Source organism: Pseudoalteromonas caenipelagi (assembly GCF_013140855.1).
Lineage (GTDB): Bacteria > Pseudomonadota > Gammaproteobacteria > Enterobacterales > Alteromonadaceae > Pseudoalteromonas > Pseudoalteromonas caenipelagi.
The window spans coordinates 115,344-173,014 of record NZ_JABBPG010000007.1 but is presented as its reverse complement, the minus strand read 5'-3'; the positions used below and the strand labels follow the sequence as shown (position 1 = coordinate 173,014).

Below are 57,671 nucleotides of genomic sequence, written 5' to 3'. Positions count from 1 at the left end.
TTGTTGCTGATACCATACGTTAAATAAGCACTGGTTGGGGCCCCAGCAAATACGCCAATATGTGCATCAGTGCGCTGATTTATCAAACCCGCGTCTTCTAATGCATGCCAACTGACTTCTAGACTCTGCCTAAGCTGGGGATCCATCAGACAAGCTTCTCGTGCTGCAACATCAAAAAAGGCGGCATCAAAGCCATGCACATTATCCAATACCCCGCCTAAATTGCCATTTTGTTCGGGATAGCGTTGTTGCTGCATTTTTAATACATCTTTGCCCGCCAGCAAATTTTCCCAATACTCGTCTATTGAGTTTGCGCCTGGCACCCGAGCGGCCATACCGACAATTGCAATTTCTAGCCCCGTTACCGTTTCCATGCTTATGCCCTTTTACCTTGTCGGTTTCTTAGCTTGAGCATTCTTGCCCTTGCATCTTGCTTATTTTTTGTCTTGCCACTGTCAACTTGATCTCGCGCTTGCCCTGTAGGGCAAATAAACTGGCAAAAACGCTCAATTGACGGGTAATTAATTAAATCAAGCGTGGTAATTGCTTTGAGCGCCGCAGTGCTTGCATCACTCATAGGCCCTTGCTCTGGTAGCGCTTTGAGCTTAGTGAGTAAGGGCAAGAACAGCAGCGAGTGACCACCTGCATCAAAGAAGTTATCGGTATCACTCACCTTGGCTTGCAATAGTTCGTACCAAACACTGCGAACGCCCTCGAGCAATGCTTGCTCAATAGACTCTACGCCTTGCGTCGCTGTGTCTTGTTCCGTTTGTTCAGTGACTGATTCTTGAGTTGAAGCACTGTCTAATTGGCTGAGATCATTAGCTGTAACCGTTGCTAAACGCTGTGCAATGGCAACAGAGCCGTGACTAAACGTTTGGTGCTGCGCATGGGCGTTGTCGGCCATTTGTGCAAACACCGCCATATATAATTCGCCCAATGCAACCACTTGCTCGCGCGTTAACAGATCATTGTCGTAGTCCAATTGGAGTGACACATCATTGGCTTTTAGGCCAGAAGAGAGTGTTAAATGTTGAAAATGTACCGTCAGCGCAAAGTTAGTGCCTTCATGAACTTGGTCAGTGCGCAAGTTGTTTTTCACAGTTAAACCCAACTCAGGACAAAGCGCTTCATACACGTGGAAGTCCATGTAATTAAATAGCACATCTTCTAATAGTGAGGTTTCTCGACCCACTAAACGCTGTACTTCAGCCAAAGGGAAGCGACGATGTGGAATAAGGTCACACTCCAGCGCAAAAGTGTCTTGAATTAAGGCTTGCCACGTGCCGTCTTTTAACTTTTGTCTAAACGGTAATGTGTTGATAAATAAACCATACTGTTTATCTCCCCCCTTACCTTCATAGCGACCATTAGTTGGAATACCTGTAAGTACGTCTTGTTGTGCGCTGACTAAACTCATCACCTTGATGTGACCTGCTAACAACACACTTTTCAACGGTACATTGGCTTGTTTCATCAATGCTTTTAAGCCATCGTAAATGTTATCTTCAATCCGCAGGTGTACCGCACGCAATTGCTTAGACTCACACATAGCATCACTTTGCAGCGGCAATGCCAGTGGTTCAAAATCGGCCAAATAATTGCGCCAAAAGTCGATACTTTGTGGATTGTTTATGGTCGCTTTTTCAGTGGCCACAAAGTCTGCATAACGCCAATTTAGTTGTGGCAGTGCGGTGTGCGCTCGACGGCCCATTTTTTCAGCATACAGATTAAACACATCAACGATCAGTGAGTGGTAGCTCCAGCCATCAAAAATAGGGTGACATTCCGTCATAGTAAACTGGAAGCTTGTGGCACTGCGATGTTGAATAAAAAAGCGCAGTAACGTGGGCTGTGTTAAATCAAACGGTGAGGCTTTTTCTTGCTCTATTAATGCCATCACCTGCGCTTCTTGCTGAGACTCTTCCAATGCTGAAATATCAGAAAACTCCACTGGCAACAGGGCATGTGCGTGCACACACTGAATGGGCTGATACTCATTGTGCAAGTCGAATCCTGTACGCAAAATCTCATGATGAGCCACCAGCTCTTGCACCGCTTTATAAAACAGCGCTTCATTGAGTTTATGGTCCAAACAAATATGTGATGTGCCCGTACAGTGATAAATATTCGACTCTGGCGCCAACATCATATGGTAGAACATACCTGCCTGCATACCGCTTAATGGATACGCATCAATCACATCCTCAGGGAGTTGCGCGCGTTGCTCTTCGCTTATCATGCTAAACGCGGGAACATCTTTTACTACACCCATAGAGTCAGCGTCATGCTGAGTCAGATAATCGGCAAGCGCTTTTAAAGTTTGGGTCTTAAAAATTTGCTCCAGTGGCAAGGAGATCCCTTGTTGCTCTAGTAGCTCATTGACTTGCACCGCACGTAATGAGTCACCACCTAGAGCAAAAAAGTTATCGTTCACACTGACGCTATCAACGTTTAGTACTTGCTGCCAAATTTTCGCGATTCCCACTTCTATGGCACTACTTGGTGCAACAAATTCTTGCATAAGTGTGCTTCTATCTACTTTCGGCTCTGGCAGTGCGCGGCGGTCAATTTTGCCATTAATGGTTAGCCCAAATGCCTCTAACGGCATAAAAATGGCGGGGATCATATACTCAGGTAAGGTCTTGGCAAGTTGCTCTCTTAGAGCTTGTACGTTTAGTTCATCACACACAACGTAAGCAACTAACTGAGCACCTTGCTGCGGCGTTTCATGGGCTAGCACCAAAGCTTCTTTGATGCCGCTGCAAGCTAATAACGCGTTTTCAATTTCCCCTAACTCAATCCTAAAACCGCGGATCTTCACTTGATGATCGGCACGCCCTTGGTAAATCAGCTCTCCTTGGTTATCTACTTTCACCAAGTCCCCAGACCGATATAGCGTTGGCTGCACATCACTAAATGGGTTATTAAGAAAGCGCTCTGCACTTAACTCAACGCGGTTATGATAACCATCAGCAACACCGTCTCCAGATACAAACAACTCCCCTGTCATACCATCGGGCACAGGTTGTAACCATGGGTCTAATACATACATCGATAAATCTGGTATCGCTTCGCCGATTGGTGCCGCAATACGCCCTTTTAATAACTCAGCCGACAGCGCTTGGTAAGTTACATGCACCGTAGTTTCAGTAATGCCATACATATTTATGAGCTTTGGTTGTTGATCTGAATATTGCTCAAACCAACGTGATACCGATGGAATGTCCAACGCTTCCCCACCAAAGATCACATAGCGTAAGTGATAGGGCTTGCCAATTGCTGCATATTGTTTAAATGCCGAAGGTGTTTGGTTCAACACCGTGATCTGATATTTTTCAACCCACTGTGCAAATACATCGGGCGCACGAGTCACCTCTTTGGGGATCACCACTAATTTGGCACCGTATAATAATGCCCCCCACATTTCCCAAACGGAAAAGTCAAACACGCATGAGTGGAATAAACTCCATACATCTTGGCTGTTAAACTCAAACCAATGATCGGTGGCGCTAAAGAGTCTTAACACATTGTGATGGGTTGTCTTCACCCCTTTTGGTTTACCCGTAGAGCCCGAGGTATAGATCATATAAGCCTGATCTGCGCACTCAATATGGCGATTTAAATTGCTGTCATCGTTGCTTGCAATCTGCTGCGCATGGGTATCTAAACACACCAGATGCAGGTTACGTTCGGTAAATAAAGCAAGGCTGTCTTGATTGCCTATAACCACATCCACATTGGCATCATCTAAAATATATTCCAGTCTTTGCTGACCCGCACTTGGGTCTATTGGAACGTAAGCCGCGCCTACTTTTAACACCGCTAAAATCGCCACCATGGTGTCAACGCTTGGCGATAAGCAAATAGCCACTTTTGAGCCTTGCGCCAGATGAGGCTGAACGCTTAGTAAATGACGGGCGAGTTGGTTAGCATGCACATTGAGCTGCTGATAAGTTAGTGTGCGCTCACCATCAACAATTGCGTCGTTATTCTCAAAACGTGCCACCATCTGCTCAAAGCCTTCGCAAATACTGTTAAATGGTGAGGAATAATCGCCAGCCGCAGATGCATATCGAGCAAGTTGAGCATTTTTCGCCTCTTCATTGAGCAAAGGCAACTGATACAAAGGCACATCAGACGCGGCAATAATTGAGGCTAACAACTGCGTGTATGCTGCTGCGATACGCTCAATGCTTTGCGCTTCAAACAATTCTGTACTGTATTCCAAAGCCATCGAGACAGCATCAACGTTGTCTTCTAACGACAAAGTCAGATCGAATTTACTGGTATCATTGTGCAACTGCCAAGTGCTTACTCCCAGCTCAGACATGTGTTCGTCAGTGCCATCATCATGGCGGTAGTAGGCAAACATAAGTTGGAAAAATGGTGAAGTATCAAGGCTTCTTTCGCCATAAATATCACTCACTAACTTGGCAAATGGCAGCTGTTGGTATTCCCAGGCATCTAGCACAGTATTTTTAACTTGTTCTAAATAGGCACTAAAGCTTTGCGACATATCACACTGCGTGCGGTAAACCACCGTATTCACAAAGTAACCCATAATAGGCTCAAGCTCCGCCATATCACGGCCTGCAACTGGCGAACCTACGGTGATGTCTTCTTGGCGAGTATAACGACTGATCAATACCTTAAACGCGCTTAGATAAATATTAAAAGCACTGGTTTGCTGCTGTTGCGCCAAGGTGTTCACCCCTTGCACCAGCTGCTTTGGTAGTGCAATTTCTAATTGCTTGCCCTGAAAACTAGGCTGAGCTGGGCGCACTTTATCTGCAGGAAAAGTACAAGGCGTGACATCTGCCAACTGCTCACGCCAAAAAGTTAATTGCTGCTGCGCCTGCTGTTCCCCCAATTGCTCTCTTTGCCACTCAGCGAAGTCGCCATATTGCAGCTCTAATTCATCTAATTGCGGTGTGTGCCCTTGCGCCAATTGTTGATAGTTTTGCCATAACTGGCATTTAAAGATATCAGCTGACCAGCCATCGGTGATGATGTGATGAAAAATAAATAAGAGCTTGTCTTGCTCCGGCTGCACTAAGCGAATAACACGAAATAACGGTGCCTGAGATAAACTAAATGTCTCGCGTGTTAAACGTCGCACTAACTGCGTTTGTTCGTTTGATGCACACTCTAGCTGCTCAATATGCCAATCAAGTTCAGGCAAAATATACTGCTTTACTTCGCCTTGCTGAAACTTAAATACGGTACGCAAAGATTCTTGCTGCTGCACAATCAGTGATACAGCCTGTTGAATGAAGTCATTGCGTATCGACTTATCTATGCAAAACCCCTGACAGACATGGTTGTGCCCTGTGCCAGAGAAAAGCGTTTCACTTAGCCACATACCCTGTTGGGCCATTGAAACTGGAAAAGAGAGTTGTTCAGTCATTGTGTTATCCTCATCACCGCTACGTTAAGCGCAAACTTGTGAAATATCCTTGTTTCGTCTTTATTGACGTTTTCTACGTGAACTTACCCGAATATCCGATGTGCTCACTTTCGGTGCTTTATCTATTACACCAGCCAAAGCACTGAGCGTGGGCATTCTCAAAAACGCCGACAGAGGTACTTTAACTTTGAATTCTTTTTGTACTCGAGCCAGTATTTGACTCGCCTTGAGCGAATGCCCCCCTAAATCAAAAAAGCTACACTGTTGACCAACTTGCTGAACTTGCAGCTGTTCACGCCAAATTTGAGCGAGTTTTTTTTCAGTATGTGTACTAGGTTCTAAAAAGGTAACTTGTTGCTCTACTGCTAATTCCAGCAATGCTTTGCGGTCCACTTTAGAGTTCGCTGTTAGTGGTAACTGCGACACTTGCTGCCATACATCAGGGTGCATAAAATCAGGTAAGCTGTTTGCCACCTCTTCTTGAAGACTTGCCTGCAGTGCGGGCCAGTTTGTAACTTTTTGCTTAGCAACCACAAACGCTATCATTCGCGCACGGCCATTCGCTTGAGCACTATCGCCTTGACTTAATACCACAGCCACATGTGCAACATCCTTATGATTAAGAATGTTCTGCTCAATATCGCTAAGCTCAACACGGTGTCCGCGTACTTTGACTTGTTCATCGTTACGACCGCGATAATGCAATCGACCAGTGTAGTCAAAGTAAGCTCTATCACCTGTCTTATAGAGGATTTCCCCTGTTTTAAATGGATGCGGCACAAATCTTTCGGCCGTTAACTGTGGTTGGTTAACATAGCCTTGGGCAAGGCCTTTACCACCGATATACAACTCGCCCTCACCACCAATCGGTAATAATGCTAAATCTTCATCCAATACATACAGCTGGGTATTTTGAATTGCGCGACCAATTGGCACATCAACCAATTGCTCTGTGTCAGGTACATCATAAATACAGCAGCCTACAGTGGCCTCAGTAGGCCCATACTCATTGATTATGCGTGTGTTATCCGCAAGCCACGGCTGACAAGTTGCGCGGTGCAACGCCTCCCCGCCCACCACTAAGGTATGAATATTGGCTTTAAAATCAGCACCTAAGTCTTGATGTATTAAGTCTAAGTGGGCTGGGGTTAATTTTGCTAAACAGAAGCTGCCCGCTTGAATTCCCTTTGCTAACTCTATCAGCTGGGTTTCTTGGCTAAATAGTTGTACCTGAGCACCACTGGCTATTGGAACCAACAAACTGGTTACCGTCGCATCAAAGCTAATTGAGGTGGTCACAGGCACCTTGCCCGCCACTGGATAGTGGTACGCTCGTTGACAATGAGCGACGTAGTTAAGCAATGCGCCATGACTGATGGCAACACCTTTTGGTTGGCCCGTCGACCCCGAAGTATAGATCGCATAGCAAGGGGATTTATGCGACAAGTGTGGCCATACTTCGGGGCGCGGGACTGGTTGTTGTATCAGTTCATCCACTTGATAAGCTGATACATCAAGGTGTTGTAGCCACTCGTCTTGTGTGTCATCACATAGCAGCATCTGTGCTTGCGCTTGTTTAAGCATGTATTGCTTGCGCTGTGCTGGGTAATTAGGCTCAATCGGAATATACGCAGCGCCCGCTTTTAGTAACGCGATTATAGCGACCAGTAAGTCACTATGTGCACGGTAACAAACGCCTACATATTCCCCAGCGGTAATACCTTTGCCCAGCAATGTCGCTGCGAGTTGTTCACTGCGCACAGCCAACTGTGCATAACTAAGCTCGCCATTAGGGGCTGATACCGCGCACTGCTGTGGGTATTGCGCAACCATCTTGTCGAACAAGCTCACAAAGTCTTGCGCAGGCAGCGGTACATGTTCACCTTGCCATTCGTTTAACAAACGCGCTTGCTGCTCTAAAGGTACGGTATTAATATGCGCCAAAGGTGCGCTTAATTGCGAACCTGACAGCTGCTGCAATACCCTCTCTAACTGCCCTATTAAACCTAACAGTTGCTCATGACCCGCGGCGCTTGGACTGTGGTAGTTAAATTTAATGTTTAGCCCTTGCTGCTCACTGATCACCAAAGTAAGTGGGGTTTCGGTTTTTTCAATTGCAAAATCAAACACAAAGTGACTTGGTTGACGCTCATGTGGGTAATTTTCAAACACCACTAAGCTGTCAAATAAACGGCTCTCGGCAGACAACCCTGCAATAACTTTGAGCTCACCAAGATCAGCAGCGTGGCTTTGTACTTGTCCCATTTGCTGCTGAATATGACCCAGCCATTCTCCTAGTTGAGTTTGCCCTTGGTAATCTATTGGTAATGGCAGCGTTTCGATAAACAGCCCTATCGACTGCTGCAATTGACCGCGTTCAGGCTGACGGCCAGCATGTGTCACTCCAAAGCATACTTTTGCATGCCCTTGCTGGCGCTGTAAAACCAAAGCCCATGCGCCTTGTAAAACGGTATTAATCGACACATTGGCGCTGCGGGCTAGCGCTTTTAACGCGTCGGTTTCAGGCATCGACAGATGTAAATACTCACTGATGTAATGCCCCACTTCCCCTTCTGCTTGTTGCATAACCGACACAGTATCCAGCGGTAATTTACTATGCACAAAGTCGGTCAGTTGCGAACGCCAAAATGGCGCCACAATGGCAAACTCATTTTTTTGTGCCACTAAATCGTAGCTGGCTTTGGCTACAGGCTTGTTATTAAGTAAGTCTGTAAATTGCGCCAGCAGTAAGCTCACTGACCAGCCATCTAAAATGCCATGATGATGCACCAACAGCATCTTGATTTGCTCGCCTTGCTCCAGCCAATACACTCTGTGCAGAGGTGCCTGCTCTAAGGCAAAACCCTGTTCTTTGTCGGCATCAAGCAGTGTCTGTAGTTGCTCAGCACTTTCTATACTCACCGCTTGCCAAACCGCTTGCACATGGCTATCGACCACCAACAGCGGCTCATCCGTCACGGTACTGACAAATTTAACTCTGAGCATTGGGTGCGTATCGACCAGCTGTTGCCAACAGTGCTGGTAATGGCTTTGATCGTGAGGTTTGGCTTGCGGCAAATCGAAGCACAATTGCTCGTGATAAAAATGGCCACGCTCATTGTGCAAGCTATGAAACACCATGGCTTGTTGCATGCTATTTGCGCTTAACACTCGCTCCAACGGCTGTTGCTCACTTAATTGTGCTAGTTGTGCTGCACTGATGTTCACTTGCGCATCACATATCGCCAAAAATGCCGTGCTTTGTTTTTGCTCAAGCAACACCAATAGCGCATTCAAGTTAGACTCAAAACAATTTGCCAACTCTTTGACTCGCTGAGCACTATCACCATGGCAAGCGTGCGACCAATATAATTTTAAGCCTTTGTCAGTTGCTTCAACATCCAGTGTTAAAGCAAACCCTCGGTGGTTGTTGGCTCCAGTTTGATAAGGCAGCAATAATTCAGAGTCAAGCGCTAGTGCTTGCTTATCGTTGTTTGTCGATGATTTACCTAAAAAGTTAAGGCACACATGAGCCTGTTCCAAGACGGCTTTATCCAGTGTGCGGTCAACACTGGCTAGCTGTGCTGCCGCCATAACTTGCTGTCGACTGGCATGCAATGTGTCTAGCAAGCGCCCCGATGTTTGCACAAGAAGCGGGTTAAAATGCGTAAACCACCCTACTGTGCGACTTACATCCAATGCATCAACGCCGCGGCCATGACTCTCACTCACTATCAGTACCCGCTCTATCTCGGCCCACTCGCGTATGGCTTGCGCCATGGCACTGACCAATAAAACTTGCTGAGCATGCTGTGTCAGCACACTGTCGTTAAGTTCTTGGTATAAATCAATTTGCAGTGTTTGGGTAAAGACTTGGGTATCTCCCGCTAATAGCGGCGTACTCAAATCATCATCGTATAGTGGCAAACGCGCAATACGGCTTTGTGACAACTTATCCATCCTTGCTACACTGTGCGTGTTGCACCACTTAGCCCAATTTGCGTAGCCACAAGTTACTGCACCAAGCTGCACCGACTCACCGTCCAACAACTGCTGATAAGCACGATTTAAGTCGTCGATAATGATTTGCCAAGAAACATGGTCCACCGCACCGTGGTGCATCACCCACAACAAACACGGTTGGTTATCAGCTAAAACAAATGGACGGATTAGCCACGGCTGCTGCGCTAAATCTAAGCTACTTTGTTGTACCTTTAGCCAAGTATCAAATTCATCATGGCTAAGACTAACCGGCTCTTCTAATTGTAGTGCTGCAAACGCAGGGGCAATTTCAGCTCGCCATTGTTGCTGCGCTTGGTATAGCTTAAAGCGCAACATGCCGTGGTGATTTATCACGCTTAATAACGCTTGTTGTAGCACGGCCAAGTCACAGTTATTAGGTAACGTCACAATGCGTGATTGATTCAGGTGGTTAATTTGTGGTGCGTTGTACGCAATTGCCCACTGCAATATAGGTGTTAATGCAAACACCCCCTCTTGCTGCGTAACTTGCTGCTGCGTATCTAATGACACTACAGCCGCTAATTGTGCAATGCTTTGATGCGTTAGCATCATTCTCGGTGTGATCTTAAGCCCCTGCTCTCGTGCTTTAAAGATAATTTGTAAGCTAACAATTGAGTCGCCACCCAAAGCAAAAAAGTTATCATCTACTGAAATGCGCTCTAGCTTTAACACCTCTTGCCAAATTGCCCGCAAAGTGTCTATTACAGGAGAGGTGTTCTCATCTTCAGTTGTGAGGTTGTTGTTAGGAGTGATTGCAAGTAGTGCGGTGCGATCCACTTTACCATTGTGCGTCAACGGCATAGCGGCCAGTTCAAATAATTGCGCAGGGATCATGTACTGTGGCAACGCAGCGCTTAATTTTGCACGCAATTGTTGCTCAGAAATCGCGCCGCTACAGACATAATAAAGTGCTAACACTTTATTACCTTGAGCATTATCTTTAATTAAAGCTATCGCATCACTCACCACATCAATGCTAAGGGTACAGGCTTGTACATCTGATAGCTCTATACGATTGCCCGCTAATTTAACTTGGTTGTCTTTACGCCCTAAGTAAACCAGTTGGCCCTCATCGTTATACTTAACTAAGTCGCCACTTTGATAAACCTTTCGGGTTTTATCAAAAGGATGCTCACTGAACTTTTCAGCGGTTACTTGCGGCATATTCACGTAACCGTGGGCCAAGCTAAATCCAGCAATATATAGCTCACCAACCACCCCACGGGGCACCTGGTTATGGTCTTTGTCTAACACCAAAAGTTCAGTACCGGCAATCGCTTGACCGATTGGCACGGCACCATCCGGTGTGGCACCATCCGGTGTGGCACCATCCGGTGTGGCACCATACGTTTTACACAGCTTAGGCTCAAAGCGATAAATACCACAGCCAACCGTGGCCTCCGTTGGGCCATACTCATTAAATACCACCACATCGGTATCACGCCATGACTCAAGCGCACCATAATGCAGCGCATCGCCGCCAATAATAAGATGAGCAGCGTTACCTAAGTGCTCAGCAGACACATGCTGACGTAACACATCTAGGTGTGCAGGCGCTATTTTAACTGCACCATAACGACGTTCGCTAAATAATTCGCATAACGATTCGAGCGGTTTTGAAGGCTCAACAATGTAAAGCGGACGGCCCGTTAGCCATGGCAAAAATAAACTCGTTACGGTTGCATCAAAACCCACCGAACTGTGTAAAATCATGCCGCCTGATAATGACTGCGGTAAGTAGGTCGACTTAGCAAACACTAAGTAGTGCGCCAAACTGGATAAGCCAACTTCCACCCCTTTAGGCTTACCTGTAGAACCTGAGGTATAAATAATGTAGCCCGCTTTAGCACGCGTTGCGACTTGATAATCTTGATTGTAGTGCTGCCAAGGTAACGGACTTTGATCAACGGCTACCCACGGGGTGCGCCCATCTAATGCAAAGTTAGATGCACTGTGTCTATCCGTCAAAATGATATCAGGCTTAGCATCGTCAATAATATGAGCAACACGTGCAGCTGGATAGCTTGGGTCAACGGGGATATAACACCAGCCCGCTTTTATGGCCGCCATAATGCTTACCACCAGCATCGGGCTGTGCTTTTGTAATATTAAGCAACGTGGTTGATGGGCCGTATTACATGCTTGTTCTTGCAACCAATTAGCCAACTGCCCACTTTGCTGCTTAGCCTGAGCATAGCTGAGCTGTACATCACCTTGTGATAAAGCTAACTGAGTGGCGTGTTGCAGCTCGGCTTGTTGTAGCTGTTCAACTAACCATGTTGCTGGTAAAGCTTGCTGCTCGGTGATAAAACGCGGTTGCTGGTAAGTTTGTGTATTAATGGGCACATCTTTCAACGCCGTGACTTCGGTATCAAGTGTGCTTAAATTCGCCAAAAACAGCTGCCATGCTGCTTGTATTTGCTGCATATGTTGATCACTTACACGCACGCTATCATATTCCCACTTACAGTTTGCGCCTTGCGATTGGCTGCTCGACTCAACAAAAAGCGTTAATGGAAACTTAGCTTGCTGACTTTCAAGCGCTAAGCTCTGCGTGTGTACATTGGGCAGCGGCTGTCGCCCTGACTCCTCTTTGTACACAAACATCACCTCAGGGGCTTTATCGCCTCCCCAACCAACGGCATCAACCACTTCGTCAAATGGTATTTGGCCATGTCGAGTGGCATCTAAAAAGCGTTTGCGTGTTTGGGTGATAAGTTGATTAAGCGTTTGCTTGCCATCGCATTGTTGCCTTAGTGCAAGGGTATTTAAGCGCAAACCTACATAATCTTCTTGGGGTGATAAGCCTAATATTGGCAGTAACAACGTGATGTCTTGCTGCGCACCACAATAGCGATATAAGAACCCATAAAATAAACCAAACCAACAATTAAATTCTGAACATTGCAGTTGCTTTGCAAGCGTGCTTACCCATGTTTGAACTGTCTCACCAACTTGCTGCTGCATTACACTCGCTTGCGCAATACCCTGACCTTTATTACCTATTGGCAAATTCAATTGTGTTTGGGCATCACACAAGTGAGATTGCCAAAAATCAAGGCTGTTTTGCCAAACTACAGAGCCACGGTTTTGCTGCTGCCAAAGGGCATGCTTAATGATTTGATAATCGACAACGTCTTGCTCAGCGGCTAATTCATCATGATTTACATCACACAACTGTAAGTAGGTTTGCTGCCAGTCACTTCGAAAACGCGCCAGTGCTTCTTGATCGAGCATAATATGATGGCACGCTAAAATCACTGCGTGATGAGTGTGATTATCGGTGATCAAGGTAAGGTGAAGTGGCACTGCGCTGCTGAGCTTCCAAACATGCGTACGTGCTGTATCACTAAACTGTTGGCAAAAATCGTAAAATAACTCAGGCTGAGCTGAGTAATCTATTTGCTTGAGCAACTGCATATTATCCACAACGCGTTGCTCTAGCCCCACATTGGATTGTCGAAACTCACAACGCAAGCCGCCATGGCGCTTAAGTGTTAGCTCCAATGCCCCATAGAGCTTATCGGGTTGTAATTCACCAGTAAGAAAGTCGCAAAATACCAAGTTATAGCTGGTCGCTTGCTCATCTAATTGCTGCAAATAATACAAACGCTGCTGCGATGCCGTCATGGGATACCAAGTTTGACTTTCGATTTGCTGTTCGCTGTGATTGGCTTGCTCTGGCTTATCTTGTAACAATTGCGTGATGTTTAACGCCAGCTCGCTCACCGTTGGGTATCTAAATAGTTCACTGACCCCCAAGTCAACGGCAAATGCTTTGCTCAATACCCGCATCATTGATACCGCCAGCAATGAATTGCCACCTAAACTAAAGAAGTTATCACTTTGTGCAATGCGCTCCACGGCCAAAAAGTCTTGCCAAATACGAGCAACTTGACCTGCTACTTCATCATCACCATCAAAGTCGTAAGTGTGTGTACGTTGCATTTGTGGTTCAGGTAGCGCTTTTACGTTGATTTTATTGTTCGGTAAACGAGGAAAATCTTGCATTGCCACAAAACGGTCAGGCTGCATATAGCTCGGCAGCTGCTCGGCTAAATAGGCACGCAGTGTTTTTTCATCGAATGTATGTTGCCCAATACTCACGTAAGCCACCAGCAAAGGGACTGACTCAAGGTGTTTTACAATCACTTTCGCGTCAATAATGTGAGCATCTTGTCTGAGCACGGTTTCTATTTCGCTGGGTTCAATACGATAGCCTCGCACTTTAACTTGCTCGTCTATGCGCCCTAAAAACTCCAACTGACCATGCTGATTGAGTCGTACTAAGTCTCCTGTGCGATACATTTTGGCGTGTTTATCTGCGGCAAATGGATCTGCTACAAACTTTTCTGCCGTTAGCTCTGGGCGGTTTAAATAACCTTTGGCAACCCCAATCCCGCCAACATATAACTCACCGGGTAAACCTTGCGGCCGTAGTTGTTGCGCGCTGTCTAGAACCCAAGTTTGCACATTAGGGAGTGGCTGACCTATGTGAACCTGTTCATCATCCCACTGTAGCTCGGCGTTACTCGCACTTACCGATGCCTCGGTTGGTCCGTATGAATTTACAAAACGACGACCTTTACCCCACAATCTCAATAAGTCGATGGCACAAGCTTCACCGGCGGTAATGATCACACTTAAGTCTGGATATGCTTGATAAGGCAAGGCTGCCAACGAAGATGCTGGCAAAGTAACGTGGGTGATGCGTTGCTCTAGTAAGGTGTTGGCTAAATCAGGTCCGGGTAAAATGGCGAGTTTATCAGCCATCACCAACACTCCACCCGAGCACAGCGTCATCACGATTTCCCATATTGAAGTATCAAAGCTAAATGAGGCAAACTGCAGCACTTTACTGCCGGGCTTCATATCCAGAAATTCAACTTCACCATAGGCTAAGTTACATACTCCAATGTGAGGGACTTCCACCCCTTTAGGTTTACCCGTAGAGCCCGAAGTATAAATAATGTAAGCCACATCCTGCCCGGTATGCTCAGCTTGATAGCGAGGTAATTCAGCCAGCTTATCTAAAGATAATGATGAGTTTGCACCGTGCTCATAAATAACACCTTTGTTATCAAAAACTAAGCAGCGAACATCCATACTTTGATATTGCTCAAGCACTTGCGATTCACATAGTAAGAAACGCATTTGCGTATCTTCAATAATGAACTCTCGGCGCTGAGCTGGGTAATCAGGGTCAAGCGGCACATACACCGCACCCAATTTCAATATTGCGTAAAAACCCACTACCAGCTCAATAGAACGAGAAATACTTAACCCAACTCGAGTATTCGGTCGCACACCTAGGTGATAAAGTTGTTGTGCCCATAATAACGCACGCGCTTCGAGCTCTTCATAGCTGATGGTCTGTGATTGATAAGTCACCGCACCAAGTGTTGGCGTTGCTAGTGCTTGCGCCTCTATCATGCCATCTATGGTATGAATTTTTGGCATTTGGCCACTGACTCGAGCCAATTGATGAAGCTGTTCGTGCTGTTGCTCATCAAGCAAACTAAGGTGTGATAGTGGTGCGTTAGGCGTTACGACAATTTCTTCGAGCAGTTGAGTGAAGTGTGTAACAATTTGCGCCGCTTGAAACTCATCAAAAGCGATAGCGCCATATTCAAACAAGCCTTTGAGTTGCGAGCCATGCAACCACATATCAGCACTTAAACTATAGCGCGCTATTTTGCTGTCGATACGATCTAAGCCTGCTTTGCTATAAACAACGGGCAGGTTATTTTCATGATAAGCAAATAAGCTTTGAAACACCGGATGAACGCCAAGTGTGCCTTGTAATTTTAAGTCGCTCACCATGTTGGCAAATGGGTAGATACCATAGTGAATAGCAGTTTGAATATCTTGCGAGACACGCGCCAGCAGCTCACTAAATGGCTGCTGCATATCAAATTCAGTAACAATTGGCAGCGGATTAATATTAAAGCGAGTCTGCTGAGCACTGGTGATCTTAAATGGCAAGCCTGTAATAATTTGTGACTGGCAAGAATACTTAAACAAAAACACTTGGAAGGCACTAAACAATAAGCTATTCATTGAGACTTGCTGTTGCTTGGCAACGCTCAGCAATGATTTCGTTAACTTTTCAGATAATTCAAATGCATACAAACCACCACTAAACGGTGCGGTGTTATATTGCATGCCAGTTAAGTCAAGCTCAGTATTCACCCCGTCTAACCTTTGCTGCCAGTAATTTTGCGCACTGTTATAATCGGCCAGCAATTGGCTATTGTCTTGTTGTTCTGGCGCTTTAATAAGCGCTGTTTGGTGATAAAGCGCTAAGAGGTTTTCAAATACGAGTGCAAATTTATCGGCATCCATCAGCAAGTGGTGCGCACATATCGCCAGTTGCCAATGTGATTGGCTTTGTACCACCATTACTTTAAGCAGTGGTCCGTGCTCAAGATCAAATGACGCTGCAGCCCACTGCTCTAGCGCTTGCTTGGCATCCACCAGCTGCGCGACTTGTAAACTGGTTAACGCAGGGCTTAGCCCATTACACCATTGAAAGTTATCTAAATCGATGGCCTGTGATAAACCATTGTGCTCACTAAGTTTTGCTAATGCCTGTGAGAGCCTATCTACATCCACTTGGCCCTCGAAAGTAAGTGCATAGGGCATGTTGTAAAGAGGCTGCTGGGGATATAGCTGCTGCGTAAAAACCAGTCCTTTTTGTGCTAATGTTAGCGCGTTGTCATCTGCAATCTCACTGCTTTGCAGCTGCGCTGGCGTATCTTCATACTGGTGATACAAGGCTAACAAATTCAAAGGTGTCGGCTGTTTGGCAAACTCAAAATAGGGTATTGCAACACCCGTTTGCATTTTAAGCTGAGCAAGTAAAGACACCAATTGTAACGAGGAGCCGCCCAAGGAAAATGCAGAAGTAGCGGCCGAAAAATGTGCATCGGTAAAAACTGATTGCCAAAGCGCGGTGATGGTTTGCGCTGCTGGCGCTTCTGTCGGCCATGAGACTGCCAAGTTGTCACTTTGTATTGCTGTAAGCTGTGTTACATCACTTAACTGTACATCACCTTTTGAAAAGTTAAGCAATAACATACGGTCTGATTTGCCGTTGGGTAATAACTCAAAGCGTGCATGTTGGAAGACTTTGCTCGGGATCATATAAGCGGGTAATTGCTCTGCCAATTGACTATGCAGCTGGTCTAATTCGAGTGCTTGAGGTGCGATTAGATGCGCGTAAATATGCTGAGCACCTTGTGCATTTTGATGATATGTCACAACGGCTTTTTGAACCTCAGCAAGGCGCTCATAAGCAAGCTCTATTTCAGCTAACTCAACGCGCTGACCGTTAATTTTGATTTGCTTATCAAGGCGCCCCAAAATAACTAAATCACCATGACAATTAAGTTCACCTTGGTCCCCTGTGGCATATTCCATTTGCTCAAAAGAGTCGGCAAAAGCAACCGCTTTTAAGTGTTCCGCATCCCAATAGCCCGCTGAGCAATATTGGCTTTTAATAACCACTTCACCTTGCCTAAGCGCTTGATTTTCTTTCTCATGCTCATTTTGCTTAAGCAAAAATGAGCTATCGGCTATTGGCTTACCCACCGGGATTGTTGCGCCCAACGCTTTAAGCGCGTTTAAAGGCAACCTAGGTACGGGGTAACAAAAACGCGCCAAGGTTGTTTCGGTTGGGCCATACAAATTATAAAGCTTTAGCTTTTCAGGCGCTAAAGCATAAACTCTGTCAGCTAACTCTGGGCGCAGCTTCTCTCCTGCAAGCATCAGTGCGCGTATATGAGAAAACGCTTGGGCAATAAGATGATCAGGTTGCCCAAGCCATAACTCAATAATCGAGGGCACTTGGTGTACTAAGGTCACTTTTGACTGCGTTAAAAACGTGAGTGTTGCTTGAGGGTCGAGCAAAATGTCAGTATTCGTCGGAATAACCAATGTCGCTCCATTACACAAAGGCAATAAGGTATCTCTTAGCACTGGGTCAAAACCAACTGAAGTAAGCATGCTGGCCTTGTCTTGTTCTTCTACCTGTACAAAATCAGATTGCCAACGAATAAAATGTGCTAGCGAATCTGTACGCCCCAAAATTCCTTTTGGTTCGCCTGTTGAACCTGAGGTAAAGTAAAGGTAGCCCGCCTGATGAGCGCTCTCCCCTGTCAACTCTTGGCTTATTTGAGTATCGAAAACCGCATCATTAACAAGTAGCGTATTGGTAGTATCCGATACTACCGTATCGGATAAGCTACTAACCGTGTGTTTATCACATAACACAATACTTGGTTGTGCTTGGCGTAAAATAAGCTGGCTGCGCTTTGCAGGCCATTTAGGGTCGATGGGAATAAATATATGCCCTGCTTTTTGGGTCATCAATAAACTGGCAACCCACAATGGTGATTTGTCTAGGTAAACGGCAATACGTGCAGGTTGTCTAGCAACTAGGCTTTGGCTAACCAGCCGTTGTGTCACCTGTTGCTGCAAACTTGCAACGGCTTGGCTAAGTTGATCGTAAGAGTATCTTAACGAACCATATTCTATCGCCGTATTTGAGCGATACTGATTGGCAGCTAAAGCGAAGTCATGCCATACATTCATTGTTCCAATTCCCTAAACTTGTGTAAAAGCGCACAACGCGATTGCATATACCGCTGTTGGACATATGATCATTAAAACTAGGCCGTATTTACCTCTGTCATCTCAACTAGATTGGCGCTAGCTTTTTCACCTCACAGTAGGCATTGCTATTGTGCAAAGCCAAATGTTCCCAATTAATAAACACAACAACATCTCGTTCCCCAAATGTTTAAATTTGTTAAAATCTTTAAAAAGACAATTTAACGCTCTAACAATCAATAGGTTGACCTGCTTTTGTTGCGCAAAAAATAACAAACCAAGTACTTCAACATACTTTAAAAAAATATGACAAAAACCATAAAACCCTTTCAAAGCCATGAAAAATAAGATATTTACCTTTATTGGGTATACATATCATATACTCAGCTGTTTAAAGAAACTACAGGTCCTTACAATCGCTTACTGAATTGTATTTTGGCACTGAGTATCTTAGGTCCCGTAAATACAACAGGTGCTCATAGGGTCAAATGTAAACAACGTTTTAGGTACTCTTTGCCAGTGAGCGTTAATCCGACGTATTGCAATACAACAGCACGCCTATTTTCATTTTTGAAGGAAATCAGTGCTGTGAACGAACAGCTCAGGCAACAAAAAGCAAGGGCTTAGTTCAGCAACTATCTCTGTGAACACAGCTAAGAATGAAAAGGAAATACGAAATGAAAAAGCATTTGTATACGCTAACACTAACATCGGCGCTTTTGTTAGGGACTGCAGGTACAGCTCAAGCGCAAGGTAATTTTGGCATTGGCTTGGGGCTATTCAATGGCTCAACTGAATATAAAGACATCGACACCGAGGTTTACTTACTACCGGTGCTCATGTACGAAAGTGAAAGCTTCAGCTTATCGCCTACTCGCGGCGAATTTCACCTACCAGTTAGCAGCAATATGTGGGTGAGCGCAATTGGAGCACTTAGACTACAAGGCTATGATGCCGATGATAGTGCAACATTTAAAGGCATGGACGACAGAGATATTGGCTTTGACTTGGGTGCGAGTGTCAATTTTTACAATGACGAAATTGGCTTCTTGTCTTTAGAGTGGCTAGCAGACGTAACGAGTACCTCAGAAGGTAATGAAGTGTCTGCAATTTGGGCCTACCCAATTGAAGGCAAAGCACTCACTATTACACCCAGTGTTTTCTGGCGCTGGCAAAGTGACGACCTAATCAACTACTACTATGGTGTCAAAACTAACGAAGTGACAGCAACACGAGGAGCTTATACTCCTGATTCAGCTTCTACTTTTGGTGGCGCACTATCTTTGGATTACAAGCTAACACAAAGCGTGACACTTTTTAGCGAGATCAGTGCCTACTCGCTTGATGATGAAGTTAAAAACAGCCCACTGGTTGAAGATGACAAAGACATGGGTTATGGCGCATCAATTGGCTTTGTATACAGTTTCTAATATCTCACGCCATTAAATATACACAGGAGAAAGTACACGCGTTGTCACTTTCTCTTTTATTCGCATATATTCAACACCTAACATATCATTACGCTGCATTAAAGTATCACCTACTAGTTTTTTTTGACTAATAAAAAATACCAAAAACAAACAAAAACATTTACTTTACAACCATTTAAAACACAAAAAACATCATCTAATTCACTTTCAAAAGCCTTTACAAAGGCTTACTGACCCACATTGTATTAACCCGTATTATGCTCTTCTATAAAGCATAAATTTGTCTTTGAATTTACCATAAACAAGGAGAGAACCATGTTGATTCGAACTACCCTTTTTTGTGCCATGTTATTACCTACATTGGCTGCAGCCAATACAGCGCAGGAACCGGTTGGAGTTCTAGAGGTTGTTGTTAATTCAGCAAAAAACGATGATGGCGAAATACAAGTCACATTAATGAACAATGCAGCTCAATTTGATTCCAAAGAAACGCCTATTGCAGTATGTAGACAAACCATTGATAAGCTAAAAGCACTGTGTAAGTTTGAAAAACTAAAGCATGGTGACTATGCCATCTTTGCGTATCACGATGAGAATAAAAACAAAGAATTAGATGAGAATTTTTTGGGTGCCCCCAAAGAAAAGCTGGCAGTAAGCGGCGTAGACTTAGCACAAAACCAAGCGCCTACTTTTTTACAAAGCAAATTTACGTTTAACAGTCAGTTAGCGCAAGTATTTATTAATTTACAGTAGAAGATGATTGGAGCTTGCTATGAAGCGAATATTTTCGAGTTTACGAGTAAGACAAGCGATTGCCACAGTGTTCGCATTGTTTATTTTACTGGTGGTGTTGGATGAGCTAGAAAAGGCTGAGCAAGCTAACGTCATGTCACCTGCGACTAACTCAGAACCGAGCCTACACGTCGCTTCAGTGGTTGAAATAAAACCCATCTCGCAATTACCAAGTTTAATGCGCTTAGGTTATGTTGAACCACTGAAAATCACTGAAGTGATGAGTGATGTATCTGGACGTATTGTCTCAGTAACAGATTCTTTTCGTAAAGGTCAGCTACTTGATAAAAATAGCGCGTTACTTCATGTTGACCCACTCCCTTACCGAGTCGCATTGGCCAATGCGCAATCGCAGTTGCTAGAGGCCAAAACCAACCTGAAAAACGCGCAAACTCAATACGATGCCAACAGCTTGGTGGTTAAGTCGGCGCAAAGCCAACTAAAACTTGCAGAACTACAAGTTAAGCAAGCAGAAGTTGATTTAAAGCGCACAGTTATCGCACTGCCATTTGATGGTGAGCTGGTGCAAATAAAAACCAACTTAGGTGAATATGTTGCCCAAGGCACCAGCGTTGCCTCAGCACTACCTAAAACAACACGTGAAATTCGCGTACCTATCAACATTGAAGAGTTTGATGATTTAGAACAGCCCCTACTAAGCAAGCAAGTTGAGGTGTTCAGTTTAAATAAACTAAAAAGCTGGCACGGTAAAGTGACCGGTGTCAGTCACTTCAGTGAAAACCAACAACGTACCTTGTACGTAAGTATCGACAGTGAACATAGCAGCTTACCCATGTTCGGTGAAAACGTGTATGTTCAGCTTCCGCACAAAAACTGGCCATTTACCTACTCGGCACCAGAGTCGGCGTTAACAGAAAAGTTTGAGATTTGGCTCATCGATGAGCAAAACAAAACTGCTCGTCACAAGTTAAAAGAATTTACCATCAACGATGGCATAGTGTATTTTCCCATGCCAAATACGCAATTTAAACGCGTTGTGGAATTTCCTAGAAGCTATTTAAGTCAAGGTATGAAACTTGCCGTAAAAACGTCAGTACCGAGTAAGGAGGCACTATGATCCAGTGGTTTATCCGCCATCCGATTGCCTCTAACTTATTAATGATGTTTTTGCTGTTGGGTGGACTACTCAGCGCCAGCAACATGCGTAAAGAGATTGTTCCCAAGTTGCCTTCAAACCAACTGATTATTTCAACCTATTATGAAGGTAAAACGGCCGATCAGGTTGACCGAGAAATCGGCCACAAAATTGACCGAGCCCTAGAGGGGATCAGCGGCATTAAGTCGATTAACAGTATTGCTGGACAAAATAGCCTAACTGTGACCATTGTGAAGCAACTTGACTATGACATGAACCGTTTAATGGCGGATGTAAAATCAAGTATTGATAGTATTTACGATTGGCCTGTACTTGCTGAGCGCCCACAAATCATCCAAGAAACGCTGGTGTTTGATGCCTTGCTGGTACAGCTTCATGGCGACACCGACCCTGATAGCATGATTAAAGTGGGAGAGGCGGTAAAACAAAAGCTACTGAGCTACCCCGCGATTCAAAAGATAGAAGAATATGGCGCGCATTCTTATGCCGTTTATATTCAAATTGACCCATACAAAATGCGCCAATATGGGCTTAGTTTTGACCATATTTCAGAGGCAATAGCCAAGCAATCGGTACGTGCAAAAAGCGGTGTACTCAAAACCCCCAATGGTAAATATCTACTCTATTCAGATCATGTTGCTGAAACTGAAAAAATGCTTTCTGATTTAGTGGTAAGCGTAACAGAGCAAGGCCACATTATTTACTTATCTGATGTGGCAGATATTAAAGACGACATTACCGAACATGACTCAAATGTAACGTTTAATAATCAGCCAACCATGGGCTTTGCTGTAAAAATGTCTGCCACCAGCGATGTGCTGGAGATCTCCGAGCAAACAAAACTCGCCGTGGAAGAGCTCAAAGCAACCCTACCTAGCAACTTAGACATTACTATTTGGTTCAACGCCGCCAACTACGTTCAAGAGCGATTAGACCTGTTGCAAAACAATGCGATACAGGGGTTTGTTCTGGTCTTTATTATTTTAACGTTGTTTTTGAACATGCGTTTGGCCTTTTGGGTTGCCATGGGTTTACCGGTAGCAATCGCTGGTACTTTTATTGTGCTAGGCGAACTTGGTTTTCAATACACCATTAACGAAGTAACCACATTTGGTTTTATTCTGGTGCTGGGTATTTTAGTGGATGATGCCGTTGTGGTGGGCGAGAGTATTTATAGCTACAAAGAAAAACATGGTGCATCACTTGAGTCAACCATCAAAGGCACCGAGCGTGTTGCGATCCCCACAATTTTTGGAGTATTAACGACCGTTGCGGCACTGTTACCTATGACACGCTTTCCTTCCGAAACAGGGCGTTTATTTGCCGGCTTTGCATGGGTGGTGATCATCGCCTTGTTGTTCTCACTACTTGAATCAAAATTTATTCTACCTGCCCATTTACGCTCTTTAAAATTTGACAACGATGCAAAGTCTTTCACTAGAAAACTGACGGTATACCCTCGCAAATTACTTGAACTATTAGCGCATAAGCTATACCGCCCAGTCTTAGATGCCTGCTTAAGATATCGATACGTATGCTTGATTGGCTTTTTTACACTGGTGCTAGGCATATTAGGCAGTTTACAAAATGGCTCGATCCGCAGCGTTATGTTCCCTGATGTACCAAGTGACTTGATCATTCTTGAGCTAAATTTAGAACAAAACGTACCGGTGTCACTGCTACAAAAAGCCGAGGCGCAAGTTAAAGCGGTTAGAGCGCGCATTAATGAGCAATACCAGCAAGAACACCAGCTAAACGGCGACATTATCGAAAAGGCGATGACGGTGACGTTTGAGCAAGGCAATATTTTAGTCTTTGCAGAGCCCATACAGCGTAGCGAACGTGCCGACATAAACCTAAAAAAAGTAGCCAACCAATGGCGTAAAGAGCTGCTAAATGTAGAAGCGCTACAAAGTGTGGAGGTTACAGTCTCTTTAGAAGGCACAGGTGCAGGTACTTATATTCGCCTCAGTCATCCTGATCTGAGTGTGCTTAATGAGATCAGTGATTACACCAAGCAGTGGTTAACACGCCAAAAAGGGGTGAATAACGTGCTTGAAGAAAACTTATCCTCTATGCCACAGCTGACTTTTACACTTAAGCCTGAAGCACAACTGTTTGGTATCACCCACCGCATGCTGTCGGAGCAGTTGGCAACAGCCTACGGCGGATTAGAGCTTGACCGCTTTTATCGTGATGAGCATCGCGTAAAAATGTACTTAACACTGCATCAGCAGCTTCGTGACTCTCGCTCTGATCTCAATTCGCTGTATATTTATAACGAAAAAGGGCAACCTATTCCATTGTCTGCTGTGGCCGATGTTGAGACCACCACGGTCAATAACACCTTAACGCGCTTTAATGGTGAACTTACCCGCTCGTTAAAAATTGATGTTGATAAGAGCGTGCTGTCACCAGAGCAGCTCTATAGCGAGTTAGAGTCGGTGTTTGCAAGCCATGTGCAATCTCAGTATCCAGGAGCCGGCCTTAAGCGCGCTGGTGAACTTGAGCAAAATGTTGAGTCAACCAAGGGCTTAGGCGTTGCCTTTACCGTGGCAATTGCGCTGATTTACGTACTATTGGCCATTCCGCTAAAACGCTACGGCCAGCCTTTATTGATTGTGTTTTCGGTGCCCTTTGGCCTTGTGGGCGCAATATTAGGACATGTGTGGTTAGGCCTCAGTGTGAGCCTTTACTCATGGTTGGGTATGCTCACGCTCTCTGGGGTCGTAGTGAACGATAGCTTATTAATCGTCAATCGATACAATCAGCTTTGCCATGAACTAGACTCAAAAGTGGATGCGGTAAGACAAGCTTGCTTAGACCGCTTTAGGGCGATTTTTTTAACCACCATCACCACCTTTGCGGGATTATTGCCGCTTTTGAATGAAACTTCAGAGCAAGCGCAATACTTGATCCCCGCAGCAGTATCATTGGCTTACGGATTATTATTTGCAACCGTAATTTGCTTGGTGTTAATGCCTACGCTATTGATTATTTCCTCTGATATAAAAGCGTTTATATCTATGCGGGAGTTCTCATTTGCCAAGGCTCATCAAACCAAAAAAGCCCAAGCGCAATAATTAAAAAAAGGTCGGGTAAATCAACTTACCCGACCTTTTTTTACTGCATGTCTTTAACGCTTTTACTCATCTCTTTTAAGATCAAGCTAGGAAAAAAGCGCCCCATAAACTTCAGTAAACTTGCCTGACCAGGTGTGATCTCATAGTTGTTTTTTGACAACCCCTTCATAAAATCGCCAACCAGTGCTTGCACCGTTATCGGCTTACTACCTTGTAAATCTGCGTCACTAAACTCATCAAGTAACTCGGTTTTTGTACCAGGAGGGGCTAATTCAAATACCTTAATACCCGTGTTTTTTAACTGTGCTCGTAAAGCCAAAGTGTAAAAATGCAGCGCTGATTTGGTGGCACTATACACAGGGGCAACAGGCATAGGCACAAACGCCAAAGCCGACGACACATTAACGATAGCTGCGTTGGGGTTTTGCTTAAGTAATGGCAAAAATGTATCTACCATCCAAATCGGCCCTTTAACGTTAATATCTAGCTCTTTAGTGAGCGCTCGCAGATCATCGCTGCGGGCCTGCAGATTAACCTTTTTCATCACACCAGCATTATTAATCAATATATTCAGCGTTGGATATTGCTTGGCCACCTCGCTGTAAAGGTTACGAATATCGTCAATGTTGCTGACATCACTTTTTATGGTGATAACCTCTTTGAGTTCTTTGCGTACTTGTTGCAACTGCTGCTCATTACGACCCGTTATAATCACGGTATTATTACCAAGTGCCAAAAAAGCCTTGGCTATCTCAAGCCCGATACCGCGACTGCCCCCAGTAATTAAAATGGTGTTATCGGTTAACTTCATCGCCTTAATCCTTTATTTTTTTGCTTAGCCCAGCATATATCACCTTGATGTGATTAAGCTATGTACATTAGACGTCATAAACGTATTAGGAATTCGTCGGTGAGAGAAGCCGTTTTAACAACTATTAAACCAATAGCTTAGTGAACAGCGCTAGGGGGAAAATGAGGGCAGTAACCTACGTGGATTTAGGGGGTCAAATAATACAGGAGATATTATCAAGGTCCGCGATACATGTAACACGAGCGTATTTAATCTCTTATGCCATTTTCAGCTGTAATAAGACTCATATTAACGAAAAATCATTCTCGAAAGCCGCTAGCTTATATTGTTAACTATCTAACACAGAACTTTATGCAATATAAGAAATGCGGTATACAAACAGTTAAACCGACAAAGCAAGCAACAAAAAAGGCCTCTCGGCCTTTTTTGTTAATTATTCACACTGCAAAATTACACACAGTAAAAAGTAACATAAGTACCATCGTCACATCGGCTTACATCAGTTACACAAAAGTAGCTTGGTGGCGGCGCAGCACCACCTATCTGTGGCGTCATTTTTGCTGGTAAGGTTTTACCTTTAGATAAATTTTTTACATTCTTTTTGTTCAATTGTATCTTCATCTTATTTTTCCTTGTTTACTTTATTTAACTTAATGGATACAAAATAAACAATATATTATTAAAAAATAAACAGCAATGATTATTTTCATAAACTTTATTCATGTGTAATTAGGTAGATGGTAAGGCGAAAGTCGCCTACATATTCTTTCTCTAGCATGATGAATTAGCCGAGTAACCTGCTCAGCATAAGGTGATAATAAGCCGATAGGTATGAATCGTAGATTAGATAAGCCTGAGGCGCATCGGGCAATTAGAGTAACGGCAACAAACGCAGTGAGCTTCTCGCCAAGAGTCCCTAACCGTCCAATGGCGTTGCCTTGTAACCACCTGCTTACGCCGACCTAAAATTGACTCAAACTACATTACGCTTTTTAAAATACCCCAGCGTTTGCCTGATTGGGTAGATAGATAGGGAAGCAATTGCGACAATGTTACATATCCAGATGCCAATACGATAAACCATTCCTAATTCATGGTAGTCAAAATAGCCTCTGGCGATTAACTGCATGAACAAAAACAATTCCATTGTAAAAATCATATATATACAAACACGTGCTGTTTTTGAAAACAAACACCCGCGCAACCGATGAAAAATATACAATGTAAGTTGGCATATAAACAAATTCGCTATAACACCTGTATAAAACACTTTTATCCGATTGTTCTGTTCAAACTCTAGCGAAAGTAAGTACTGTTCTACTTCCCCACCAAAAGTATGAAATAGCATAAATACCACCGCACTCATAAAACAAGAATGCATTTCATGCAGTTTTAGCGAGTTTAATGTTTTATGACTGGCATAAAATAAAGACCAGCGGTGTTTAGGAAATTGCGTGAGAATAAACCACAAAACGATGACTAATTCGTAACCATTAAATATCCAGCCGAGTTGATAGAGAAAGTCGTTAAGACTCATTGATATACATCCATTTTGTTATTCTTTGATTCCATTAAACGTTTAAAAACCGCAAGGTCGATAAGCCTCAGTGTCTTCGAACGATGATGCATAAAGTTTACGATAGAACATACTGTGAATGCATTCTTTTTACGCAAGGTGAATTAGGTGCAAAAGGTTAACGACTGCGGACGCAGTGATTGCGTTTCTTTTGCGCAAGGTGAGTTAAACAATTTTAACAACCGCTACGGGCTTCTCCCCGAGGGCTCAAAAAGTGTAACAAGAGGGCTAAACCAGCTTAACCCTCTAACATAAATTTATCCGTTATTTGATCTCAACGCGTTGTGAGCGCATTACCACTTCGTCGTTTAATTCAATGCCAATGCCTGGCTCTTCCGATACCTTGAATACGCCATTTTTAGGTTGTGGGTCTTGAATACATAATTCGCGGTTCCACTTTTTAATCGCGTAGGTGTGATGTTCATGAATTAAAAAGTTTGGAATGGCTGTTTCTAGGTGTAGCGAGGCTGCTGTTGCAACGGGGCCACCGCACACGTGAGCTTGAATGCGCACATCAAAAATATCGGCGTAATCACACACTTTTTTGGTTTCAGTAAAACCGCCACACAAACCAATATCTGGTTGCAATACATCAATGCTTTGATCTTCTAAGTATGGGCGTACACCCCAACGGTTATATAAACGCTCACCACCAGCAATAGGCACGGCTACTTTGTCGGCCACTTTGGCATGTAAAGAGTGGTTTAGGTAGTTCACCGGCTCTTCGTAATACATGCAGTCAAACTCTTCGGCTATCTCGCCAATTTGAATGGCTGAGGTTGCCCCCGGTAAGCTGTGGCACTCAAAAATAATATCGACTTCATCGCCCACCGCTTCACGAATTGCTTGCATACGTGCACGGTATAGCTTCATCTCTGCGCGCGAGATTATTTTAGTGCGGTCGTAATAGGTGTTGCCAAACTTATCGTATTGTATGGGGTCAACTTTAACCGCATCGTAGCCTTCTGCGATGGCTTTAAGCGCCGCTTCTGCATACTCTTGAGGCTCAACCAGCGCTTTAAACTCGCTATCCCAGTCAAACTGTAATTGCGACGCATAGGTTCTTAGTTCAGGGTTAACCTTACCGCCAAGCAATTGATAAACAGGTAAGTTAAGTGCTTTGCCTTTAATATCCCACAGTGCGGTATCAATGGCGCTCATGGCCGCATACACCACAGGACCGCCACCTAAGCCCCAAAAGCTTTCGCGTAACATGCGCGACCACAACAACTCAGTTTGAAATGGGTCATGACCGATTAAAAAGGCTTCCGCCATTTCTTTTATCATGGCCGCCGCAGCGCTGTGGCCTAGGTCATAAGCAAGACCTGCTTCACCCACACCGCTAATGCCTTCATCGGTATGAATACGAACAAATACCGGAGTCCAAGCGGGTCTATCAGGACAGTGAATATCAAATACTTCGACGCGATTAACTTTCATTATGAATTCCTATTGTGCAAAACTTGGGTCTAAGCGGTATGCCTTTCTGAGCATGGCAGGCCAAGCAACTTGCCCGCCCGTGCTGCCGCTATGAACAACGTTAGCTTGGTTGTAAATATTATCTATAATGGGCTGCGGTACAGGCACGGCTTGTTGACCTGACGACTGAATAGCCAGTTGAATTTCACAAGCGCGCTGTAAGTCATAAAAACGCATAAACGCATCGCCCACCGTAGGCCCGACCGTTAAACCACCATGGTTGACCAACAACATATGATTGGTCGACCCCAAATCGTCTTGCAAGCGCTTACGTTCATCGTCGTTCACCGCCAAGCCTTCGTAGCCGTGATAAGACAAAGAGGGTAATGAGAACATAGAATGCTGGCTCAGGGGTAATAAACCGCACTCTAGACTGGCTACGGCAACCGTTTCTTTGGTGTGTAAGTGAATAACGCAATGCGCATCATCTCTTACTTCATGAATAGCGCTATGAATGGTAAAGCCCGCAGGGTTAATCTTAAATGGCGTATCATCCAAAATATTACCCGCTAAGTCGACTTTAACTAGATTTGACGCAGTCACCTCATCAAAGCTTAAACCAAATGCATTAACCAAATACTGATTTGTGCCAGGCAAACGCGCTGACATATGCGTGTAAATTAAATCGCCCCAGCGCATATGCTCAACTAAGCGATAGCAGGCTGCTAAATCTACACGTAGCTGCCATTCTTGCTCAGACACTTTGCCTTTTAAGTTGAGTTTAGGTAGTTCAAACATAGAGGGTCCTTAGATAAGCCCAATTAGATGTATAGAAGTCTAAATGACTATGGGCATTTGTTCAACCAAATAAAAACCACCGACATGCGGTGGTTTTTAAAATTCACGAATGTGGTTATTTAACTTGCGATAAATACTCTGCAATGGCGTCAATTTCTGCATCAGATACATTGGCCACCATGGCTTTCATTGCCGCCGACATACCATTGCTGCGCGCGCCTGATTTAATATCTTTCATCTGCGCTGCTAGGTATTCTTTGTTTTGCCCAGCAAGCTTAGGGTACATTGCCATAATAGGTGCTTTACCGTCTGGACCATGGCAAGTTTGACACATTTTAGCTGTGTACAATGCTTTACCATCTTGCGCGTTCGCAACATTTGCACCTAACGCCACAATTGAGAGCCCAACCCCACAAATTATATTTTTTATCTTACTCATAACATTACTCTTTTTGTTAATTAACGGACAAATCTTTTACAGTGTAGACCATTTGTGAGCGCTACACATAAGTCATTAATTAGCAGGCGCTGCGATGAGTAAAATTAACTTACCAAACTAAATCATCTGGTACTTCATAACCCGCGTATGGGTCGTCCTCATCAGGGCCGCTGTTGTCGTCTTCAACATGGAACACGATATATTTTTCGTCAACCTCTGCAATTTTACGCGCGGGGTCATCTTGCAACACGTAAAATTGCCCTTCAAGCACACAAATAGCCAATCGGCCTCTTGACAGCGCTTGTTTGGTTTGTTCATTTACATCAAGCTCTTTAACTTTGTTTTCATAGGTAAAGTTAAAGGTAACATCACCACGAATTTCATCTTGGTTATGATGCTCTAAAATTTGTTTAACACGTGCAACTTGCTCACGCTCTTTTAACTCAGCTTGCTTGGCTTTATTCAGCTCTTCAGCCTTTTTTTGCTGCTCAAGTTTAGTTTGTTCAATATGCTTTTGTAGATCACTAGGGTCACTGGTAGCGCCCTTTTTCTTCTTCTTTTGTGCTTTACGCTTCTGTGACTTAGCCACTTTTGCCTTGTGCTCAGTCGTTAGCCCCGCTTTTAGTAGCTGCTCTTGTAACGAACCCATTGTGCTGCTCCATAAAATATTAATAGCCATATTCTAACGCAGTGGTTTTTTTTGACCATATGCAAAGCGCGCTTCAATAGATTTTTTTGTACCGACACCACCATAGCAAAAGCTTTTATACTACAACATGATTTAACGCAAAAAATCGCTAACTATTTGATACAAAACTGTTCAATGCAAACAAAGCCACGCATAATATGCAGCAGTCGCGCAAAGAGTATCCAGGAAGGTTCATGCCGTTATTGCAGTTACTCATTTCATCTATGTTCATTTTTTTTGTGCTCTACGCACCGCAGCCCCTGCTAGCCCTATTTGCTGATAATTTTAATGTATCCACAGCGGCAAGTGGTGCGTTAATGTCACTCACGATGTTGCCGCTGGCCGTAGCGCCTATTTTTTATGGCTTATTGTTTGCTCGCAAAAATCCACTGTCGATTCTCAAAGTAGCAATGCTTATTTTAAGTATTACCAGCTTACTCTTTGCACTGGCTCCCTCTTTTGAGCTATTACTTAGTTTGCGTTTTATCCAAGGTCTCACCCTACCTGCAGCGCTTACCGCAATGACAGGCTTTATTGGCCAGCAATATAGTGCAGTACAGTTACAACAAAATATGACTCGTTACATAGGCAGCTCTATTTTGGGTGGCTATTTAGGACGCGTACTGGCGGCAAATTTTGCCAGCTGGTTCACATGGCAAAGCTTTTATTATGTGCTAGCAGTGTCGTTGATTATTTTGGCTCTACTTATTAAACCTAAGCGCTGTGAGCCACCTAAGCGTGAGCCCGCCTCACCAAGCGCCTACTTAAAACCTTTACGTCACCCACTTATCGCACGCTTATTTGGCTGTGTATTTTGTATGTTTTTTTGCTTTGCCGCTTTGATGAACTACCTACCCTTTATTTTGCAGGATGTGTTTAATATCACCGATAGCAAAACCATAGGTTGGGTCTACACTGGCTATTTAATTGGCGCGGTGCTGTCTATGGCAACGCCCTACATCAGTCGTCGCTTTAATAATTCGTGGTTATTGTTAAGTGCTTTGTTCGCCCTTTACTGTTTAACGCTTGTTGCCATGCAGCTACCCGTATTAAGCCTATTTCTTATCGCTTTTACGTTATTTTGTGCGTGTATGTTTATGATCCATTCAAGTGCATCTCCCCTTGCTAATAAACTGAGCGATGCACCGCCAACGGTGACAAATGGTGCCTATGTGTCTTTTTATTATAGCGGCGGTGCGCTGGGCTCTTTTATACCTGGTTTAATACTACAAAGTTTTGGCTATCATGCCTTTTTGATAACGCTGCTGCTAGTCTGTGGGATTGGCCTAACACTGAGTATCACAACTTATAGACATGGAATATCAATCACATGAGGCGTGTGATGGGTATACTGCCAAAATTGTTGCAATTGTGGCTTAGTTAACACCCATGTTTTAGTGTTATTAAGTGGGTGACACTGCCACAGCTGAGCACTCCAAAGGCCTCGGTCAATCCAAAGTTCTACTTGCTGCTCTGTATCATTTATTAGCGCCAATGCCGACACACAACCAGGCTTGATATTAAGATATTTTTCTAACCTTGCATCTGAAGCAAACCCCAAACGTGATACACCCTGTTGAGACGACAGCGTTTTCAAATCTACCTTTAGGTGTGCTCTGAGCAATAATAAAAAATGCCGACGACCATAGTTATCTCTGAGGAATAAATTTTTGATGCGAGTACCTGCTCGCTCAAGCTGCAACTTGTCTGCCTCATCACAGGTATGTAACGGTGGGTGTTCATACTGTAACGCCTGAATATGCAACTGCTGTAAAACACGCTCTAAGTGTAGTGTTGCCGATTCACTCACAAGCCCCTCGCAACTGCACACTACGTTGACGCCAATACACTTGATTAATTTTATGACCCGCTGAGCAATAGTTTTCATCTGCAAGCGCTGTTTTAAGTAATTCAACCGCGCGCTCTTCGAGGAGTAACTTTAATTCGGGAGAATCTTCAACTCGTTGATGTTTTGCATATGCCTTAAGATCAGAGCGGGATAGCGGCCTGCTGGTATCTAAAACCATGACTGGGGTTGGTTCAACAGTCACTATGTACACAAATAACTGTTGGCCTGAGTCTGATACTTTGGTGTGGAGTACTTGTTTTTCGATTTCAAGTACCGGGGTTTTAGATGCTGAAGAGCACCCCATTAACAAGACAAAACAAGCACCTAGCAATGACAAGCTTATTTTCTTTTTGAACATCAATCATTCTATTTTTTAATTCATTTCAACCAGTCTATCAAAGCCGATTGTAAAAATGTGAAAATTTTTTGCCTACAAAAGCTTGACGAGGTAATTAAAAAACTATAAATTTCGCAACGTCCAAATCGGAATGTGGGGCTATAGCTCAGCTGGGAGAGCGCCTGCCTTGCACGCAGGAGGTCAGCAGTTCGATCCTGCTTAGCTCCACCACTTTCCGCCCTTTCTTATTTTAAGTATTCTTTTTAATATCCAAATTGTTATTTTTTAAAGCCTTCGCTTTTAAAATGAGCTGACTATCAAGCTAGTGCAATTCGCTTAAGAGATCCTGACCTTCGTCAGGAAGACAGCATGAGCACATTTGAGCACAGCTACCTTCCTAATTATTGCTGCTATTATTGTGAACTCGTTTCAGAACCCCATCACCTTAAACGAGTGGCATTAACAATGGAGTTAATGCCTTACACTAAAACCTTTTGCTACTTATTCTCGAGTCTGGCCTTCGCCATTCACTAAAAACTTCTCTGTAGTTAGCGATTCTAAGCCCATTGGCCCATAAGCATGTAGCTTGGTCGTTGCAATACCAATTTCTGCGCCTAAGCCTAACTGAGAACCATCAGAAAAACGTGATGAAGCGTTAACCATAACCACAGAGGCATCAACACTACGTTGGAATAATTGCGCGGTTTGCATATCTTGCGTACAAATCACTTCAGTGTGATGGCTACCAAAACGGTCAATATGTGCCAGTGCACCTGCAAAGTCATCAACAATACGAACAGCCACTTCTAAGCGCAGGTATTCTTCACCAAACTGTGATTCATCAATCACATTTGCACCCTCAAAATATTGAGCTGCTTGGCTGTCGGCGTTGATCACCACCTGCTTGTGCGAAAACGCCTTTTGTAAGCGAGGCAAGAACATTGGTGCTATCGACTTATGCACCACAATGCCTTCTAACGCATTACACACTCCAGTACGTTGAGTTTTACCATTTAGTGCCAACTTGAGCGCTATATCTAAATCAGCAGCTTCGTCAACGTAGAGGTGACATACCCCTTTAAAGTGTTGAATAACAGGAATTGTGCTATTTTCAGTAACAAAGTTGATTAAGCCTTCTCCACCGCGAGGAATGATCAAATCTATATATTGTTTTTGCTGCATTAATTCCATCAGCAAAGCGCGATCTGGGTCGGGCACCACAGTAATAAGCGCCGTTGGTAAATTATGCTGCTCAAGCACTTGGTGCATAACCTTTGCGATAGCTTGTGAGCTTTGTAGTGCTTCTTTACCACCGCGTAAAATTACGCCATTACCCGATTTAAAGCACAGCGCACCAGCATCTGCTGTCACGTTCGGACGTGCTTCATAAATCATACATACCACGCCTAAAGGCACCCGCATTTTGCTAATTTTAATACCGTTTGGTCTAACACCCATGTCTCTAGTTAAGCCAACTGGGTCGTCAAGTTCAACAATGGTTCTAATACCATCAGCCATATCAGCAATACGTTCAGGTGTTAGTGTTAAGCGGTCAATCATCGCCGCTGATAACTGATTATCTCGAGCTAAAGATAAGTCATGTTCATTTGCAGCCAAAATATCGTCACTTTGGGCAACCAAAGCCTCAGCCATGTCCGTTAGAACTGCATTTTTTTGCTGTGTTGTTAATAACGCTAGCTGCTTTGCAGCACTGGCAGCTTGCTGTGATAATTCAGTAATTAAACTCATGAGTTAAGATTTCTCCAAAATTGCAATATCTTGTTCAGAAATAACGGGGCCTATGCTCTCTTGTAAGTGGCCGTTATCAGATGTTTGCTCTTGCTCAGCAAGAAAGTTAAGCAAACAACTACTATAGTTTGTGGTCGCTTTAGCTAAACGCTCGCCCTTTTCAGTACGAACCAATATTGTGTCACCAACGGCAAACTCCCCTCGAACATCTGAGATATTTTCAGCACCTAAAGGCTCCGCGTGATCTTTTAGTTCTTCTGCATAGCTGTGCTCAACAATGATCTCACCTTGTTCAGAGGCTGTGTGTGTCATCCAGTGCTGTTGAGAATGCATAGGCACATCATATGGTAAGAAAACAGTGCCGGGATTGTTCCCCGCTAATAGCTGCTCAAAGGTACTTTCTTTAAAGCCATTGACAATATAAGTACTGATACCATGCGATGTTGCTTTCTCGGCAGCTTCTATTTTGGTTTTCATTCCGCCAGTACCCACTTGGCTTGTAGCGCATCCGGCCATTGCGTATATATCTTCAGATATCTCTGACACTTGAGGTATCAGTTGGGCATCTTCATGAAGATTTGGGTTTTTGTCATATAAGCCGTCGACATCAGAACACATTAATAACACATCAGCATCGGCTGCTGCGGCAACCATGGCTGACAAGTTATCGTTGTCACCCACTTTTAACTCATCAGTGGTAACCGCATCATTCTCATTGATAATAGGTAAAATGCCATGCTCAAGTAAAGTGAATATCGTTTCACGAATACTGTTATAGCGCTCCAGATCTCGTAAGTCACCATGAGTTAAAAGTATTTGTGCTGAAGGGAAATCAAAAAAGCGGTCCCAAGTCGCCATCATCTCAGTTTGCCCAGCGGCAGCCATAGCCTTTTTCAGTACCACTGATGAGTTTTTAGCATCTTCAGGAAATAAGTGGGACCCTGCCGCGACGGATCCAGAAGAGACCAGTACCACTTCTTTACCCATCGCTCGACAGCGCACGATAAACTGAGCAATAGTCAATAAGTAACGCGCACGACAGCCATCTTGATCTGGTGCAATTAAAGCACTCCCTATCTTAATTACTATACGCCGAGAATTTGAAATGTTCATATTGTTTCCTGCAGTTGCCCTTGCTTAAATTAATTCCACGCAGCATCCGCAAAAAGCAGACGTGCGTGAGTAAAAACAACCAGAGTTGAACAATACAAATATACAATACAGCTTACGCGTTCACACATATGTGCCCAACACTGGCTGTCGCTTTACTAAAAAATGGATTGTGACATCGTAATTTATCTACAACGTCGAGCCGTTTTCAGCTGGTACATCATGGTTTGATGAAGCTGAAAAGACCTAAGCCGCAATGAATAATTGCGCAAAGAATAGTTAAATTGTTGAACAGTATTTAATATCTAAGCCTTCAGGCTAAAACATAATACTAAAAGCTAGTTCATTATAATTGCTATAACGAAACCAAAAAGAATCGTGGTGACTTGCACCAAACGCTTTATAGCTTAACGTATCCTTCCCTACAATTTCAACTCAATACAAAAATAAGTACTTATATCCGCTATAAAACTAATGAATAATTCTTTATAGGTACATTGTGAAATGAAATGATCCATTTTCTAGTATAAAGACTATGGTTAGGATAGATACTCAGCTTTTGTTAAAGCTTAAATTCGTAGCCGTCATATAACTGTGGTATAAACCCGCTAGTATATTTTTAACTATGTTAACCAATAGGTTAACTGGAGAGATTATGTCAGCTATTTACATCGCTGGAATTGCCGTTTTTTCGGTTATAGCGCAATGGCTAGCTTGGGCGCTCAAAGTTCCTGCCATTTTGTTCTTGCTACTCATTGGCTTATTGCTCGGCCCTCTGACTGGGCAGCTAAGTCCCGATGACTTATTAGGCGACTTATTGTTCCCAGTCGTTTCACTATCGGTTGCCATTATTTTATTTGAAGGCTCTTTAACTCTTCACTTTAGAGAACTCAAGGGTATAGGAAAGATAGTTCGTAATTTATGCTCAATAGGTATGTTCTCTACCTTCGTGATAGTCGCATTAAGTGCCTATTTTATTTTAGATTTAGATTGGCGCGTAGCCGCTGTGCTAGGCGCGGTGCTGGTTGTAACCGGTCCGACAGTGATAGCACCTATGTTAAACGCGATGCGTCCAACTCAAGATATTGACAGAGTACTACGCTGGGAAGGCATTGTAATTGACCCCATAGGCGCACTTTTTGCCGTGTTAGTGTTTGAAGCGGTGAGTTTTGTCGGTAAAGGCGAAGTATTAAGTCACACTTTAATCGCTTTGTTTTCAACTTTAGGTGTCGGGATCAGCGTAGGTGTTGTGGCAGGTTGGATAACCAGTGCATTAATTCGAAAAGAATGGCTACCTTACGAACTTCACAAGTTCGGCATTTTAGCATTAGTACTTTTTAGCTTTACGGCTTCAAACCATTTAGCACATGAGTCAGGGTTACTGGCTGTAACTATTTTCGGTATTTGGCTCGCGAATCAAGATGATCTGGAAATAGACTCGGTGCTTGAGTTTAAAGAAGATCTATCGATGATATTGATTTCAAGTTTATTTATCTTGCTCGCAGCCAGATTGCAGCTGAGTGATTTAATGCTGTTGGATGCAGAAATCTTTATTTTTTTAGCGATTGTATTATTTATCGCGCGGCCCATTTGTATTGCCATCTCTACCTATAACACTGATTTGCCGTTAAAGTCTCGAATACTGCTGTCGTGGATAGCGCCGCGAGGCATAGTAGCCGCTGCAGTTGGTTCTGTTTTTGCGCTCAGTATGATGGAATCGCAAATACCAGACGCAAACAAGCTCGTCCCTTTAATTTTTACCGTGATCATTGTGACTGTTGTATTGCAAAGTTTAACGGCAACCCCTTTGGCAAAGCTACTAGGAGTGCGCCAACCTAGCCCAAATACGCTGCTTATCATTGGCGCAAATCACGTAGCACGTGCTATTGCAAAAGGATTAAAAGAGCAGAATATTGACGTGTACCTTTCAGATCCGGCGTGGGAAAACTGTAAAATGGCGAGAATGGACGGTCTACCTTGCTACTATGGGAACCCACAATCAGAACATGCTGAACGCTATTTACCCCTCACGACAATACAATCAGTGCTAGCACTCTCCCCAAACCGCCATCACAACGCCTTGGGTGTGCAGTACTTCTCGCATTTATTGAGCGAGCAAAACGTATTTTCATTACGCTCATCAACGAACCATGCAAAGGCAAACAAAGACAGCGCAACTTTTTTATCGAGACAGGTGTTGTTTGGCGAACAAGGTTACTATGCCAAGCTAAGTAGCTTAATTGCCAAAGGCGGAAAGGTCAGTGCAACGCGCTTATCTGAAGAGTTTGATTGGCAACAATATTTAGAAGTGAATAAAGAAGCAATTCCGTTATTTATTACAACCGACAGTAATAATGGCGAATCGCAAATTAGACCATTTGTCATTGATATGAAAAAGCCACCTGAACAAGGTGAGCGGATCATTGCGCTCCAGCCCCCTAAGATGTCAGTTCTAAAAGAGCCAACACAAAGTAAAGAAGGGCCAACCTCTGTTGGTGAAAAACTAAGTCAGTAATCTTTGATTTGCTATGCACAGGATGAATGTAGGCATCTATCCACATCGCTCACCATCAACATAAAAATATCTATGTTGATGGTAGCTAATTACATTGGTAAACGGGCACGGCGGATTGCACTTTGTGGCATTTTTTCAGCAAGTTGAGCTAATGCTTTTTCAATTGTTTTGTGTAGCTTTTTATCGGCAACGGCTGAGTGAAATAGCCAGCGATAGGCATCTTCGTAATCTCTTGGGCTACCGTGTCCATCATTAAATAAATTAACCAAACGCAGTTGTGCTTTAATATTCCCCTGAGCTGCTGCTTCACGTAAATATACGACTGCCATCGCTTTGTCAGCTTGCACCAACTGTCCTACGTCGTAATAGCGCCCTAACTGTTCAAGCGCGGATGATAGCCCTTGTTCAGCCGACTGACGCATGTAATATAGCCCAAGCTCAACGTTACGCTCTACGCACACACCATATGCCAACATATCGCCATATAAAAACTGATATGAGGGCAAAGCCATGGTTTCGGCTCGTGCTTCAATATCTTTCACAAGCTGGCATTCGTCATCTTTGACGCGTTTTAAGTGCTCATTTTTTTTTATTAACTCGATTAGTTCAGCTTGGGTATATAGCGGCACGGCAGTAATTGGCTCTTGAGCCACTGTATTCATGCTGAGAAATAAACCAATCCAATACCACTTTTTAATCATAATTAACCCAATCTAATTAGCACACCTAAAATATCATACAAAGACTATACCAACTATTTCACATTACACTATCCAGTCTTTTGGCAACGGCCATTTATATAACCTCAGCTGCGGTTATATATATTATAGGCACAAAAAAAGCTGCATTACGCAGCTTTTTCATCACATGTTTGTTTACGCGCCAAATGGGTTGCGAACAATCATCGTTTCAATACGATCAGGACCCGTTGAAATAATATCAATTGGAACACCGGTGATCTCTTCTAAACGTTTGATGTAATTAACAGCTGCTTGTGGAAGCTGCTCAATTGACGTAGCACCAAAAGTATTTTCACTCCAGCCTGGCATCTCTTCATACACAGGAGTTACTTTTTCATAGCCCTCAGCTGCTAGTGGCGTTACGTTCGTTACAGTACCATCTTCTAACTGGTAGCCAGTACAGATCTTGATAGTTTCAACCCCATCTAAAACGTCTAGCTTAGTCAAACAAAAGCCTGAAATACTGTTGATCTGAACCGCACGACGCATTGCTACTGCATCAAACCAACCTGTACGGCGTAAACGACCCGTTGTGGCACCAAACTCATGACCTTTCTCACCTAAGTGCTTACCTACTGGGTCTTGCTTGTCTTGACCGTCATAAAGTTCTGTCGGGAAAGGACCTGAACCAACACGCGTTGTGTATGCTTTTACAATACCCAGCACATAGTCTAAGTTCAGAGGGCCAAAACCTGCACCTGTTGCCACACCACCAGCCGTTGTATTTGACGACGTTACGTATGGGTATGTACCGTGATCGATATCTAATAACGTACCCTGTGCACCTTCAAATAAGATATTATCGCCAGCAATACGAGTTTGATCTAACAGCTCAGTTACATCAACAACCATAGATTTAAGGATCTGAGCAACAGCCATTGCATCGTCAAATGTCTTTTGGAAGTCTACCGCATCAACTTTGTAGTAATTAACTAATGTAAAGTTGTGGTACTCAAGCACTTCTTTTAGCTTCGCTGCGAATTGCTCAGGGTTGAACAAATCACCAACACGAAGACCGCGACGTGCTACCTTGTCTTCATACGCCGGGCCAATACCACGACCAGTTGTACCAATTGCCTTTTCACCGCGCGCTAGCTCGCGGGCTTTATCAAGTGCAACATGGTAAGGCAAGATTAATGGACATGCTTCGCTGATCAATAAGCGCTCACGAACTGGCACACCACGTTCTTCCAACATACCAATTTCTTTCATTAACGCATCTGGTGCTAACACTACACCATTACCAATCACGCATTTTACGTTATCACGTAAAACACCAGATGGAATTAGGTGTAGTACCGTTTTCTCACCATCGATCACCAAAGTATGGCCTGCATTATGACCACCTTGATAACGCACAACTAAAGAAGCTTTATCTGTTAGTAAGTCTACAACCTTACCTTTACCTTCGTCACCCCATTGGGTGCCTAATACAACGACGTTTTTACCCATTGCAAAATCACTTAGAAAAAATTAGGGGCAGATTTTACCAGAAAAGCAGGGGGGAGATCACCCCGTTTTGAGTGTTTTTTCCGCATTCGCCAAAATAGTGTTAAAAACGCCTGATATAAAACAAAAAAAGCTCTGAGAAATCTCAGAGCTTTTCTATATTTTACAGGTAAAGCGTGGTTATTTAGCTTTTGCGCCTTTCATGTAATCAAAGAACTCACTGTCTGGTGATAACACCATAACATCGCCTTTGTTTTGGAAAGTACGCTTATACGCTTCTAATGAACGTACAAAGCTATAAAACTCAGGATCTTTGTTATACACATCAGCGTAAACCTTAGCCGCAGTTGCATCACCTTCACCACGCACAGCTCGCGCATTTCGTTCTGCATCCGCCAACATAACTGTAACGCGTCTATCCACTTCTGCACGAATCGTCTCTGCTTTTTCTTGACCTTCCGAACGGTGCTCTTTAGCTACAGCAGTACGCTCTGCACGCATACGTTGGTAGATTGAGCTACTGACTTCGTTTGGCAGGTTAATTTGCTTCACACGTACATCCAGTACTTCTATGCCAAGCTCCCTAGCACTTTCAGAAGCTTGTACAAGTGCCTCTTCCATTAACTCGCTACGCTCACCAGACACAATCTCGCGAATAGTGCGCGAACCAAAGTTGGTTCTCAAGCCATTGTTCACTTTTTGTTTAAGGAGTGTTTCTGCATATTGCTTATCACCACGAGCACGCAAGTAAAAAGCACTAAAGTCATTCACACGCCATTTTACGAATGAATCAACAATAAGGTCTTTTTTCTCGCTAGTAACAAAACGATCTGGCGCACCATCAAGCGTTTGAATACGTGCATCTAATTTACGTACCTGACTAAAAAATGGCACTTTAAAGTGTAAACCAGGTGCGTAAACAACCGCGCTATCTTCGCTGTCTTTTTGTACTTTACTAAACAGTAATACAATCGCGCGTTGCCCTTCTGTCACAACAAAAACTGAAGAGAATGACAATAAAACGGCAGCAATTAATATCACAATACTAAAATTCTTCATTGCGCTTATCTCCCGTTATTAAATCTGTCTTGCGAAAAACGGTCATTACCGCCATTCACAGAGCTGTTGCGTGATTGACCCAATGTTTTACGAAGTTCATTGATGTCGTTCTTACTCGGTAGTGTTATTTGGCCACCAGAGCCTGCCTGCCCCATAATTTTATCTAGCGGTAAATACATCATGTTATTACCACCTTTAACATCAACAATGACTTTTGCGCTGTTGGTAAGCACTTCTTCCATAGCATCTATATACAAACGCTGTCTTGTAACCTCTTTGGCCGCTTGGTATTCAGGTAATAGCTTTGCAAAACGCTCTACCTCACCACGCGCTTCCAAAGTGACGCGCTCCCTGTAAGCTTCAGCTTCTTGGGTCATACGTGTAACCTGACCACGCGCACGAGGCTCTATCTCACGCGCATAAGCTTCAGCTTCACGGATAAAACGTTCTTCATCTTCTTGTGCTGCGATTGCATCATCAAATGCATCTTTAACTTCTGCAGGCGGACGAGAGTCTTTAAAGTTTACATCGGTAACTAAAATACCAAGGTTGTATGGCTCGATAATTTTGTTGAGCTCGTCCCAAGTTCTTTGACGAACCAACTCACGGCCAGTTGTTAAGACTTGGTCCATACGAGAATGACCAACCACATAACGCAAAGCGCTATCTAAAGATTGTTGTAAGCTATGATCAGCATCAGTAACGCTGAACTTATAAAGTCGAGGGTCCATAACACGATATTGAACCTCAAACTCTACGCTCACTACGTTTTCATCTTCAGTAAGCATAAAACCTGAAGCTGACAAAGAGCGTACCGCTTCAATATCAATAGGAATAACTTGCTCAATGAAAGTCATTTTCCAACGTAAACCTGGCTCTGCAATACGATCAAACTGGCCAAACTGCAGCACAATACCACGCTCTGCTTCTTTGACAGTGTAAATACCACTGAGAGCCCAAACGATTGCCGCAATAAGCAGAATGAAGGTCATACCCGCTCCGCCTAATCCGCCTCCGCTTCCCCCGCCGGATTTACCTCCGAACAAACCACCAAACTTGTTGCTGAATTTACGGAATACTTCGTCTAGATCAGGTGGGCCTTGATCCCGACCACCGCGGTTTTTCCACGGATCGTTATCATTGCCATTATTACCCGGTTCATTCCAGGCCATAGCTATACTCCATTTTTATTAAAGTCAATTAGGGTAAATCTAACAAATATAAGGCGTTTCTCATACCCAAATACGAGCAAAACTGCACTTTTCTGTGTAAAAATTATGTATCAATAAATTTTTCTATGTCTATACCTTGCTCTTTTTTCAGGCGCTCCCAATCAATTTGAGGTAATCGCACTTTTAAAAGCCAGTTCCCTTGCTCATCATAATCCTCTTGCTGTACCGCATTTAGATTAAATAGAGCACCTCTTAAACGCCCTAAAGCAGGCGGAATACATAAGGTATGAGTAAATATTTTTTTAGCGAGTAGCTCTGAGATAGCTTGTGAGAGCAACTCAGTGCCCACTCCACTGTGAGCCGATAACCAAACTCGAATAGGCAGCCCTTCATCATTACGGTCAATTCTCGGTCTAACCTCTTCTAAAAGGTCTATTTTGTTATAAACCAACAATTGCACAATGTCATCTGCTTCAATCTCTTTTAAAACAGATTGCACCTCTTCAATGTTTTCTTTGCGTCGATTATCAGCCACATCAACGACGTGAATTTGCAAATCTGCTTCACGAGTTTCGGTCAACGTCGCTTTGAACGCAGCCACCAAGTCATGTGGTAAGTGGCGGATAAATCCTACGGTATCGGCCATAATCACCGGCCCAATATCATCTATATGTAGCTTTCGCAAAGTTGGATCAAGCGTTGCGAATAATTGGTCAGCCGCATATACGTCAGAGTTGGTGAGTAGATTAAATAATGTCGATTTTCCGGCGTTGGTATACCCTACCAAAGACACTGTAGGCACTTCATTGCGGCTACGTGCGCGTCTTCCTTGTTCACGAACAGTGGCTACCTTTTCTAAGCGCTTGCGAATACTCTTTATCCGCTCTCGTAATAAACGTCTATCCGTTTCAAGCTGAGTTTCACCCGGACCACGTAACCCGATACCACCTTTTTGGCGTTCCAAGTGGGTCCAACCGCGAATTAAACGTGTGGAGATATGCCTAAGCTGGGCGAGTTCAACCTGCAACTTACCTTCATGTGTACGTGCTCGCTGAGCAAAAATATCAAGAATTAAGGTCGTTCTGTCGAGTACTCGACATTGACAAACACGTTCTAAGTTTCTTTCTTGAGAAGGACTAAGTTGGTGATTAAATATAACGACATCTGCATTGTGGATTTTGACAATCTCAGCAATTTCTTCTGCTTTACCCGTACCGACGAATAGTTTGGCGTGTGGTGCTTGGCGACTGCCTTGCACAACCGCCAAACTACTAACACCTGCAGAAGACACCAACATTTCCAGTTCTCGCAAATCTTCGCGATCACCTTCTTTAGGAAAGTCGATGTGAACTAAGACTGCCTGTTCGCCGGCTTCATAACGGTCAAACAAGCATTTCGCTCCTAAAGTGAATTAATAGTTACCATCATCAGTTTGTTCTGTACCTTCCGTGCCTTGAGCACTTTGGAAATTAACTGCTCGAGCAGGTACAACTGTTGAGATAGCATGCTTATACACCATTTGATTTACGGTGTTTTCTAACAAAATGACGAATTGATCAAATGATTGGATCTTACCTTGTAATTTTATGCCGTTGACTAAAAAAATTGAAACAGGAATGCGCTCACGACGTAAGACATTCAAAAATGGGTCTTGTAACGATTGGCCTTTTGCCATTTTCTTTTCCTTCGTTCTAGGTGTTATTATTAGTTTCGCTGTCGATTAAATCTCAGCAGCTTGATTTAACAGCTACTATTAGCTTAGCGAAGTTAATACGCGTTGCAAGTTTTGTTGCTCATTGGTCTCTAACCAAGTCAGCTGCGACCACCCTCTCAACCATGTGAGTTGTCGCTTTGCAAGTTGTCTGGTAGCTGCAATACCCTTGAAAACCATTTGCTCATAGTCACACTCTCCAGCTAAGTGCTCCCACATTTGCCGATACCCAACACATCGTATTGAGGGAAGATCTGGGTGTAAATCTCCCCGCTGATATAAGGCCAAAACTTCGTTTTTAAACCCTTGATCCAACATAATTTGAAATCTTTTTTCAATACGCTGATGTAATACTTTCCGATCGCTCGGCGCGATAGCAAATTGATGAAATTGATAAGATAACGGTGCCTGCTTTTGCTGTTGCAATTCAGTCATTGTTTTACCGCTAATACGATATACCTCCAACGCACGATTGATGCGTTGTGAGTCATTCTCACTGATCTTTGCAGCAGCCTCAGGATCAATATCTGTCAGTTGCTGGTGTAGTTGAGGCCAGCCCAGCTGATTCGCTTCAATTTCAAGCTGAGCACGCACCACAGGGTCCGCTTCTGGCAAAGGTGACAAGCCTTCAATAAGCCCCTTGAAATACATCATAGTGCCGCCGACCAAAATAGGGACCTTACCTTTTTTATGTAAAGCATCAATGTGTCGACAAGCATCCTTGCGAAAATCAGCAACCGAGTAACTTTCTAGCGGATCAATAATATCAATAAGATGATGTGGTGCTAAGGCAAGCTCATCGGGTTCTGGCTTGGCGGTACCAATATCCATCCCTTTGTATACCAAAGCAGAATCAACACTCACCACTTCTGTATCTAAATGCTGACATAACTCTATCGCAAGGGCCGTTTTTCCCGCTGCAGTTGGCCCCATTAGTGTTATTACAGGTAATTTATTCACTCTAAAACTCTTGTGGTAGTAATTGTAAAAGCATCTTACTTTCTATTTTAACTGCTTTTTCCTGAATACGCGCCAAACATTTTTGACTTTTTTCAATAAATTGCTGAGCTTTGGTAAAGTGATCACTCGAATAAAATCGCTCAGGGGTTTTGCTCACCATCCATTTGAGCCAATCATCAATACTTTGCAACGATCCATGACATGCTTTAATAATCTCTGAGCAGAACACACCCACATCAACACTATACAAACTAACCGGTAGCTTTTTGACCATGATGTAACGTTCAAAACGCTGGATGTCAAAGCCTAACAAGGTTAACCAAGACTCTTGCTTTGCAAGTGCCGCTACTTCCGCTTTATCTAAATTCACTCGAACTGGCAACAATAACGCTTTACTGGGCAAACTAGCGTCGCGCTCTAGCTCGCTTGACCAATATAAAGGCAATGCGTGTTTAAAGTGCGATACCAACAACTGTTGCTTATCCTCAAGCAAAGTAACGCCGCCCTCAAGAGCGAGCATATTGGTACACTGCACTCGCGGCCTTTGCACCTCTGTTTGCTCAGGGGGGATATCAAATTCACTCGCCTGCTGATGGCTTAACTCTTGATATAACTGGTTAACATTATACTGCCGTACCGGAGCCTCTTGTTGCGCATTCACTTTATTTGTACCGCTATAATCTCGCGAACTGCTATACGCTGAAGATTCACGATTAGGCGGTGTTGGCGCTTGAAGCGCGTCTCTTGGCGACGCATTTTGTAACGGCTGTAAATGGCTTCGGTAATCTTGGTGTAACGAATCCCCTTGTTGGGCATTAAGGCTTGCTGAATTTAATTCTTGAGTAGCCGGTATTACCGCTTGTCTAATAGCTTGCACGATAAAATCGTGCACCAATCTCGCTTGATGAAAACGTACTTCATGTTTAGCTGGGTGAACATTTACATCAACTTGCCGTGGGTCAATTTCTAAGTACACGACAAACCCAGGGATTTCTTGCTCCCCCACTACTTCTTCAAATGCTTGTCGAATGGCATGCAAGATCAGTTTATCGCGCATCATTCGGCCATTTACATAGGTGTACTGCGCGCTATTAGGGCTGCCAACGGGTAGAATCCAAGCAACTAACATCAACCCTTCAGAACCAGACTCAATATACGAGGCCTGTTGTTCAAATACCTTGCCAGCCACTTGCGCGACACGCTTCACCCCATCAGCCTTAGCACGTGCACGGTATTGGCGAACTACTTTTTGGTTATGTGTCAGCGTAATGGCAACATCAAAACGACTCAAAGCAATCCGTTTCACCAGTTCATCAATATGACTAAACTCTGTTTTTTCAGTACGTAAAAATTTACGCCGAGCGGGGGTATTAAAAAATAAGTCTTTAACTTCGATAGTCGTGCCATCAGGGTGCGCAGTAGGCTGAACTTGCACCGCCATATCACGCCCTTCGGCAAATGCCTGCCATGCGGTTTCTTGCTCAGCAGGTTTTGAACTTAGGGTTAATCGAGAAACAGAACTAATTGACGCCAACGCTTCTCCGCGAAAGCCTAGAGACGATATACACTCAAGATCATCCAGACTTTTCAGTTTGCTCGTGGCATGCCTTGACAGTGCTAACGTTAACTCATCTTTGACAATGCCTTTACCGTTATCTCGTATTCGGATCAGTTTATGCCCGCCGCGTTCAATATCAATTTGGATTTTAGTGGCACCAGCATCGAGACTGTTTTCAACAAGTTCTTTAACGACTGAAGCCGGCCTTTCCACTACCTCACCAGCGGCAATTTGGTTGGCAAGCCGGGCTGGTAAAATTTCGATGCTCATAGCAAGTTATGCCTTTGGAATTGTTAGAACTTGGCCTATATATAATGTGTCTTTGGTCAGCTGATTAGCTTTTTTTAACGCTGAGATAGACACCCCATAGCGATTTGCTAACACACTTAAAGACTCACCACTTTTTACGACATGCTGACCAGGCTCTTTTAACCTAGCAAACAGCGAGTCATCAGGGGGATTACGTTTATAGTAGTTTTTTATCGATTTAAAAATTGCGCGGGCTAACTTTTCTTGATGGTTGCCAGATTTTAATAAACGCTCTTCTTTGGGATTAGAAATGAACCCAGTTTCGACCAAAATAGAGGGGATATCTGGAGATTTAAGCACCCCAAAGTTCGCCGACTGAGGGCGCTTTTTATGGAGCTTAGTCACCTTTCTTAGCTCACCTACCACTTCATCCGCCACCTGCAATGCCGTTTTCATAGAATGATCCATAGACATATCTAACAATGCCTTTGCTAGGTACTTTTCATTCGCGGTATCTTTGATAAGCTCGGCCGCGCCCCCCAATAATTGCGAGTGCTTTTCTTTATCTTCTAGCCATTTACCAATTTCAGAATTTGCTCTGCGCAAGGATAATACCCAGACAGAAGAGCCACTGGGCCCAGGGCTTGAAAATGCATCAGCATGAATAGAGACAAAAAAATCAGCGCGTTTTTCTCGCGCTTTGGTTGAGCGTGTGTGTATTTTTAGATAATAGTCACCCGTACGAATCAAACGCGCCTTCATACCAGGTTGTTTATCAATAAGACGGGCTAAACGTTTCGCAATAGGTAGCGTGACATTTTTTTCATATGTACCAGATGGGCCAATAGAACCTGGGTCTTCTCCACCATGCCCAGCATCAATGGCGATAATGATATCTCTATCAGTTAAGCGTTCACGCTTCTTAGCCTGACTTTTATCATTGCTATACAAGCTGGTTTGTGTGGCGTACAGGTCAACGACTAAACGATTTTTATAAGGGCCTGCTGGTGCCAACGCCATCACCACGGGTTTTACACTACTGGATAGATCAAAAACAACCCGAGTACCATTTGAAGATTTTGGTTTACTGTAACGTAGCTTGCTGATTAAACGATGCTCTACTGGTATTTTGGGTAACTTATCAACTTTGCTAGTATTGTCAAAATCGACCACCAACCTCAGCGGGTTCTTGAGCATAAAATAGCTGTAATCAGGCTTTGCAGACAGATCAAACACCACACGGGTACTATCTGGCGACGGCCAAACGCGCACCCCTTCGATATCATTCTTCGCTTGTACAACTGTGCTAAGCATTATAACAACACTTAGCAGCATGCCTGATATTTTTCCTATACTACGCATCTTGTCCTAATTGCATTACGATTGTTTTACCGCGTTCACTATTGGCAGACACGGTTATTGTTCTTTGCTCACCATCATAGGCCATCTCTACATTTAGATCGGGACTAGGAATAAAACCTGCGCCTTTTTGCGGCCACTCAATGATGCAAATTGCGTTGGGACTAAAGTAATCTCGGATCCCCATGTATTCTAGCTCTTCAGGATCACCTAACCTATACAGATCAAAGTGATATATCGAGACATCGTCTAGTTCATAAGGTTCAACTAGAGTATATGTTGGGCTTTTTACCTTACCGGTATGCCCCATCCCTTGAACAATACCACGTGATAAAGTTGTTTTTCCCGCACCTAAGTCTCCATGCAAAAACAACACCGCACCATTTTTTATATATTTACATAGGCGTTCGCCCATAGCCACCGTTTGCGCCTCATCGGCCAAATGCTGACTAAATGTATTACTCATGATCACCCCAATAAGCGTCGAATATGCATAAATAAATCGCTTGCAAGCAGCCCTTTTTCGCCTTCTTTTGCTGCAATTTGCGCAGCTAAACCATGAATATACACAGCTAAGTTAGCAGCCGCAAACGGCTTCATACCTTGCGCAATCAAAGCGCCAATTATACCAGATAAAATATCTCCCATCCCAGCACTTGCCATAGCAGCGCATCCCGAGCGATTAATATTTATACGACTTTCATCAGCAATGAGCGTTCCAGGCCCTTTTAACACTATATTAGCATCGTAGGCTTTGGCTAAATGTGCAGCCAACTCAAAGCGGTTCGCCTCGTCAACACCACTTTTTACGCCCAATAAACGCTTTGCTTCCCCCATATGGGGAGTCAATACAGCACAACAATAACGTTTCTTTGTTTGTGCTAATAAATTTAAACCATCTGCATCACACACAACCTGCTTCGCAAATTGTGTACTTTGCGAAAATAGTGCTTGTGCCCACTCATCCTGTCCAAGGCCTGGCCCAATAACCATCACGTCAGCTTTGGACATTAAAACTGATAACTGCTGCACATCCTCAATTCCATGCACCATTAATTCATACCTACCCTGTAACACACAGGCTACGTTATCTGGGTGAGTGGCAACACTAACCAATCCTGCACCGGCCCTAAGCGCCGCTTCAGCGGCTAGACGAATTGCTCCAGCCATTCCTTTGTTACCGCCGACCACCAATACATGACCACAGATATTTTTATAACAATCGACTGAACGCGATGGCAACCTAGAGAAAAGCGATTCATGATCCATATAAGTTGCACTGGGCTGCGCTAATTGCTCAAATGCATCAGCCACACCCAAACTTGTATACACTAACTGACCACAATGCGCTTTCGCTTTACCGGTTAATAGCCCTTGCTTTAAGGCAATAAATGTCATGGTGATATCTGCTTTAAAAGCACCTTTTGCGACCACTGACGTAGTGCCATTAACACCACTTGGAATATCAATACTTAGTTTGTTTGCTGGTACTTTTTCACACTCGGAAAATAGTTTTTGTATCTGCTCGGGTAGTTCACCACGAAATCCAGTTCCAAACACCCCATCAACAATAACATGGTACGAATCTAAACAAGGCCGCTTCGTCACTATGTCAACTTTCGCTTGGTAAGCAGCTTGATAAGCTTGCAGAGCATCACCTGTTAACAAAGTTGTATCACATAAACTATAAACGGTGACTGCACGCCCTGTTTGATAGAGCAGCCTAGCCAAAACGTAGGCATCTCCAGCATTGTTGCCTTTTCCAGCCAACAAAAGAATATGCTGAGCGCTGACCAAGTCATTTTCAAACAACGAGAAGAGCGATTCCCCAGCTCTGAGCATTAAATTGGATAAACTTGTTCCCGAGTTTTTTGCAGCCTGCTCTTCATATTGCTGCACCTGTTGGGCTGAGTAGGCAACTTGTGGTAAATTAGCGGTGTATTTGGCTTCCAAGATAAACATTCCGTGACTGCAGATAGTATTAATTATATTGAACTGGCAAAAAAAATTAAGCAATGGGGCAAAGAGCTTGGATTTGCCGAAGTTGGCATAACCGATATTGACTTGACTAAGCACGAGGCACAACTTCAGCGCTGGTTAGATAATGGCTACCATGGTGAAATGGAATATATGGCAGCCCATGGAATGAAAAGAGCTCGGCCTTCACAACTTGTGCCAGGCACACAGCGTGTGATTTCCGTGCGGATGAATTACCTTCCGCCTGATGCTGGCTTTGCAAAAGCCTTAAAGAACAAACAAACAGCTTACATCAGCCGGTATGCATTGGGCCGAGATTATCATAAAGTGATGAGAAATCGCCTCAAACAGCTAGGACAAAAAATCGCAACTGAAGTGTCTGCTCTTGGGTTTAGGCCCTTTGTAGACTCGGCTCCAGTACTTGAAAGACAGCTGGCAGAAAAAGCTGGGCTTGGATGGAGAGGAAAAAATAGCTTACTCATCCAAAAACACGCGGGCTCTTGGTTTTTCCTTGGTGAACTCTTTGTTGATATTCCTTTACCCATTGACGCTCCAGACGAGTTTGAAGGTTGTGGCAAGTGTAATGCGTGCATCACTCTGTGCCCCACTGGAGCCATTGTTGAGCCTTATGTTGTTGATGCACGAAAATGTATCTCTTATTTAACAATCGAGCTGCAAGGTTCAATTCCTGAGCAATATCGGCCGCTAATAGGTAATAGAGTTTACGGTTGCGATGATTGCCAGCTTGTGTGTCCATGGAACCGATTTGGACAACTCACGAAAGAAGCTGATTTTAATCCAAGAACTGCAATCAAAGACCGCTCATTGATTGAGTTATTCAACTGGGATGAAGAGACTTTTTTAAAAGCAACTGAAGGGAGTCCAATACGCCGAATAGGCCACCAACGATGGCTTAGAAATATCGCCGTTGGACTGGGTAACGCTCCTTATGATGAACAAATAGTAACAACATTAAACCAGCACTTAGTCAACGCATCAGAACTTGTCAAAGAACACATTAATTGGGCTTTACAGCAACAATTTAACAAGCAAGAACTACATCAAAGAAAGCAAGCCCGCTTAATTCGGATCATCGAAAAAGGCTTGCCGCGAGATGCTTAATTGCCAAGTGAAAATGAATAACAAACCTGTGTAGTTACAAGTCATTAAGAGTAACGAATAGGGATAACTATAACCAGGTTCAATGCTCGTCAACTTTATGACTTAACTCAGCTAAATCTGCTTCAATTTCGCTAAAGGCTTGTTTCACTTGAATAAGCGCCTCTTCTCTTGCAACCGATTTCTGAATCGCACTATCTACGTGATTGTAAATAAAAAGTTCTTGGTCTTCATCTAATCCCATAGTCGGAATGCGACGCTCAAACTGCTCTTGCAACTCTCTAAACACAGCTTCATTTTGCTTGCGGTTGTTATCTAGCATCGTCATTAAACTTTTAAACTTGCTATTGATCATGGCAATCGCACCATTAAGATTTTGTTGCTGCTGGCTAAGTTCATTACGAGTCAAAATAGCAAGTAGTTGCTGCTCTGTTACACTAACAATAAAGCAGATATGATCCCTGATGCGACCATGTTTTTCATCATCGCCTTCTGGCATATTAAGCACTAACACACTGACATAGTCGTAATTCACTAAAATCCGACTGGTGAACTCATGCAAACGACCTTTTGATTTTAGTATTTCGAACAGTTCAAGTACGATTGGTGAACATATACCCGAAGTTGCATAGTGTTGTTGCTCATTGTTTACCCGAAACTCAACATTACAACTGAGATTAAAATTCGCCATACAATTAATGAGTGCCGTTGCAAGCGTTGGAACATCGTTTATATCGCCAATACTCTCAATATAATTGACTATTTGCCCCATTTCACTACTAGTCGCCATGGCGCTAAATGCTGTAGTTGTCGCATCCTCTATTTGCTGCTCCAGAATATCTTTTTCTAAAAGCATCTGCCCTAATTTTGTCAATTTTGCTGTTAACTCACCTTGCCCAAATGGCTTAACAATATAGTCCTCAGCCCCGACTGCATAACCTTCCATACGCTCTTCAACAGACCCCCTCGCTGAAACAAACATAACAACAATATGGCTGGTATCAGGATTGGATTTGATCGCACGGCATACATCGTAGCCATTCATTTTCGGCATGCTGACATCAAGTAAAATAACTTGTGGGTTAAACGTTGCCAACATCTCAAGACACTCTGGGCCACTGGCTGCCGTTTTGAGTTCAAAGTCTAAGTCCTCGAGAATTTCTTCGATGATTTCTAGGTTAAAAGGCTCATCGTCCACAGCCAAAACGCGTTGCAGTGCCATACATAAATTCCTTGTTTGATTTTGTCGCCTTTTATATTTATAGCCACGGTTCTTATATTATGCGAATACTCAGCACCTACTTTTGGTCTAGCGGTATCTCGATATGGAGCGTTGCCCCTACATCATCATTATTGGTTGCGTAAATACTTCCTTTGTGAAGCGCCACAAACTCTTTACAAATAGCCAAACCTAAACCAGTGCCCCCCGCCCCACTATTCGTTGTTGAGCTTTGTGCGAACTTAGAAAATATATGAGTCAATTCATCCTCAGGAATGCCAACACCTTGGTCACATATTTCAATACTTACCTTATCGCTAGCACTTAAAACTTTGATCTGAACAACGCCCCCGTCGGGGCTAAATTTAATTGCATTGCCTAGCAAATTACGAAACACTTGATTCATTTGTTCTTGATCACAAAACACTAACAGAGGAGCTTTTGGGGCACTTAGTTTAAGGAGAATATGTTTTGCCAGTGCAGATCCAGACACATCATCAATTGCGGTTTTAATAATCGCACATATGTCTTGAGCACTGGGATTAAATGGAAACCGACCTGCATCTAATTTTGATAAATCTAACAGGTTGTTGAGTAATAGCAGTAAACGCTCTCCACTGGTTTCAATGCGCGATAAATACTTTTCTAGTTTGTCTATTGGGACTTCGCCAGCAGCAAGTTTATCCAACCCAAATCGGGCAAAGCTCAAGATTGAATGCATTGGTGTGCGCAGCTCATGAGACATATTGGCAAGAAATTCTGATTTACTGATATTAGCAGCTTCGGCTGCCTCTTTTGCTTTTTGCAATTGCGCTGTACGAGCTTGAACTTCAGCTTCTAGCACTTCTTTAGCTTCTTCTAAAACTTGTTGCTTTTTCTTCAAATGCGCCACATTTTTTAAGATAACAGAAAAAGCTAACTCGCCGTGATGATCTATCTCGTTAAAAGTCCCCATTAAAGGAATAACTTTATCATTTCGAGTGAGCAACAACTCGCAATCAAAATTACGCCGACCTTTGAGCTCTTGCATTTGTAGCTTTAGGCTCTCAACCGATTCACTATCAAAAAGGTCAAAAATAGAGCTACATTGTATTTCTTCTTGAGCACAGTCAAATAGTTCGACACAGGCATCATTTCCTTCAATAATGCTGCCATCTTTATTAAATAGCATAATAGAGTCTGGCGTATGTTTATAAATCACACGCAACAGGCTATCACGCTCTATCAACGCATCGACCGTATCTTGCAAACGCTCCACCAGCTCTTGGTTATGCCTTTTTAGCATCTCCGTTTGCCACAGCTTATGTAGCGCTTTAAGTAAGTCCCCATCATCAAAAGGGGTGATCAGTACATCATCCACCCCAAACCGGATCGCCTCTAGCATATCTACTTGATCAGCTTGCTTCGTATAAAGCAAACAACGCGCATTATGATTGAGTCTCTTTAACTGACCAAATAGCTCTAATGCACTTTTGTCATGAGGTTCATAGGCTGCAATCAGTAGATCAATGGCTTGATGCTGTGCTTGACTCATCCCAGCGAGGCTTGTATCAGCAGTGTAAACCTGTAGCTGTGCACCAGAGAGACTCGATGCGAGTTCTGACAGGCGCTCTAACTGATGATCAACAAGCAACACAGTAGGCAATAGCAAGCGATTATCAGCACCTATTTCAAACACTCGTTCGAGCAGGTTTGTTATTTCTTTATTGGAGAAAAAAGGGTAAACCACTATGCCGTTTGGCAGCGCTTTATTAAATTGACTAAATAAAGCGAGCTGCTGAGCATTATCGGGTTTAGGGGCAAGTAAAATTAACTTTTCGTGGTGCCTTAGTGAGGAAAGAGGCTCTAAAAAACTCGTTGGGATTCCGTTTGCTATGGCTATCGCATCATAACTCGCGATATCTTCTACCTCTTCGAGCATACGATAATGTATGTGCTCAACCTCACCACCTAACAACTCAAACAGCACCTTTAAACGCATAGCTAAAACACTATTGCTATCTACTATCAAAACCTTGTTAGTCATTTGTCTACACAACCAATTCCTTATCTTTTCAAGTGTAGACGAATTTTTTGATTGAGCTTTAGTCTCTTAAATGTTTACCCATTATGGTTAAGCTATAGTGTTTAGCATCCATATTGGCAACTTCTGGCAGCTCTCCCCACACTTCAAAACCATGACGTCTAAATAAATTCAAGCTAGGAATATTGTGACTAAAGATAAACCCAAGCAGGGTTGAGACATTAATTGTCTTTGCATGTGACTGAGCAAAATCTAGTAATTTATGGCCTAGACCCTGGCCTCTGGCCTGCGCTGCAATATAAACGCTTATCTCACTGGTTTGGCTATAAGCAGGGCGTCCATAAAACGACTTAAAGCTGAGCCAAGCTACAACAGCGCCTGCTACTTCATACACAAACAAAGGTCTGTTTGAGTGATGGCTCTGAAACCACTCTATACGTTGCTGCACACTCAACGGCTCGGTATCAGCAGTGACCATTCTGCTTGCTATCGTTTCATTGTAGATATCAGTAATACATTGAAGGTCATCAATATTGGCTAATCTTATTGTCATACTCAGGAAATATTTGATCGCATCGTAATGGAATGTCGTATCATAAAAGATAATTATCTTAGAGGGAAAGCCAATGATTAAAAAAATAATTGTCAAAACCACGTTAATGATGAGCCTAGTTCTGAGCTCCCTTTCATATGCACAGCAATGTGATGATTTTACCAATGTAGAGCTGCGTAAACTTCGCTCTGATGAAATGCTCAACCTTTGTCAGTTCAAGGGAAAACCATTACTTATAGTTAATACTGCAAGTAATTGTGGGTTTACTGATCAGTTTGAAGGTTTAGAAAAGCTACATCAACAATACAAAGATAAGGGCTTGGTTGTTTTAGGGTTTCCATCAGATGACTTTTTTCAAGAAGAAGACGATGAAAAAGACACAGCTAAGGTGTGTTTTGTTAATTACGGTGTCACTTTCAATATGCTTGCAACAACAGCGGTACGAGGAGATGATGCAAATCCAATATTTAAACACTTAAATGAGCAAACAAGTTCTCCTAACTGGAACTTTTACAAATACTTAGTATCAGCTGATAGAAAACACGTGACACGATTTAATAGTCGAACCAAACCACTGTCGAAAGAGCTTACTAGTGAAATAGAAAAGGCACTCTAGGCAAATAGTGAGTTTTTGCCATTCTTGTATTAGAATAAAGTCTGAGTAAAAAATAAACACAAGCCATTTATGGAGAGCGTATGACAGTTGCAAGTGCAAGACACATTTTAGTTGAAAGCGAGGCTGAGTGCTTAGATTTAAAATCAAGAATAGCTTCAGGCGAGGACTTCGCTGAGCTCGCAAAACAGTATTCTAGTTGCCCTTCAGGACAAGATGGAGGCGCTTTAGGTGAATTTGGACCAGGTATGATGGTGCCTGAGTTTGACAAAGTGGTTTTTTCAGCGCCCATCAATGAAGTTCAAGGCCCAGTACAAACGCAATTTGGCTTTCACCTACTTGAAGTTACCAGTCGCTCAGAGTAAATTAAAAACAAATTCTTGGGCCGCTTTATGCGGCCTTTTTTATAGACTTTACAAATAGAAAAGGAATCATTATGCAACTATATGGCTCAGATACTTCCCCCTTTGCAAGACGTATCAGGATATTTGCAACGTGTCATAACTTACCTGTTAGTTATCAACACTTAGATATTTTCGATGATAAAGACAGAGCCACCTTAATTGCTAACAATCCGGCTCGAAAAATTCCTTTTCTCATCGATGGACAAAATACCATTTGTGATTCTGGTGCTATTTATCGCTACTTGGCTGACAAATTCGGCCTAACTAAAATGACCTACTGGCAAGAGAATCAGCTCGTCAATATTAATGCCTGTAATGATTCTTTAGTAGAGCTTTTATTGTGCACACGCTCAGGGTTAGATACACAATCAGATGCGCTATTTTTTAACCTACAAAGAGAACGCATTGAAGCGATATTGTCAGATTTAAATGAACAATGTGTGAAAAGTGACTTTTTAGACTGCGACTATCTGCAGATCAGTTTATACTGCTTGCTAGATTGGATTGAATTTAGAAAATTAACTGATTTAAGTTCGTTTACCGCGTTACTGCATTTTTACGAAGTACACAGTAACTTACCAGGAAGTACAGATTCAGACCCGAGAATATAGTTGTCACATATAGAAGGTAAAGGCAATGAGCGACATTGAAATAGAATCAGAGTTAGTCACTTTTGTAGAACAAGTTCGTACCAACCAACAGATCTGGGCCCTTGGTTCTGAAGATGGTGGCGTTGTAGTATGTGAGTCTAATCAGTTTGAAGAAACTGATGTACTACTGATTTGGGATAGCGAACAAAAAGCCCAAGCTCAGTGCAAAGATGAATGGCAAGACTATTCACCTTTAGTTATTACGCTCGATGAATTTTTAGATGAGTGGGTTGAAGACCTAAACGAAGATCAAGCGCTATTTGGCCTAAACTGGAATGATGACAATGTCTGCGTTGAAATTGAGCCTGTAGGGTTAGCTCGCGCACTCGTTGACTAAGGCGATTAAAGTTCCCTCAATAGCGCGTACATAAGCTTGCGCGCTTGTGCCTTTAGTATTTGGTGGCATTAAAGGTTCAGCACCAGCAATCACCGCCCTATCATAACTTTCGCTGACATTGTCACATTTTATAGTAAGCTCGAATCCTAGTGCGGGTTGTTTAGGCTGTGCGCGAATATAGCTTTGCTTGAATTGAGCTTGAGCGAGAGGGTGGCTTGCAAAGCCCAATATTACCTCCCCACTATCTAACTCACCATAGTCACCAGATTCAGTCAGGCTTTGAGTGCTAAGACCGAACGCTTGGTAGTAAAAGTCGAGTACTTCCTCAACGTTATCTACATAAATTACTGTTTTGGCATAGCGCATTAATTAACCACTTAAAATAAAAATCATCCAACGTACTGAAGCGCTCATCAACCGCAATCAGTAATAGCTATCTGCTAAGCATAAAGTTAAATACGGGCAAATTACAACCAAGTTATATCAATTGCTTTAAATTAATGATCAGATATTGCGATAGATAAATGGCTTAGTAACTAACCTCAGCTGAGGTTAACTAGGCAAAAACCTCGGTATGTAGTTATTCTACATAAATAACGTTTAACACCGTTAACGAGTCATTTAGCTCACTAGAATACTCAATGTTTTAAAGCAGTGGGTATTATTAGGGTTATGTTCTTTGCTGTTTAATTTTTATTCCCCGAAGGGAAACTCTTGATTGCCATTTCTACTCAGACTACTGCAAAAACAAACTAGAAAG

41 protein-coding genes and 1 tRNA gene (1 of these 42 only partly in view) are annotated in these 57,671 nt (G+C 43.3%); 13 read left to right on the top strand and 29 right to left on the bottom strand.

What is annotated here, in order from left to right; all coding sequences use genetic code 11:
* The 3 genes in view from HG263_RS16105 to HG263_RS16095 are tightly spaced (at most 60 nt apart) and all read right to left on the bottom strand, a layout consistent with a single transcriptional unit that may run on beyond the window.
* Positions 1 to 374: the 5' portion of a beta-ketoacyl synthase N-terminal-like domain-containing protein gene (locus tag HG263_RS16105; RefSeq protein WP_171627112.1), read on the bottom strand. Its footprint begins 3,478 nt before the window's first position; the window shows 374 of its 3,852 coding nt (coding positions 1-374); it begins with the start codon at positions 372 to 374; its stop codon lies beyond the left edge, outside the window.
* A gap of 2 nt (positions 375 to 376) precedes the next feature.
* Complete coding sequence (locus tag HG263_RS16100; protein ID WP_171627111.1) at positions 377 to 5,410, bottom strand: non-ribosomal peptide synthetase; 5,034 nt, start codon at positions 5,408 to 5,410, stop codon at positions 377 to 379.
* A gap of 60 nt (positions 5,411 to 5,470) precedes the next feature.
* Entirely contained in the window at positions 5,471 to 18,028 is a 12,558-nt protein-coding gene (locus tag HG263_RS16095; protein WP_171627110.1) for a non-ribosomal peptide synthetase, read from the bottom strand.
* Positions 18,029 to 18,723: 695 nt separating this feature from the next.
* On the opposite strand from HG263_RS16095, the gene HG263_RS16090 reads away from it, so the two are divergent.
* The 4 genes from HG263_RS16090 to HG263_RS16075 all read left to right on the top strand — a co-directional run bounded on the left by HG263_RS16090 (position 18,724) and on the right by HG263_RS16075 (position 24,468).
* Positions 18,724 to 19,476: a MipA/OmpV family protein gene (locus tag HG263_RS16090; RefSeq protein ID WP_171627109.1), complete on the top strand. Its 753-nt coding sequence runs from the start codon at positions 18,724 to 18,726 to the stop codon at positions 19,474 to 19,476.
* Between the two features lie 315 nt (positions 19,477 to 19,791).
* Positions 19,792 to 20,229, top strand: coding sequence for a DUF2141 domain-containing protein (locus tag HG263_RS16085; protein ID WP_171627108.1), 438 nt, complete (start codon positions 19,792 to 19,794; stop codon positions 20,227 to 20,229).
* Positions 20,230 to 20,248: 19 nt separating this feature from the next.
* On the top strand, positions 20,249 to 21,346 hold the full coding sequence (locus tag HG263_RS16080) for an efflux RND transporter periplasmic adaptor subunit (protein WP_171627107.1): 1,098 nt from the start codon (positions 20,249 to 20,251) through the stop codon (positions 21,344 to 21,346).
* Entirely contained in the window at positions 21,343 to 24,468 is a 3,126-nt protein-coding gene (locus HG263_RS16075) for an efflux RND transporter permease subunit (RefSeq protein WP_171627106.1), read from the top strand. The genes HG263_RS16080 and HG263_RS16075 overlap by 4 nt, the downstream gene beginning before the upstream one ends.
* 40 nt (positions 24,469 to 24,508) lie before the next feature.
* Here the strand turns inward: HG263_RS16075 and HG263_RS16070 are convergent, their stop codons facing one another.
* Both HG263_RS16070 and HG263_RS16065 read right to left on the bottom strand, forming a co-directional pair.
* Positions 24,509 to 25,279 carry an SDR family oxidoreductase gene (locus HG263_RS16070; RefSeq protein ID WP_171627105.1) on the bottom strand — a complete coding sequence of 257 codons (771 nt, stop codon included), beginning with the start codon at positions 25,277 to 25,279 and terminating at the stop codon, positions 24,509 to 24,511.
* 450 nt (positions 25,280 to 25,729) lie between these two features.
* Positions 25,730 to 25,900 (bottom strand): hypothetical protein, encoded by a 171-nt coding sequence (locus HG263_RS16065; protein WP_171627104.1) that lies wholly within the window; start codon positions 25,898 to 25,900, stop codon positions 25,730 to 25,732.
* Between the two features lie 210 nt (positions 25,901 to 26,110).
* Between HG263_RS16065 and HG263_RS22610 the strand changes: the two genes are divergently transcribed.
* Positions 26,111 to 26,245, top strand: a complete 135-nt coding sequence (locus HG263_RS22610; RefSeq protein WP_281358299.1) for a hypothetical protein — start codon at positions 26,111 to 26,113, stop codon at positions 26,243 to 26,245.
* Positions 26,246 to 26,252: 7 nt separating this feature from the next.
* Here the strand turns inward: HG263_RS22610 and HG263_RS16060 are convergent, their stop codons facing one another.
* The 5 genes from HG263_RS16060 to HG263_RS16040 form a co-directional block, all read right to left on the bottom strand.
* On the bottom strand, positions 26,253 to 26,816 hold the full coding sequence (locus tag HG263_RS16060) for a hypothetical protein (protein ID WP_171627103.1): 564 nt from the start codon (positions 26,814 to 26,816) through the stop codon (positions 26,253 to 26,255).
* Positions 26,817 to 27,119: 303 nt separating this feature from the next.
* Positions 27,120 to 28,295 (bottom strand): mandelate racemase/muconate lactonizing enzyme family protein, encoded by a 1,176-nt coding sequence (locus tag HG263_RS16055; protein ID WP_152085061.1) that lies wholly within the window; start codon positions 28,293 to 28,295, stop codon positions 27,120 to 27,122.
* 9 nt (positions 28,296 to 28,304) lie between these two features.
* A complete protein-coding gene (locus tag HG263_RS16050) occupies positions 28,305 to 29,072 on the bottom strand; it encodes a class II aldolase/adducin family protein (RefSeq protein WP_171627102.1) in 768 nt (255 codons plus the stop codon).
* Between the two features lie 115 nt (positions 29,073 to 29,187).
* Complete coding sequence (locus tag HG263_RS16045; protein ID WP_171627101.1) at positions 29,188 to 29,511, bottom strand: c-type cytochrome; 324 nt, start codon at positions 29,509 to 29,511, stop codon at positions 29,188 to 29,190.
* 109 nt (positions 29,512 to 29,620) lie between these two features.
* Positions 29,621 to 30,160 (bottom strand): DUF2058 domain-containing protein, encoded by a 540-nt coding sequence (locus HG263_RS16040; RefSeq protein ID WP_171627100.1) that lies wholly within the window; start codon positions 30,158 to 30,160, stop codon positions 29,621 to 29,623.
* Between the two features lie 233 nt (positions 30,161 to 30,393).
* Here HG263_RS16040 and HG263_RS16035 point away from each other — a divergent pair, with 233 nt between their 5' ends.
* A complete protein-coding gene (locus tag HG263_RS16035; protein WP_171627099.1) occupies positions 30,394 to 31,533 on the top strand; it encodes an MFS transporter in 1,140 nt (379 codons plus the stop codon).
* Here the strand turns inward: HG263_RS16035 and HG263_RS16030 are convergent.
* Positions 31,506 to 32,009, bottom strand: a complete 504-nt coding sequence (locus HG263_RS16030; protein WP_343044004.1) for a prolyl-tRNA synthetase associated domain-containing protein — start codon at positions 32,007 to 32,009, stop codon at positions 31,506 to 31,508. The genes HG263_RS16035 and HG263_RS16030 overlap by 28 nt on opposite strands.
* On the bottom strand, positions 32,002 to 32,406 hold the full coding sequence (locus tag HG263_RS16025) for a hypothetical protein (RefSeq protein ID WP_171627097.1): 405 nt from the start codon (positions 32,404 to 32,406) through the stop codon (positions 32,002 to 32,004). The genes HG263_RS16030 and HG263_RS16025 overlap by 8 nt, the downstream gene beginning before the upstream one ends.
* A gap of 134 nt (positions 32,407 to 32,540) precedes the next feature.
* Here HG263_RS16025 and HG263_RS16020 point away from each other — a divergent pair.
* Positions 32,541 to 32,616, top strand: a tRNA-Ala gene (locus HG263_RS16020).
* Between the two features lie 270 nt (positions 32,617 to 32,886).
* Here HG263_RS16020 and HG263_RS16015 read toward each other — a convergent pair.
* Positions 32,887 to 34,134, bottom strand: a complete 1,248-nt coding sequence (locus HG263_RS16015; RefSeq protein WP_171627096.1) for a glutamate-5-semialdehyde dehydrogenase — start codon at positions 34,132 to 34,134, stop codon at positions 32,887 to 32,889.
* Between the two features lie 3 nt (positions 34,135 to 34,137).
* The gene (proB, locus tag HG263_RS16010) at positions 34,138 to 35,247 is read right to left on the bottom strand and encodes a glutamate 5-kinase (protein WP_171627095.1); all 1,110 of its coding nucleotides are present in this window, start codon (positions 35,245 to 35,247) and stop codon (positions 34,138 to 34,140) included.
* 652 nt (positions 35,248 to 35,899) lie between these two features.
* Between proB and HG263_RS16005 the strand changes: the two genes are divergently transcribed.
* Positions 35,900 to 37,759: a cation:proton antiporter gene (locus tag HG263_RS16005; RefSeq protein WP_171627094.1), complete on the top strand. Its 1,860-nt coding sequence runs from the start codon at positions 35,900 to 35,902 to the stop codon at positions 37,757 to 37,759.
* A gap of 89 nt (positions 37,760 to 37,848) precedes the next feature.
* On the opposite strand, the gene HG263_RS16000 is transcribed toward HG263_RS16005, so the two are convergent.
* From HG263_RS16000 to HG263_RS15950, 11 genes are all read right to left on the bottom strand, one after another.
* Positions 37,849 to 38,460, bottom strand: coding sequence for a tetratricopeptide repeat protein (locus HG263_RS16000; RefSeq protein ID WP_171627093.1), 612 nt, complete (start codon positions 38,458 to 38,460; stop codon positions 37,849 to 37,851).
* A gap of 174 nt (positions 38,461 to 38,634) precedes the next feature.
* Positions 38,635 to 39,951 carry an adenylosuccinate synthase gene (locus HG263_RS15995; RefSeq protein ID WP_171627092.1) on the bottom strand — a complete coding sequence of 439 codons (1,317 nt, stop codon included), beginning with the start codon at positions 39,949 to 39,951 and terminating at the stop codon, positions 38,635 to 38,637.
* 177 nt (positions 39,952 to 40,128) lie between these two features.
* Positions 40,129 to 41,007 (bottom strand): protease modulator HflC, encoded by an 879-nt coding sequence (hflC, locus tag HG263_RS15990; RefSeq protein ID WP_171627091.1) that lies wholly within the window; start codon positions 41,005 to 41,007, stop codon positions 40,129 to 40,131.
* A gap of 5 nt (positions 41,008 to 41,012) precedes the next feature.
* Positions 41,013 to 42,179: an FtsH protease activity modulator HflK gene (gene hflK / locus HG263_RS15985; protein ID WP_171627090.1), complete on the bottom strand. Its 1,167-nt coding sequence runs from the start codon at positions 42,177 to 42,179 to the stop codon at positions 41,013 to 41,015.
* A gap of 103 nt (positions 42,180 to 42,282) precedes the next feature.
* Positions 42,283 to 43,569 carry a ribosome rescue GTPase HflX gene (gene hflX / locus HG263_RS15980; RefSeq protein ID WP_171627089.1) on the bottom strand — a complete coding sequence of 429 codons (1,287 nt, stop codon included), beginning with the start codon at positions 43,567 to 43,569 and terminating at the stop codon, positions 42,283 to 42,285.
* Between the two features lie 21 nt (positions 43,570 to 43,590).
* Complete coding sequence (gene hfq / locus HG263_RS15975; RefSeq protein WP_171627088.1) at positions 43,591 to 43,854, bottom strand: RNA chaperone Hfq; 264 nt, start codon at positions 43,852 to 43,854, stop codon at positions 43,591 to 43,593.
* 78 nt (positions 43,855 to 43,932) lie between these two features.
* Positions 43,933 to 44,850: a tRNA (adenosine(37)-N6)-dimethylallyltransferase MiaA gene (gene miaA / locus HG263_RS15970; protein WP_171627087.1), complete on the bottom strand. Its 918-nt coding sequence runs from the start codon at positions 44,848 to 44,850 to the stop codon at positions 43,933 to 43,935.
* A gap of 1 nt (position 44,851) precedes the next feature.
* Positions 44,852 to 46,678, bottom strand: a complete 1,827-nt coding sequence (gene mutL / locus HG263_RS15965) for a DNA mismatch repair endonuclease MutL (protein WP_171627086.1) — start codon at positions 46,676 to 46,678, stop codon at positions 44,852 to 44,854.
* A 6-nt stretch (positions 46,679 to 46,684) separates the two neighbouring features.
* A complete protein-coding gene (locus HG263_RS15960) occupies positions 46,685 to 48,019 on the bottom strand; it encodes an N-acetylmuramoyl-L-alanine amidase (RefSeq protein ID WP_171627085.1) in 1,335 nt (444 codons plus the stop codon).
* On the bottom strand, positions 48,012 to 48,482 hold the full coding sequence (gene tsaE / locus HG263_RS15955) for a tRNA (adenosine(37)-N6)-threonylcarbamoyltransferase complex ATPase subunit type 1 TsaE (protein ID WP_171627084.1): 471 nt from the start codon (positions 48,480 to 48,482) through the stop codon (positions 48,012 to 48,014). Before tsaE ends, HG263_RS15960 begins: the two co-directional genes overlap by 8 nt.
* Positions 48,483 to 48,484: 2 nt before the next feature.
* A complete protein-coding gene (locus tag HG263_RS15950; RefSeq protein ID WP_246240002.1) occupies positions 48,485 to 49,978 on the bottom strand; it encodes an NAD(P)H-hydrate dehydratase in 1,494 nt (497 codons plus the stop codon).
* Positions 49,979 to 49,981: 3 nt separating this feature from the next.
* Here HG263_RS15950 and queG point away from each other — a divergent pair, with 3 nt between their 5' ends.
* Entirely contained in the window at positions 49,982 to 51,115 is a 1,134-nt protein-coding gene (gene queG, locus HG263_RS15945; RefSeq protein WP_171627082.1) for a tRNA epoxyqueuosine(34) reductase QueG, read from the top strand.
* A gap of 79 nt (positions 51,116 to 51,194) precedes the next feature.
* Here queG and HG263_RS15940 read toward each other — a convergent pair whose 3' ends face one another.
* From HG263_RS15940 to HG263_RS15930, 3 genes are all read right to left on the bottom strand, one after another.
* Entirely contained in the window at positions 51,195 to 52,334 is a 1,140-nt protein-coding gene (locus HG263_RS15940; RefSeq protein ID WP_171627081.1) for a response regulator, read from the bottom strand.
* A gap of 76 nt (positions 52,335 to 52,410) precedes the next feature.
* Positions 52,411 to 54,357 (bottom strand): sensor histidine kinase, encoded by a 1,947-nt coding sequence (locus HG263_RS15935; RefSeq protein WP_171627080.1) that lies wholly within the window; start codon positions 54,355 to 54,357, stop codon positions 52,411 to 52,413.
* 58 nt (positions 54,358 to 54,415) lie between these two features.
* Positions 54,416 to 54,907 (bottom strand): GNAT family N-acetyltransferase, encoded by a 492-nt coding sequence (locus HG263_RS15930; RefSeq protein ID WP_171627079.1) that lies wholly within the window; start codon positions 54,905 to 54,907, stop codon positions 54,416 to 54,418.
* Positions 54,908 to 54,980: 73 nt separating this feature from the next.
* Here HG263_RS15930 and HG263_RS15925 point away from each other — a divergent pair, with 73 nt between their 5' ends.
* The 4 genes from HG263_RS15925 to HG263_RS15910 all read left to right on the top strand — a co-directional run bounded on the left by HG263_RS15925 (position 54,981) and on the right by HG263_RS15910 (position 56,911).
* Positions 54,981 to 55,523, top strand: a complete 543-nt coding sequence (locus HG263_RS15925; RefSeq protein ID WP_171627078.1) for a glutathione peroxidase — start codon at positions 54,981 to 54,983, stop codon at positions 55,521 to 55,523.
* An 80-nt stretch (positions 55,524 to 55,603) separates the two neighbouring features.
* Positions 55,604 to 55,885 carry a peptidylprolyl isomerase gene (locus tag HG263_RS15920; RefSeq protein WP_171627077.1) on the top strand — a complete coding sequence of 94 codons (282 nt, stop codon included), beginning with the start codon at positions 55,604 to 55,606 and terminating at the stop codon, positions 55,883 to 55,885.
* A gap of 71 nt (positions 55,886 to 55,956) precedes the next feature.
* Positions 55,957 to 56,535: a glutathione S-transferase family protein gene (locus tag HG263_RS15915; RefSeq protein WP_171627076.1), complete on the top strand. Its 579-nt coding sequence runs from the start codon at positions 55,957 to 55,959 to the stop codon at positions 56,533 to 56,535.
* Positions 56,536 to 56,560: 25 nt separating this feature from the next.
* Positions 56,561 to 56,911 (top strand): DUF2750 domain-containing protein, encoded by a 351-nt coding sequence (locus tag HG263_RS15910; RefSeq protein WP_171627075.1) that lies wholly within the window; start codon positions 56,561 to 56,563, stop codon positions 56,909 to 56,911.
* Here the strand turns inward: HG263_RS15910 and HG263_RS15905 are convergent.
* Positions 56,888 to 57,277, bottom strand: coding sequence for a VOC family protein (locus tag HG263_RS15905; RefSeq protein WP_171627074.1), 390 nt, complete (start codon positions 57,275 to 57,277; stop codon positions 56,888 to 56,890). The genes HG263_RS15910 and HG263_RS15905 overlap by 24 nt on opposite strands.
* Positions 57,278 to 57,671 lie beyond the last annotated feature (394 nt).

Excerpts from the sequence above, each read along its gene's own strand:
- HG263_RS16000 (WP_171627093.1), bottom strand. The coding sequence starts at position 38,460 with ATGATTAAAAAGTGGTATTGGATTGGTTTATTTCTCAGCATGAATACA.
- hflC (WP_171627091.1), bottom strand. The coding sequence starts at position 41,007 with ATGAAGAATTTTAGTATTGTGATATTAATTGCTGCCGTTTTATTGTCA.
- HG263_RS16035 (WP_171627099.1), top strand. The coding sequence starts at position 30,394 with ATGCCGTTATTGCAGTTACTCATTTCATCTATGTTCATTTTTTTTGTG.
- HG263_RS16055 (WP_152085061.1), bottom strand. The coding sequence starts at position 28,295 with ATGAAAGTTAATCGCGTCGAAGTATTTGATATTCACTGTCCTGATAGA.
- HG263_RS15915 (WP_171627076.1), top strand. The coding sequence starts at position 55,957 with ATGCAACTATATGGCTCAGATACTTCCCCCTTTGCAAGACGTATCAGG.
- mutL (WP_171627086.1), bottom strand. The coding sequence starts at position 46,678 with ATGAGCATCGAAATTTTACCAGCCCGGCTTGCCAACCAAATTGCCGCT.
- HG263_RS16090 (WP_171627109.1), top strand. The coding sequence starts at position 18,724 with ATGAAAAAGCATTTGTATACGCTAACACTAACATCGGCGCTTTTGTTA.
- HG263_RS15935 (WP_171627080.1), bottom strand. The coding sequence starts at position 54,357 with ATGACTAACAAGGTTTTGATAGTAGATAGCAATAGTGTTTTAGCTATG.
- HG263_RS16015 (WP_171627096.1), bottom strand. The coding sequence starts at position 34,134 with ATGAGTTTAATTACTGAATTATCACAGCAAGCTGCCAGTGCTGCAAAG.
- HG263_RS16080 (WP_171627107.1), top strand. The coding sequence starts at position 20,249 with ATGAAGCGAATATTTTCGAGTTTACGAGTAAGACAAGCGATTGCCACA.
- HG263_RS15905 (WP_171627074.1), bottom strand. The coding sequence starts at position 57,277 with ATGCGCTATGCCAAAACAGTAATTTATGTAGATAACGTTGAGGAAGTA.
- HG263_RS16045 (WP_171627101.1), bottom strand. The coding sequence starts at position 29,511 with ATGAGTAAGATAAAAAATATAATTTGTGGGGTTGGGCTCTCAATTGTG.
- HG263_RS16060 (WP_171627103.1), bottom strand. The coding sequence starts at position 26,816 with ATGAGTCTTAACGACTTTCTCTATCAACTCGGCTGGATATTTAATGGT.
- HG263_RS16025 (WP_171627097.1), bottom strand. The coding sequence starts at position 32,406 with ATGTTCAAAAAGAAAATAAGCTTGTCATTGCTAGGTGCTTGTTTTGTC.
- HG263_RS16040 (WP_171627100.1), bottom strand. The coding sequence starts at position 30,160 with ATGGGTTCGTTACAAGAGCAGCTACTAAAAGCGGGGCTAACGACTGAG.
- HG263_RS16075 (WP_171627106.1), top strand. The coding sequence starts at position 21,343 with ATGATCCAGTGGTTTATCCGCCATCCGATTGCCTCTAACTTATTAATG.
- hfq (WP_171627088.1), bottom strand. The coding sequence starts at position 43,854 with ATGGCAAAAGGCCAATCGTTACAAGACCCATTTTTGAATGTCTTACGT.
- HG263_RS15940 (WP_171627081.1), bottom strand. The coding sequence starts at position 52,334 with ATGGCACTGCAACGCGTTTTGGCTGTGGACGATGAGCCTTTTAACCTA.
- HG263_RS16065 (WP_171627104.1), bottom strand. The coding sequence starts at position 25,900 with ATGAAGATACAATTGAACAAAAAGAATGTAAAAAATTTATCTAAAGGT.
- HG263_RS16095 (WP_171627110.1), bottom strand. The coding sequence starts at position 18,028 with ATGAATGTATGGCATGACTTCGCTTTAGCTGCCAATCAGTATCGCTCA.
- HG263_RS15910 (WP_171627075.1), top strand. The coding sequence starts at position 56,561 with ATGAGCGACATTGAAATAGAATCAGAGTTAGTCACTTTTGTAGAACAA.
- HG263_RS15960 (WP_171627085.1), bottom strand. The coding sequence starts at position 48,019 with ATGCGTAGTATAGGAAAAATATCAGGCATGCTGCTAAGTGTTGTTATA.
- HG263_RS15925 (WP_171627078.1), top strand. The coding sequence starts at position 54,981 with ATGATTAAAAAAATAATTGTCAAAACCACGTTAATGATGAGCCTAGTT.
- HG263_RS22610 (WP_281358299.1), top strand. The coding sequence starts at position 26,111 with ATGAATCGTAGATTAGATAAGCCTGAGGCGCATCGGGCAATTAGAGTA.
- HG263_RS15995 (WP_171627092.1), bottom strand. The coding sequence starts at position 39,951 with ATGGGTAAAAACGTCGTTGTATTAGGCACCCAATGGGGTGACGAAGGT.
- HG263_RS15950 (WP_246240002.1), bottom strand. The coding sequence starts at position 49,978 with ATGTTTATCTTGGAAGCCAAATACACCGCTAATTTACCACAAGTTGCC.
- HG263_RS15930 (WP_171627079.1), bottom strand. The coding sequence starts at position 54,907 with ATGACAATAAGATTAGCCAATATTGATGACCTTCAATGTATTACTGAT.
- proB (WP_171627095.1), bottom strand. The coding sequence starts at position 35,247 with ATGAACATTTCAAATTCTCGGCGTATAGTAATTAAGATAGGGAGTGCT.
- HG263_RS16005 (WP_171627094.1), top strand. The coding sequence starts at position 35,900 with ATGTCAGCTATTTACATCGCTGGAATTGCCGTTTTTTCGGTTATAGCG.
- HG263_RS15920 (WP_171627077.1), top strand. The coding sequence starts at position 55,604 with ATGACAGTTGCAAGTGCAAGACACATTTTAGTTGAAAGCGAGGCTGAG.
- tsaE (WP_171627084.1), bottom strand. The coding sequence starts at position 48,482 with ATGAGTAATACATTTAGTCAGCATTTGGCCGATGAGGCGCAAACGGTG.
- HG263_RS16100 (WP_171627111.1), bottom strand. The coding sequence starts at position 5,410 with ATGACTGAACAACTCTCTTTTCCAGTTTCAATGGCCCAACAGGGTATG.
- HG263_RS16085 (WP_171627108.1), top strand. The coding sequence starts at position 19,792 with ATGTTGATTCGAACTACCCTTTTTTGTGCCATGTTATTACCTACATTG.
- HG263_RS16050 (WP_171627102.1), bottom strand. The coding sequence starts at position 29,072 with ATGTTTGAACTACCTAAACTCAACTTAAAAGGCAAAGTGTCTGAGCAA.
- hflK (WP_171627090.1), bottom strand. The coding sequence starts at position 42,179 with ATGGCCTGGAATGAACCGGGTAATAATGGCAATGATAACGATCCGTGG.
- HG263_RS16070 (WP_171627105.1), bottom strand. The coding sequence starts at position 25,279 with ATGAAGTTAACCGATAACACCATTTTAATTACTGGGGGCAGTCGCGGT.